Source organism: Methylosoma difficile (genome assembly GCF_054657615.1).
The window spans coordinates 1-57,671 of sequence record NZ_BAAHYJ010000007.1 but is presented as its reverse complement, the minus strand read 5'-3'; the positions used below and the strand labels follow the sequence as shown (position 1 = coordinate 57,671).

Here is a 57,671-nt window from a genome sequence, read left to right as displayed (position 1 = left end):
GGGTATTGGGCTTTGTAACGGCCTGTATTCAGGTGGTTTTCATCGCCAGATTCATCAACGGTATGCCCGATGACCATTTCGGCATATTCGACATCCGCCCCTGAGTTCAGCATCGCATGAAAATCAAGCGCCGCTTCAGCTTTTTCAATCGCCGCCTGATGGTTTTCCGCTTCAATACCCCTGGCAGAAACCCTGACCACAACATAACAATGCACATCATGCTTTTTGATGATCCGGTAGTTATGGGTATCGGTGATTTCCCCAGGACTTAAAAATATGGCCACGCCATTTTGAAACACGACAGAAAAGCAGTTTTCCTGTTCTGGAAATATCCCGTCGACAACCCCTTCCGAGTTCAATCCGGTAAAAACATCAACGGCATCAGTTGTGTCGGATATTTCTCCTTGAAGGGAAATAATCTTGGTTCCGATGTGCGGTAAAGCCCCTAGGCACTTTTGACAGAACGAAAGTGTACCGAAGACAAATTTCACTTGTTGTTTGCATAATCTACAAGACAATGTTTTTTGATAGAGGGTATGAGTATCAAGATTAACATCCATCTGTGAATAAGACTTCCCCAAAGTATAGTCTTTGTAGCGCCATTGGTTTTGTTCAGCCAATCGCTGGGCAAATTCGCGTAAATCGTAAAGTTTATTAAGCCCTGCATCGGCAATAACTTCGCTACAACCATCTTTGTGCCGGACATAAACAGAAAAAAACTGAGGGTTTTCGTCATCAACTTGGCATTGGGTTTCATCTGATTCGATGTCACCACTGTTAATATCAACGACACCATGTATTTCAATATCGACATACTGGCTCATAGGGCAACCCAGTAATTCTGTATAGGTGTCAAATATATCTGTATAAATTTCGCTCATAATGTTCCCCAATAGCAAAGTAAAATTGGGAACACCATCGTCCCCACATGGGAAACATCAGGGTTCCCATGTGGGTTAAAGGTTTAAGTCAGGCTAAACGACTTAATCTGGTCTTTCTTCTGTAACGGGTTCTGCCACATCAGATTCATCTGCTGTGTAATGGTCATGGTAGGGCGCATATAATTCAAGTGCTTTTAAAGCGTCTTCAAAAGCCTCTTCTGGATCGCGGCCATAGCCAGACAGCGTCACAATAAAATCGTGACGGTATCTAGGTTCATCATTGGATTGGGTTTGAGTGTTATCGGTCATGGGTGTTTCCTTAGTAGTAGTTATTTGGTGAACCCATGACGCATCCCTATTGAGGAACGGTTGAGTTCACCAATAGGGTGTTTGAAAAATGTTCTGGCGAATTTATTAGGCCAATATTTTTGGATAAAAAATTAATGCCAATCTGGCACCGGAATATCTCGTTCTATAAGCATTTCTTCAATGACTTCAACGAGAGACCGGTTGTTGATTTGGTAAAGGTCGTGCAGCATCAAGCTAATTTCATGTCCGCTGAATTTCTCCGGGATAACCGTTTCTGCTTGCAATTCCGTATTTCGGGACAAGCCTTCAATACATCCATTCTCATTGCCGTCTTCGTAAGCAAGGGCATAGGCATCCGAATAGTCAACACCCAGTTTCCCGCATATCACCGAAGCTATAAGATGGATATTGCAGTCGGTGGTGCCATCACAACCATAACCTTGCTGGTATGGCCTGACACTATATTGGATAACACCATAGGCATGTGCTGGATACCCACCTTCTTCGTCCCAAACGATTTTTTTGATATAACCATTTGGGATTACCGATGCCTTATCGCCGTAATCTTTAAAGAGTTGAATAAGGTCGGTGTTATCAGAATGGAATTCCTGTAGAAATGCCAGTTCCTGCTGATATTCTTTGGAACTGACATTTGGATTTATCTTAAAAACAGGCATACATTTTCCTCGTGAAAAACCGGGAAAATGCCCGTCATCGGGGAATTTCCCCGATTGGGTTAAAAAGAAAGCCTATCAAATGAAAGGCCCATATCAATTTCGTTAAGCGGCAACCAATAAATCCCGGCTGATACTAAACAGTTGGACAGCCAATTCAGACAGATCATGAATAACAATTGACCGACTGAATAAATGGCTGGTGTCATAACCGATACCGACTCCGATTAGCTCTATTCCAGAAGCTTCGCAGCGTCTAATGACAGACTTTGTGGCATCCAAATCATCAGGTTGCCCATCATTGAGTACCATAATGATTTTGCGATGTTCACGGGCCGACAATACGGAAGAAGCTACATACCACAAGGCAGAACACAGTGGTGTATATCCACTGGTGGTGGGTAGAAAAGCCGCCACATTTGCCCTGACTTTTTGTCCACGCCGTAATAAAGGAACAACGTCGTTGGTATCTTCATACGGGAACTTGGTCACGGAGGGATTGACACCAGGAATTGCTTCCAACGCCAACGCCAGTGCTAAGGCCGCTTCTATTGCCAATTCAATCCGAGTCCGCCCTGTGTTGGCAACCTCTTCATTCATGGAGCCGGAAGCGTCAATAAGAATCTCAAACGCAGCATTTGGCGATTGCTTTGGTGCCTGATGTACGAACAACCTTGAATCGCCTAAAGCCAACCTGTGCAAACGGCTCCCGTCAATTTGGTTGCCGGAGCTTTTGTGTTCTCGGCGGTGGTTCTGGCTCCCTTGTACAAAGCTTTGCAAGGCCAATCTGAGCCGGGCAGACTGTCCAAGGACTTTGTTTAACAATTCCTGGCCAAGAATGGCATTGCGTTCGGGTTCCCTGGTTATGGGCAATTCAACATCTTCGTCATAACTGGCTTGATGCTGCCCATCCAAAATATCCCTGATGGTTTCTGCACGGTCTACGGGTAAATCGTCTTCAGACGCATTCAAAACGGAAGACAGGATGTCAGATAATAGCTCCTGATCTTGCACATCATTATCCTGGCCAGGAGGTAGTGGCGCATCTTCTGGAGGAGATTGATCCTGATGTTCATGTTGTTCCGCTTTCTCACGTTCTTCTTCAAGCATCCGTAATATGCGGTCAGCTAATCTGACACAATCACGGGTGTTTTGCAGAAAAGGCACATCGGACAACAACGCCATCAGGCGTGTGATCGCCTCTTCAGGAAAAGTCTTTTCCAAAACCGCTTCAGCTTCATTTGCCACATCATTTAGACACTTGAAGCCGAGGACATCGGCGCTCAATCTCAACAACATAAAGTCCGACAAAACGGCGGCTGGTGCCATCGGTTTGTCTGACTGGCCGTTATTACCTAAGAACAAGTGTTCATCCAATTTTTGGATGGTCTGTTTTGCACCAGGATAAAGCTTGATGATGGCGTTTTCGATACGAATGTCTTCAATGATATTGACTATCTTTTTGCGTATCGGGCTGGTGGCGGCGCGTGCGAATTCATCGAAATCACTGAAACGCACATGTGCCGCTTCGTGGGCCAAATATCCCCATGCAATGTCCTTATAATAAGGGTCATCTTGGTTATAGGCTGGAACGGTGATTGTCTTGCCGTCAGTTCGGGCAACACATCCGCCGACCCTGACTTTGACACCCAGGCTATTGCCCAATGCGGCGGCGACAATCGGAAATGCGCCGTTTAACGATCTGTTTTGTTTCATGGTTTGCTCCGGTAATGATATGAGGCAAACCATGCACCCATTGGGGCTATGGTTGCCCCAATGGGTTATAAAGTGTTTTTTCAGAAATAGGCGTCTGGAACGGTTAGTGGCATATTAGCAAAATAAAGGGAAAGCGCTTGAGTGTCAGCCAATTTTAGTGGGGCTTCCGTCGTCAAATTTGATTTAGCTTCCCTGACAGCAGACGGCATCACCGCAGCAGGATTGATATGCTGACGCACCCAAGATACAGCAGGACGCCAGTCATTCGTGTCCCCGTCGCTAGTAAGCACAAAATAAGGGATGTGTAAAAAAACAAGAACCAATGCCGCGCAGACCACAAAATCATAGGGCTGGCGGGCGGTCTTGCATGACTCACTCATTACCTTGGGAACTAGCAAGAAGGTTTCGCAAGCGGAATCCGTTGAGGTGTCACCATTGAAGGCAATCTTTCTTGAATTGCAGATAGGTTTTTTATCACCCATCGGGCCGCGCAGGATAATGCCCTTGTCGACATCAGCACCCAGGTTTATCAATTCATGATAACTGGGCAAAGTTTTAATAAGGTGTTCAACATCAAACATGAGATGCGCCCAATTTTCTTGAGTTGGTCGTCTTGTTATTTGAAATTTATGTGTATATCCCATTTGCCTTCCTTTAATGAAGGGAAAGCAAGAGAACCCTTAACGGGAAAATTGCTTTCCCGTAGGTAAAATTTTAAGTTTTGCTTATCAAACTACCAATGGATGATTTGCAAGGTAGTCATTCACTAAATTAAGTGCAGCACGTTGTCGCCTACACTCTGTTGCAATCTCATAACAAATTTCATCACCAGAATTTTCGACATCGTATTCATTGTCTAAACAATTTGATGATGCTAATTGGAAAACTAAATCGAGCGCATCAAAGAGTTCGTTGTCAATGGGACGACAAATTGGTTTGATAAAATCCCCAAAATCACGGGCAAAGCAATCAAGTGGATGTTTATGGTTTGGGTCAATTTCACCTGATAAATTTACCTTAAAGGCATTAGTTGAAATCAACTCCCGTAATGGCTCGTCTTTTTTGAGCATCAGGAAAGCATAAGGATCACTTGGATCAGCATTGTTGTTGTTTTCATAGATTCCGCTTACTTGTGGGCATATTGTTCGCATAACTATCTCCAAATAGTAGATGGCGAATACGAACGCCCTACACGGGTAGTTAGTACCCGCCAGGTAAGGTTAAATTTAAAAAGTTCTATTAGAACCACATATCGGTAGATTGAAGAGCCGCGGGAATCTGTTGATCTACGGAGCTTTCATCTTGATTTAAGACCGGTTGTTGAACAGCACCATTAAATACGATGGCGTTGGCGGCATCCAATTCGGTTAATGCAGGCACGTTGATCTGTGCTTGCAACTGAGGAGATTTGGAATCCTCATCCTTATCACAATCCTGATCTTCTTCAATATATTGCGTGACGCTGTAATCATCTAACATGAACAACGTTGATTCAGTAAACCAAGCCGCTGCTACATCATCGCTTTCTGTAATAGCATCATCAATAGTAAGTAATTGGCCGTCAATATCTTGGTCATTGCCAGGAAACGACGATTGAGACAAACCACTGCCATGCGCCTTAACTTTGTCCGGGTCGGACAATAGCAAACCCAAGGAGAACAAGGCATGATAAGCAGAGCCATTGTAAGGACCGCTTTTAGGCATTGATACCAAAATCTTATCAATTTCGTCAACTATGGCAAAACAGCGATAATCAAGAAAGCCCAAACTATTGAGTTTGTCGCGCATACGTCTGAAAGCGTTTAAAACTCGTGCTGTAACGGTATCTTTACCGACAAATGAACGGTCGATAAGCTCTTTGGCATCTTGGGCAATCTCCTTAAATAACTGATCACTCAATGAGAGTGTATGTCGATTTAGTGAATCACCAAGCTCTCCTTTTGGTTTGCTGACATGGAAAACCGTGTAATCAAAAACCAATTTTCGTTCGACACTAGCCACTGGTTCGATAGCTTTACGGATAGCATCTGCAAAATCGGGATGCTGGTTGACCCATTGTTCCGTGCTTGCAGAATATTCGTTCAAAAACCGCTCTTTTTCTTTGTTAAATAACTTAGAAAGTTCGTCGAGCTCATTGACGATACGAGGTATTTCATCACTAGGGTTTGCAAACCCGCCAATAAAACGGGTACCGGATTCAAGGCATATCCTCTCAGCTTCTTTTTTTATCCGTGTAAACTCGAGCAGTTGCTTAGGGTTAACAGTCTTTTTAGTACCTAAAGACGCTAAAGTGTCTGGAGGCAAGATAGTGCCGTCTGCAAGCTTAAGGTCTTCAGGGCGCAGCTTTTTGGAACTGGTCCAGAGCCGGATACTCAGTTTTATCACTTGAAGCTGATCGAGCATGAATTCAGCAGTGTGAGTGGATGTTGTAATAGTTGTTGTAGTCATAAGTGCTCTCCAATAGTGTAAAGAAGGGCAAATATGCCCATCAGGGCTTATTGCCCTTCTGGGTAGTTAAAAAATATTTTCAAAAATAGCAGTCAGCCACTTCGGTTTGAATGCCAGACAAATCCAACCTTTTCACCAACAAACCGAGGGCTTCGGCAATCGGACGGACTTGCTCGACAGTTGTCCCGAAAAAGGACAATGCTTGGGTTTCCAGTTTTAGTTGGTCACTGATTGCAATGAAGTCTTCGGTGGTCAGCGATACGCTGAAGCCAACAGGGACGCATTTTTTTAAGGCCATTAAAAATAACAACGGTATGACGCCGTCTGTTTTTAATAGTTTGCCGGTAGTGCCGTTACCTTCAAAAGCAGGTTGTGAGCTGATAAATGCTTTGATCCACTCGGTCTGTTCCGGCATATGAGTAACAAAGATGTCGGACAAATGACCTATAATTTTCAAATACTGTTTCAATACAGGATCATGGATACTGATGTTTGATATATGCTTGACCCGCCAATAAATATAAGGCTCAAGAATAATCGGCTGATGAGCCGTTGATGGCAGGGGTGGCGAATCAAGAACCTTCCCGTTATCATCAATGTAAAACTCACCCAAGTATTGGTAACCTTTGTTTAGCTTTTGGTTGATTAATTTCTGAAAAGTAGTTTGTCCAGAATTAAGCGGAGTTACACTTGTGTTCAAGCGTGATCCCGTTTTCCCATACTTTCGGATCAACGTCCCATCAATATTTACCCTGATGCCCCAGTCTTTACTGGAACCGTCGGAATGATAAAAACGGTACAAACGAAATCTATCACTAGCTGTCATGCCGTCTCCCAATCATCACCAAAAATATCTTTGGCAATACGGTGAATCGCTTCACGCTGTGCAGGTTCCGCACGGAAAGTTAAAGATCGCTCAAGCGAATACGACAGTACGTTTTTAGCGCGTCTGAAGTTCACCATGATATTGACCCAGCGTATTAATGTCCGTGTAGACATTGTTACCGTTAATGCTCCAGCTCCATCAACTGATCCCATGAATAGTCGGCGGATTTCATTCGCCACTTTAATCATATTGTCGATCACCACATCCATTACAGAATCAACCGGAACGCCAAGGGCATCCAATCTCTTGTTAAGGATGGATTTCTCAACTGAAGGTTCTGGATAATCAACAATCATCATTCTAAAACGATCCATAAACGCCAAGTTTTGTTGCATGACGCCAGAATACAAACCGCTCGGATCACCTTGTCCAGCTGAATTGCCTGTCACAATTAAACGGAAATTGGCATGTTGCTTGATCAATTCACCATTGTTCTGAGGAATGGTAAGAGGACTGCCTTCTATAATGTCATTTAACCCGGAAAGCTCTGAAGGGTCCATTAAATCGAGTTCATTTAAAATCAAAATATGGCCTTCACGAAGAGCCACGGAAAGTGGACCGTGGACAAAAGTCATGGAGCTATTAGACATCATGAATTGACCGACAAGGTCATTAAAACCCAATCGACCATGACACGTTATTTGCTGAACTGGATAATTTAACCTTGCTGCAATTTGGCAAACTAAAGACGTTTTTCCTGACCCTGTTGGACCAGTTAAATAATAAGCGTCTCCGTAAGAATTTGAGAGAAAAGCAAGAAGGTCTCGTACTTGATCCTTTCTAAACACATAGTCATGTTTGGAAGGAATATATGGATTTTTGTCATCAACAAACGCATCAATGTTTAAGTTTGATGGCGCTTCGATGCCAAAAGTTGTAGCTAAGGGGATTTTTTTCATCTGTGCATTCCTATGTTGAACCAGGAAACACAAATGCCCGACCGGGAAAATGGTTCCCTGGTGGGTTAGTTTTAAATTACGGCAAGGCCGTGTTGTTTTCAGATTGCGGCAAACCGCGTTGTTTTAAATCACAGTAAAAACTGCTTCGTTTCAATGTAGTAATGTTTATTCGTTATTTATAGTGCTGAACTGGCACGTATTTCGGGTTTCCAAAGGAATCCACAAAAATCACTTAATTTTTATCATAAAACACAGGATATTCAAAATTAAATCTTAATCAAAAAGTGTCCAATAATTGGACACTTTTGAATGATCTGGGCGAACGTCAACAGCAGCACGGACATTGTCTTTGTTATCAGGATACAGGAGTTCCCGATCTGCTACTTGATTCACAAGCATAGACAATCTTGAGTTGATGGTGGTAAGTAATCCATGACCGACGAGTTCTGGTCTGCGTTCTCCCATCTGAATATAATAAAGGTTAGTCTGACATGGAAATTGGTTTTTTATTGATGTATGTCGTGTAAGGCTTATTAATCGGGTACATCAATTATGATTGCATCATCAAGTGCCACTGCTAAAAATTGTCCAGAATCATTTTTAACCATAAAACTAATGTTATCTTTTAAAGATAATTTAAAAATTTGACCAATTTTGTTGCTATACCAGTCTTTTTCATTACTGGATTTTATTATCTTTATTGCAACCATAAAATTACCTAAGCCTTATAATTCATTGAAAATTTGCCATACACTGCCATGTGAAGTACCTAATCTAAAAAGTGTCCAATGATTGGACACTTTTTAATTATCTGAACCCATTTCAAGTTCAGCCAAAGCATCGGCAACCATCTGGTAAATAGAAGTTGCCACATCATCTGTGATTAATTCGGAATTTAGTTTTATGACCACTTTATTGTCGTCAAAACTAAAGCCGCCGACATTTTTGCCCTTTAGGGCATATTTTTTTGAAACCACGTTATCCGATTGTCTTCGGGGGGTTTCCGCATCACGAATTAACCGTCTTATTTTAGGTAGCAGTAAAGTTTGGGTTAATGCGTTCTCCTCGATCATGTTTAAAGCCGAAACAACGTGTTCTTTATGTTTGCTTTCCACATAGTCCGCTTCCTTGAAGAACGACACCAAAAGCTGTGCATTATTTCTATTAATAAGAATTGGATTACCGTTAAGCCTACCCTTAAGCCAGTCAGGGAGATCATTAAAAGCCAAATAGCGGTAAATATCAGAGCGTGTTTTACCTGTATATCGACTAAGTTCAGTTTTCTTTTCAAATAAATGTGAAATGTTTTGTATGGCTTGACCCACTTCGTAATCTGACAAATCTTCCCTGTCTATATTTTCAGAAATAGCCATCATTGCTGTTGCTTCATCATCCGCATTAAAAATGACAGCTTGAATGCTCGTGTGGCCGAGATATTTACAAGCACGAAAACGTCTTTCGCCAGCAATAATTTGATAACCATCATCAACCGCCCTCACTGCGATGGGCTGGATCAAGCCATTTTCTTTGATGGCTTCTGCCAATTCGATTATTTTCTCATGATCAAAGACCTTCCTTGGTTGAAAAGGATTGGGGGTTATTAGATCAATATCAAGGCTTGATTCATTAACCGCACTCACTAGACTATTTCTTTCTTTGACTTCTGATATCGCTTTTAACTGGGTTTTACCGTTGGTTGCAATCTTATCTTGCAACCGCCCAAGCGCTGACGGTTTATTAGTTTGTGTCATAACTTACCTCAGTTCTTTAATGATTGCTGAATGGACAAGGTTTTCAATAGGTACTCCGCCAGATCGTTGTAATCTTTAGTCACCTTATTGCTTCTTGCAGTTTTTCTAATGGGCTCTCTAAGCACCGATGCTTCGCCCACTTTGGTTGAGGTATGAATATAGACGGGTAATCTTTTACCTGCACCCGGAAATAATTCCATTTCCATCTCCAACTGATCAAATGATTGGGCAATCGCTTTTTGAACATTAATACTTTCGCTATGGCGGGTTAGTAAAGCTCCCAGATAAACCAAATCAGGATTTGTTTCAGGCGTTTTGTCTTTGATATAGGTCATCAAATTGACCCACCCCGTTCTTGAATAATCGGAACTGGTATCTACCGGGATCATAAAATGGGTTGCGGCTGATATGGCGTTGCCAGTTAACAAAGAGAGGGCGGGGGGGCAATCAATCAGAATGACATCAAAACTATCGCGCAATAAATTTAACCGGGCCTTCAATTCCTCGAGCGGCCTGTTAGAGTGAATCCTTAATGTTTCAGTAACGACGATATCCAATTGGTCAGTCGCCGGGATGTAACAGACGTTTTCAAATCCATCGTTCACGTCTTGACTTATCAACTCGGCTAAATGTGCAATGTCGGTTCGTGTTTTTTTATCGCAGAATAATGAGATAGCATTTTTTTCAAAAAGGTTGGGATCAACAGCGCCGATGTGAGTCGAGGCATTTGCCTGAGGGTCAACATCTATAACCAACACAGTACATCCTTTCCTACCAAATTCAGCCGCTAAATTGACAACTGTAGTGGTTTTACCAACACCACCTTTCTGATTATAAACAGCAATAATCGGACAAAGATAGGTATTTTCTTGATTCTCTTGCATCTTTTAATCCTCAAAATGTAAAGATTTTATTATACACACAGATATTAATGACGCAATGGATACATTTTAAAATAAAGTGTCCAATGATTGGACACTTTAACGAAATGACTAAAACTCCTTAACAAAAGCATCATGCCTGGCATCGTTGTCCGAATGGACATAGCTGGAGGTGGTGGCAATATTACTGTGCCCTAAATTGTCCCGGATCATGGTGAGCGGGATGTTGCGGTCCACCGCCAGTGAGCCGTGGGTGTGCCGCAGCCAATGGGCGCTGGCCGCCAATAATTTTTCTGCCGCTTCCGGGTTAGCAATGCTTAGGGTGTCGGCAGCAATGGTGAAGGCCTCCTTGATGATCTTATGGATCGCCAACGGTCTCAGGGCATTACTGGCCGATCCCCGCAAAGGGGGAATGATGGGGTTATCCGGCGCAGGCCGGTTCAGTTGGCGTCCGGTCAGTTGTTGGTAAGTCTCCGCCATCAATCGGTATAGCGGTAGGGGGATTGGCACATCCCGCCATTTTTGGCCTTTACCTAATACCATTAACCAATGCTGTGTCTGCCCTTGCCGCTGACGGGTTTCCAAATCACCTAATTTTGCATTGGCCAACTCATGCAAGCGCAGCCCCGTGCCATAAGCCAACTGGATGATCATCCGTGTCCGTAGCCATTTCAGTTTTTCACCGCCGTCGGCATTGGCCGCTTGGGTGTCCAAAAAGGCTTGTATCAATTGCCATTGGTCTTCGTTAAACGAGCGGTTCGTGTCAATCGGTTTAAGGACATCCGGGTTTTTGAGTTTGGACAAAGCGGTTAGCGGGTTATGCAACAGGTAGCGTTGGTTGACCAGGAAGGTGAACAAGCCATTGATCACGGTTTCGCTAAATCGGCGGCTGCGCGGCGATAAGGGGCCGGTAAACGGTTTCCAATCTTGCTGCCCCTTCTTTTGGGGTGGCCCAACCCATAAATGCGTCGGCTGTGGGTCGGCCAAGAAAATCCGGTATTCGCCCATATCCACCATGTCCAACGAAGACAGGGCTTTTTGTTTGACCAGTATGGCCCATAACAACAGGCGTTCCGCTTCCCGCCGGTAACTCCGGTAAGTGTGGCTGGCGGGTTCCAGTCTCGCCAGCCAATTGCCGATGGCTTGGTAATCATCCGTGGCCGGAATAAAGGGGATGTTGGCCGAGCGGTTCATGCCCTGGGAGCCGTCAAGCTCATCCGGCAACAAAAACTGCTCCAAAGGCACAATCCCCGTGGTATACGTCACCGGCATGGCCGGTGGGGGAAGGTTAGCCATCCCGGTTGGAAATTGACTACCGATCTGCTCTTCAATGGCTTTGGCCGTGATGCCGCCCAATCCGGGTATGGCTTGCCACCAACGCCCCCCTTCGCAGGATTGATAGTGCCTTAGCCAGTCCGCCACCGTCACCACATTGAGTGGCTGTAATTTTTCCAACCATTCGTCAACTAACCAATAAGCTAAGGGTTGGCTGATATCCGGTTCAATATCGGGGGCCTGTTGTAGGGTTTCCAACCGTTGCAAGGCGGTTGGCAAGGCCTTGGCTGCCGGTGGTTTTGCAAGCCAGGAATCCCCCCAGCCTTTATCCAGCCGGCGTGCCTTTAGCAATAGCCGTGACCTCAGTCCGGCCAGAACAGTAAAGGGATTTTTATCCCCGCAATAATCTACCAACGCGTCAACGGGCACGCCATTCAGCCAGTTACGCAGAAGCGCCAGTTCATCCAGGTTCAAAAGGGGGGAGGGCATAGGGTCGGTTCCAATGGGTTTGACGGGGGTTGACAGCTCTTGTCTTTATGGGGCAGGTGGCCAGGTGAAAAAATGTCACAAGCTATTGTAATATTGCAGTTTTTGATAAAAACGAAAGTGTAACATGGGTTTACGCCCCTTCCTATAGATAATGGCAGTTATCTATACTAACTATAATATAAAGTGAAATATAATAGCCTTAAACTGAAAAGATTATTTATAATAAAACCCGCCAAAGACCATTAACACCTATAAGTTCCAGAGTAGAGTAGCCACCGCCATGCCCAAGCTCACCGACACCTATGCCCGCGCCTACGACTGCTGCGACGACGTCTTCACCGAACTGGGGCGCTTCCCGACCATCGACCTGATCCGCGAGCGTATTGGCGTCAACAGCCCGGTGACCATCAAGAAGGCCATGAACGAATGGACGCGGCATTTTGCCGAACAGCACTTTGACAAGATCAACCGCCCGGACATCCCGGTGGCGCTGTCCCATGCGATGGAACAGGCTTGGAAGCTGGCAGTAACCGAGGCGGAAAAAGCGTACCTGCAAAAGGAGCTGGGCTATCAAGACATTATTGCCGAAAACCGGGTGGCGATGGAGGGGCTGGAACAGGAAAAGGCATTTTTGAACCAATCGTTGGGGCAGGCGAGGGGGCAAATAGCGGAAAACGGACAGCAAATCCAAGCGCTGCGCCAACAACTGGACGCCCAAGCGGAAACACTACACCAGTTGGCAGGGCAATTAACGGATGCTGAAAAACAAATGGCCGAGAAGCAGGCCGTGATGCAGGAACAAAGCCAGCGTTGGCAGCAACAACAGGAACAAGACCAGGCGTGGTTTGCACGGCGCATCAGCGAAGAAAAACAATTTGCCGAAGACAAGCACCAAGACAAGCTGCATCGGCAAAGCCAACAAATTGCCCTGTTGACCGAATCGGAGACCAGTTTACGCCAGACCTGTACCGGCCTGCGGCAGGAGCTAAGAACGGTGGAAACGGCGTTGGCGGAAAGCCAGAAAAATACCGGGCAGCGGTTTAAATTTAAGCCAAAAGTCAAAGCCAACAAAAAGGCCGGGCAAGGGTAGGGTGGATAAATGGGCAGTTCGTGTTATTTACAGAAACGGCGGCCGGAAAAAAACGAACACCGGTTTTACCGCATCCATGTGTGCCAAGGGGTTTTCGATGACTGGTCGGTGGTGCGGGAATGGGGCCGGATCGGCTCACCCGGCACGGTCAGGAGTTCCAGGTTCGTCCTGGAAACCGATGCCGTGTTGGCGGCGGAACAGTGGCGGTTGCGGAAGGTGAAGGACGGGCTGGTCAAATACTTTGCTATCCGTATTAAAGGTCTTGTCCACCTGCCGCATAAACTAAAGCTGCTGAATACGTAAGCATCAAAACAAAAAATAGCACAAGGTAAATTTAGGCATGTAAGAACATCAAACGAAGCTTAGCGTACTATTTTCCGTTTCCTGAAGTCACCCCTTTATAGTGGTTTACCTTTCGGAAAAACCACCATACGGGTTGCTATTTCTAATGGTACAATCATATGTGGCAGGAGAGCTTTAAAAGCTTGCCGTAAATTTAGTTTTTCAATTTAGTCAAGGTGAATGATTATGGATGAATTGTTAGAAAATGGTTTTGCTGAAGTTTTAGTAAAAACTGGAATGAATGCTGGTAAAGAATATAGTGCTGATTGTTCTGGAAACCGCTCTGATTGTTGTACAAGAGTTTGTTCTGGTGGCTGTTCCGCTGATGCGAATTTTGTTGATAACTCAAGTGCTTGGGATGCTTTCCTGAGTATTGAAGGCGGACAAGTCCAATACTAATTTAATTGCCCTCAAATTTAAATTTCTAAGTTTGAGGGCAGTTTTTTATAAAAAATTTATGACTAAACAAATTAAACCTTATTTAAGAGATGGTGTTGATGTTTATCTGGGTAGTGACAGTGATGTAACATTTGTTTTTTTATCCACTCGTAAACGAATCCATATCAAATGTCATTCTGTTTTAACTCAAGCTTTATCGTTAATGAATGGTGATAATTCTATTGCAGATATAGAAATTTGGATTGATAAACAACAAGCTACAGATTTACCAGAATCTGCTTTTTCTAAATTCTTAGATTATTTAACTAATAAAAATTTAGTTGTAGATAAAAATTGGTTTAATAAATTAAACTTATCCAAAGACTACAAAATATTTTTGACAAGACAGCTTCATTTTTTGATGGATATATTAGATAGTCCTCAAAAAGTTGAAGAAGTCCAAACTAAAATATCAAAAACAAAAATCGCAATATTTGGTATTGGAGCAATTGGCAGTTGGCTTGGTCAAGAACTTGTAATGATGGGATTTTCAGATTTCAAACTATTTGACTTTGACGTTATAAACCAATCGGATATTTCAAGGCATTCTTTTTTTGATAGAAGTAAAAGCGGCGAATATAAAACAAATGTTTTTAATGAGCATTTAAAATCTATCAATCCAAAAATTCAAATTGTTACACATAATATCGCATTAAATATTGATGTTAATTTAGACACCTATTTATACGATGTGGATTTTATTATCAATGCGGCAGATGATCCTTATATTGGTTACACAAGCATAAAATTAAGCCGTTATTGTGTTTCCAATAATAAACCGCTATTCGTTGCGGGTGGATTTGATGCACATTTAGCAAGTATCGGCGAGTTAATTATTCCTAAATTAACACCATGTTCTGATTGTTACGCAGGTTATTTTAAGAAGTCACTAGCAAATTGGAAGCCAATAGAACATCCCACAAAATTCAGGTCTATTGCTTTTGGTGGGCTTGCATCTATGAGTGTATTCTCTGCTTCAGCGTCGGCATTAACTATTTTACGATACTTTATTGATTCAAATGATATAAGCGAAATAGGTGGACGAGGAGAGTTTCTGTTTGAAAATTATAATTTAGACACTTTTGAGGTATATCGTGACGAACAATGTAAAGTCTGTGGTAATCAATCCGAATTATAAATATAGGCTACGTCCATCTGTTGGCTTTGTTCCATTACAGGATGATACTTATGATTTTTTCTTGTCAAGTACAAGAGTATCAAAAAAATTAAAAATCATTGATAAAAATTTGGTCGAAATTATTTCAACTTTAGATGGTTCTCTTTCAGTTAATGAATTAAAAGAAAAATATAAAGAATCTGAGCTTGTTAAAAATAATTTGGAAAAGTTTTTTCAAAAACTATATGACTGGAATTGCATAGAGAATTTTAAATTTGCAAAGCAAATTGAGAATAATCCTTTCCGGCGGGTATTAAACTTTTTCTCAGATTTTTTGAAAGATGAGGAATTACTGGAAAAATGGGAGTTTTTAAAAAATACTACCGTCTGCGTTGTTGGTTGCGGTGCAGTAGGAAGTTGGATCGTTACCTTATTAGCTCAAAGTGGATTTGAAAAATTTGTTTTAATTGATAATGATATTGTGCATAAATCTAATTTGAATAGGTCATTATTCAATAGTAATCAAATAGGAAAATCAAAGTTAGAAGCATTATCTGAAAATTTATTTAAACTAAATGAAGCTATTAACTTTATTAAAACTTCTGAAAAAATAGAAAATACGGAACAATTTAAAAAAATCTTAGATAATCTACCAAGTACAAATAACTTAATTGTAATTAACTGTGCGGATTATCCTAATGTAGATGCAACATCTAGGATAATTGCAAAAAACTGTATGGATTATAAAATTCCTCATATTATTGCTGGTGGCTATAATTTACATTTAAGCTTAATTGGACAAACCATTATTCCATTTGAAAGTGCCTGCTTTGAATGTGCAGACATGGTACTTAATCGAAACAATCAACAAGAATTAATGGGTGTTAGAAAATTAGTTAGATCTGAGAGAAATTTAGGAAATTTAGCACCTTTAGCTGGAGTAACTGCATCTTTTGCTGTTAATGAAGTATTGAGGCTTATATTTAGAAATGAAAATTTACAACCAAAAATGCTTAATCGCCGAGGCGAATTTAATTTTTTAACTAATAAAATTAATTTTTTTGATTTACCAAAACAGCAAAATTGTAATTGGTGTGGAAATTAAAAATAACTGGTAGCCAAATAAATTACAACATAATATCGAGTTACTAAACACAAAAAACCATATTACTCCTTACTTCATCCGAGTTGTCGTCAACCGAAATAAAGTTGTGCTAATTCTAGGACAATATATTTCCTTATATTCAATATCTTAACTGATGTCATGTAAATCAGCATGGAAAATTTGCCAGTTTTAGTAAGAAAAGAGCGTCAAATTTTACTAGCAAAATTTTCTATCCCATTTTTTTAAAAAGCCCGTTGTCGAAAATTACTGGAAAAGGTGACGCTAATTAGTGGCAAATATTGGGAGCGTGTTATACACGCTATCGGTAATTTATGGGCAAAAACCAGCAATAGACAGTGCTTGTTTGTGATGGTCGTTGAGCAAGATAATGAAGGGCGTGATGTCAGGCAACAGATTCAAGCTTCGTTAGGCTAACATAATACTATTATACTTTTTGCAATTTGTTATACACTCACACTTATAGAATAGAAATTCCGTTCTCTCCGCTTGGCAGGCATTAGAGGGCGATGGGGTCTGAAAAGACCAATCTATAGGAGAATGCCAATGTCGCAAACACCCCAACAGGGTGGAGCTTCCGTGTATGCACGCGGTCAAATTCCATCTACCGATCTTGCTTTACTCATAGACTTTCTAGTCAAAGCCTTTCCTCCGAAAGAGAGTTCTTCCGATAACCCCTTCGAATGGCCTGTGCTAACGTTGACAAACAATCGTCTGGGAATCAACACTTACGGAATACTCCGCCGTTTTCTCGTCCAGAAAGAATTGCTCGATGCGTTTCGCCAAACCCCTAACTCTGGATTTCTGCGTGATTTGGTAAGCCCCCCCAAAAGTTTCACCTCCAAGTTAGGTGGGCGGTTATTTAATGACAACATTTCAGGCCTTTCCCAGCAAATTACCAAATTAAAGCAACTGGTAGTTGATGACATCGAGAAATTAGACGTGTCAGCTGATAATCTACTCATCAAAGATCCGGCAACGGCACTTGACACCCTTGCCAAACTGTTTGAAATCAAGGGGTTGCTGAATGAACTCCCCGCGCAAATGGTGGCAATGGAATTTGCTAAATCCGTAAGGGCTACGTCCACGCGTGAAAAGGACGTTGCGCGTGTTTTATCTGCGCGGGAGGAAATTCAAGCAGAAGATTGGCTTGAGCGTATGGCCAGAAGCATTGCCGAGGTTCAGATTCATCGAGATGACGAATTTGATGAAATACAACAAGAAAAGTTACGCGAAACCCTCCAGCAAGATTTTGACAAACACGACAGTCAGGTGACTCGTTTCTTAAATTTCCTGGAAGACGAAGCATTGGCCCGCGTGCGTTTAAGGGTCGGCTTTGCAATTATGGAAAGTCTTGCTGTTCAAGTTTTAAAATCAACCCATGTTACCGATCAGAGGTTTGTCAGTTATGTGCATCGGGTGAATAAACTCTTCGAACATTTTAGCACCCCGGAGTCCACCCATTCCTTACAAATTGATTTAACGCGCGTTTATGGATTAAGTGCCGATTTTTCAATTTCCCAAGAACTGGTTAAAGCCATGTTCTACAACTGTCTTCCCGTGTGGTCTGAATCGAATACCCAACTGTTCGAATCGCGCCGTATCGATTCTATAACCAGAGGCATCTCAATCGTACGGGAAGTCAGTTACCGCTTTAGGGTAAATGGAAAAGATCCGCGTAACGAGATGGAACCCGCTTTCGATGCCAAAATTAAACGCTTACGTGAATTGCTTATCGATAACCCAGGAAATGAACTATCGCCGTTCGTTTTGCGTAAAAGTCTGGCTGAAGTTGTTTTTCTTTGGTTGGTTTTGAATCCGGCAATTAACGCATCGGAATTGTTAGCCGAAGCCGGACAACTTTCAGTACGCCTTCAAGAACAAGGTCAATCTGCTATTAATGGATTGTTAAACGATCTATCCTCGTGGAGTCCTAACGTCAAAGAGTTGAGCAAAACATTAATCGCCTTGTTACGCACCAAATCACGAAACATTATTTCCCATGCGCAACGATCGGTTGATGATTTGTACCTTGTTGTTCAACAAGGTGTGGTCGATTGGTCTTCAATAGAACGATCCAAGGGTAGGGTACGCGATCCGTTAATCAAGCCGGCCTCAGATCAATCCGAAAACATCGAATGGTTCAAACACATCCAAATAGCCCGCAACCCTAATGAAGTATTAGAACCTTTATTTTCGATTCGGATTCGGACGGTATTAAACGAAAGGACACTTTCTGTGCGTGGAGATGGCAACTCGACCTTGCAAATTCATCGTCAATTACCTGATCAAATGCTCAATATCACCTGGATACCTATCCGCGTTGATGAGAAACAAAAACCTATAAAAAGGGAATTACGAACCACCATTGAACCTGCCTGGCGCATGGGTAAAGGGATCGATATCTGGTATGAACCGGAACTATTAAAATTCCGCAACAAGACCCAGTTTCCCGAAGAAGACCAACGCCAATATCGCGCCGCCGCTGCCACAGCAATGGCGATACTGGTTTATGTCGTACTTCAGATACTCAGCGAAAAATTGATTAAACAGTCCGCTGAAGTATTCCCGGCATTGATGGTCCGCTTCCAGATGCAGGGCAAAAAAGCCTCTAAAAATGAAGGCGACCATTGGGTTTATGCGATTTCACAAGCCTTAGAATCTGCCTTGATGCGCAATATTCCGCTACGGATGCAAGGTCTTGTAGCAGATGGGGACAACAGGAATTATAAATGTAAGGGAGCTGCCTTTGCACTATCCGCAGCCTTACCTTTGATTGTGGCTACGCGTAGCACACCCTCCATCAACAGAATTGCAGTGGTGATTTACACCACCCGTCCCTGTGATGACCATCCGGGAACGGATAATACCGATGGTTTCATATTCCGGGCTAAAACCTATCTTGCGGTTGCTGTCGATGAACCGATAGGTGGTTATCGCCTTGCTTTTGATCGAATGCAAACCCATGTCGTTGAAACGCAAGATTCATTCAAAAGCCCCAAACTTATCGTCGAAGAAGTGTCCAGACTTCAAGACATGGGCTATGAACACATCATACTGATTTCAAACCATTTTGGTAACCGGCGTATCAACCGTTCAGCCCAGCGGCATTCCCCACATACCCAAACGGCATTTCTTGACGAGGTGGCGAACAAGTTCGCCCATGTCAATTTATACATGTTGCGGCGGGATGTGTTTCCAGCCACACGGCTTCATACCCGAACCAAAGCGGAGTCGGCATTCGAAGCGGTGAGCATTTCCGATCATGACGAATTTGCGCTTGACCAAGGCGATGGCGTGCTTAAGCAGCTTATCCCAGTGTATACATTTGCCACGCTTGCCATTGTTGGCAATGACGATGCAGCAAGGCCACAATCTGGATTTTGCACCTATTTTTGGGACGCTGATTATCAGGTCAAAAGCAGCGAATGGCGGGAACGTGTGCGCTCCAACCTTCTGGGTTCAAGCAATGCTACCCGTCAATGTCTGTTAAACGTGTTACGTGGATTACATTTCCTGGAAGCAGAAAAGCAACCTGAAGGCGGCGTTTTCAAACCTGTGCTGGATCCCTTTAGCTGGGTACAACCGGCATCGAACGAGGCGGCGGGTGAAATCGAGGTGCTGCCTCCTAGTCGACGCAAAGGCGCAGTATTGCTGTCATTACCGGCACTGTTGTCTCATGTGACAGACAGCCTGCATAGCGGAAAACGGTAATGCTTGAACTCAACCAACGGCATTCCTTATGGGGGCAGGCGTTCGAAATTGCTGTTAAACGAGGTGTATTGACGGCATTGCTGGCCAGTGGGATTTTACGTCAGGATCATGTTGACCTGGAGCGATGGAAGCAACTGGATACTGCCGATGTGTATGGGGCGCTGGGACGAGAACTTAAGGAGGTCGACCCAAATCTGAAATCCAGGACACGGGAAACCGCTAGGCATTTATTTCTGTTGGGGATGGGACTCGGACAAACTGCAATGCGCGAATACCTGCGTAAACTGAAAGCCGACCCCGAAGACTACCGCATAAAAGCCCTATGGTGTCCACTGCAACTTCCTCGCTTACAAGGCGATTTTGATACTGAAACCGAGGCCGATTTGTTAGCGTTCTCGAAGGCTTTTGCCCAACATGTCCGTGTTGAATCTATTATGGCGCATAAAGGTTATCCAGTTAGGGCTGATTTCCTGCTTTGGCTGGAACCTCGCCATGACAAATTGGACAGTGAGCTATTGTGCCTGGAATTTTCGCTGAATGGCCTGCCTGAAACGGCTGATTACACTAAACCCGAAGCACATCTTGAAGAGCTCCGCCGTTTCGCATGGTTTATGGATACCCGAAGCGTGTTCTCGCGAGTATGCGCTGAAGTTTCCGGGGAAGAATTTGTACTGTCTCCAGATATCAAAAACCACTTGCCGGCGTTCACTGGCCGGGATAAACCCCTCTACAAACTATGTCAAGCCGCCTCTTATGTACACACTTCCATGCGTTGGTTGAAGAGCAAAGGATTTGATGATCGGCCTTTCAATGCACGGGCGTTATCGATTACCCAGAATGGCTTTGAGAGCCTAAGTTCCCGATTCTTTATAAATGATGGGATCGATCCGCGGACAACCCTGATTGAAAACCTTGGTCGGGCCTATCGTAATAGCGAAAAAATGCCGGAGTGCGACGAAGAGGCACTTGAAAATCATATTCGCCATGCTTTTGACAAAATTCGTAAAGCGTTACCCAAGGTGATTAGCAATCAATTTATTGAAATGCGTGAGATGCCTGAACCCGGCAAGAGCCTGGCCTTCAATTTTTCAGAGGATGTCAATGGATTCCTCAACCCAATGGCCTCCGTACCCTGGGATAAAGCTTTATCCTGGGTGGATTCAAACCCGGACATAACGGCTTTTCTTAAAGAGAACCCCAAAACCGCAGTATCGGACGCATTGGCTCAACGGGCTCATCGCGGTGCTGCGATACCGCTTCGCGATCTCCATGCGGCGGCAGTTGTCGTCGGCATGCGGGCATCAGTATTGGGTCAAGTCACCGTTCTTGGTCTTGAAGGTAATCCCGGCATTGGCAAAACCACAGCAGTGATCAGCTACCTTAAAGAGTCCAGTGGGGGATTTTTATTTCTCTATGTCAGTCCACGGGTGATCATCAACGATGATGTCACCGAAAATCTGGCACGGGAAAAATCCAGCCACCAGTTGACCGGTATCCTGACTGTCACCACGAACGCGAAACTGATTGGAGCCGCCAAGGCTTGGCATGAAAATCAAGTACGGGATGGCATGGCGCTGAAACGTGCCGTCGATAGCGCGGTGGTTGCCGATGGCGTTAATGATCTAAAACATCCCGACAGCAGCACCTTGATCCTTACGCCATCCAAGAAGGAAGAACTTGAACTTACCCATATCGGTGCTAGCCATCGAAAGCGTGCCGAAACGGAACGGCAAGACAGGATGGAAGATGTCAAACGGCCTGGCGTGTTAAAAGTATTATCCGTCGCGACCCGCGCTCTGCTAGCCGAGAATTCCGGCATTCATCGGGTTGTTATGACCGCAGCTATCCAAGGGTATCGTGAGCTGGGTGGCGACAAAAACACCTTGTCCGCGATGGATAACTTGTTTAAAAACTCGGCCAACACTCAGGCGGGCAAACAGGAAAGGCAAGCCTTTGCAAAACGTATTCCGACCATTGTGGTCATGGTCGACGAATTAACCGGAGATGGCGCCGGTGCCCCATTTATTCATTCTGTTGCCAAGTGGTTAGATCAACAATTCATTCGACCCTTTGAGAACGGGCCGTTATTTCGGGTAATCCTCATCATATCCGATGCTTCGTTAGGTAACGAGATTGTTCTGGATCGTTATCTCAATAGTGGAAAACGTACCCCTGATAAAGTGCTGGTTTCCAAAAGTGCAGGGAACAGACCTTTTCGACTAGCTGCCATGTCGGTCAAAATTGGCGGTAAACGCCTCCCGGTATTACATATTATGACCAACAGTTATCCAGCATCGAAATTATCCATAGACTACCGGGTTAGGCTGGATCGGATAAAACCCGCAGAACTCTCTGATGGAAGAAGGCAAACCGTCCGCCAGGCCATTGCCGAACAACAAGGTAATGCCATTATTGGAAATGTTATACAGGAAATTAAACGTGCCTTGGATTCAGGTGCAGACCAGATCATTTTTTTTGCCCAGGACAAAGCCTTCCTTCGTTCGGTTGAAACATTGCTGGTGACGGGTGAGGACAACCCGCCTCTCCTAAACAAAGAACAAGTCGCTATTTTGGATTCCAGTGTGACCGCCGCCAGGCGCAAGGCACTGATTGCCGATGAACGCCGTGATGTCGTGAAAGTATTTCTGATGACTTCAAGCGGTGCTCGCGGCGTGTCATTCCCTAAAACCGATTGGATTATCGCTTTGATCCCTCGCTTTGGCATTGAAGCGGCATTGATGGAAGTCGCTCAATTGATTTACCGCGGTCGGGGCAAACACTATAAGGGGGATGACGGCATTATCAGAGATGATGGTGATTGGAAGGATCGCCACTTAATTATGTTGCTCCAAGATTTTCTTCCTCAAGATGATGTTCCTGAGCCTCGTCAATGGCTCAGGCAGGTCAGCGACCTATTGACCTATCTGGTGATGATCAGGGCAACCATTTATACCCGGATTGTCGGCGATGCGGGGTTGGATAAACAAAATCTTGCCATGGTTCCGGTCGGCGGCATTGGTAGTGAAGAAATGCTTTCATTGATGAGCACACATGTTAGATCGTTTTTGAAAGAGGCCGACATTTTTCTAAGGGATCATGCCTCTGATACTAACCGTCGGGGCTTGGTCGCTAACGCACAGAGCAACACTCAATTGTTATTTTCGAAATTCTCATTGGATGCAACAGCAAAATCCAGTAGTTTCAAGAGTGTAGCTAGGATAGAAGATATTCAACAGTTCTCCAGACGCGCTAGTGCCGATAATGCTCCCCTTTTGATTTCGCCACATGATGATCCAACGTGTTTGCTTCCAGATCATCTTTACTGCATTGGCCCCTTTTGGTTAGAACATTGGGAAAAGCATGACAAACAAGAACGTTTTAATGTCGAAGGATGGTCCACCGATGTCGGCCATCAGATTGCAAAACTGTTTGGCGAACTGGGGGCTATCCATCGCGATGAAACATTACCTTTTAAGTTACGGCAACCTGCAGAAGAACTCTTTCGAATCATTGCTCGTGAAAAAGATGAAGCGACTCGTGAGTTTTCCACAGTCAAATCACTGAAATCGCCTTCAACCTGGCTGGTTATGCCTTTTGACTATCCCCGATTTTGGAAAAAGGACAACACTGGCAGGTTGCCGTCCCTTGGCGATGACGAAGGTGCTTGGCGGGATTCGCTTGGCGCATGTTTAGCCGGAATCGGTGAAGTATTACCCGTCATAGCACGATATGCGGACATACCCTATGCGGCAGTGATTGGCGAACAAGATCCGGCAAAGCTGGAGTTGATTTTTGATGACAGATATCTTGCTGCATCAAATGAATTAAACTTATTGAACACGATTTTATTGGCCGATTAGGAAGCGATTGACGAGTAAAAAATAATTTTCTAAACGTTTACTGACCCCACTTTGTGTTTGATGATGTATTGCTTTAATCTCAAATAATTAATCAACAATTTGGGTTTGATTAACATCAACGCCTAACAAATAACTTGGCTTTTGCAAATCCTTCTTGGCTTAAGCCTAAATTGATGCTCATGAATTTACTACGTGGACAACGGCTAAAACTTGCCGATTTAATTGACGTTAGCTCGCTTTTTACGATTGAAGCCGTCGTTGATGCGCCTAGATTGATGATTGATTTTTCCTGTTTCGGCTTGGATGCGAACAGCAAACTTGTCGATAGTCGTTATATGATTTTTTGTAACCGGCCAACAACACCCTGTGGCGCGGTACTACTTGAATGTCCAGCCAACAATACTGCGATTGTTAACATTGACTTACAGAAATTGCCAATTTCTATTGGGAAATTGGTGATTGCCGCGGCTATTGATGGTGATGGCACAATGTCACAATTGACCAGTGGATCGCTAACACTAGGCCAAAGTAATTTAAAAGCCGCTACTTTTGCTTTTGCTGGCAACGATTTTTCGGCGGAGAAGGCCCTGATGTTGATGGAGGTTTATCGCAAGGACGGCCATTGGCGTGTTTGTGCCCAGGGTCAAGGTTTTAATAGTGGCTTAGATGTCCTAGTCCACTATTTTGGCGGTACTGTACCCAAAGAACCCCGATCTGCCCCTTCACAGGCAGCGGAGCAACTACCTAAGCCGAGCCCCCCAAATTTTTTACAACGGGTGCTAAAGCCATTATTTACCAGTAATGGTGCCACCGATGTGCCCAGTGACAGCGGTTTGAGTCAGCACTGGAAACCGCAAGGCGTCCCAATCAAGGTTGCGAACGTCACGATTGATGCCGGTTTACTTTATTTTGGGTCAGGCTTATTCAGCATTGGATCACGCTCAACCCTGGAACCAGCACTGATTAACCCTAATCTTCCGATTGATAAACTAGCGGCCGCAAATTACCAACAGCACCTACTTTCTTATTGGTCGTCTTATTCTGAAATTTCCCCAGAGGCCAGAGCCGCTTATTTAAAATGGTTACTGCAAGGGCGCAATGACCCTTTGGCCGACATAGGCTATGTGTTTTTATATTTTTATGGGCTTGAGCGCAGGGCGTTAGTTGATGCCACAACTGACCCCATTGCAAAAGCGGAATTACCTCACATTGTCCAGGAAGCTGGACGGTTGCTTGAGATATATCACAATAATGCTTCATTTCGAGGGTATGCAACCGGGTTTCTGGAATTCCTGAAAGCCGATTGCCCGGAAAGCTTTGCCCCCCAACAATACCTTGCCCCGCCGCCGGATTTTAAGCTTACCAATTGGTCTTTACCCTTAACCTTAAAATTGGTGTTAGGGCAACTTGCCATGGATAATGAGCCCGTGCCTGCCCGCTGGGCGTATGCCTGGTTGATGGCAGACCCCACCATACGGCATAGGACACCAGCCCACCGCTGTGCCTCTGAGTTTAAGCAATTGTTTATTGAGAAATATGGCGAAGTATTCGGTAAGGGTATGCGGTTGCCAGTCAACAAGACCAAAATCAAAATCTCCTACCACACCGCCAGCCCGTCTTTTTCTTATCGGACACTAGAAAGGAAACTGGATATCCCTGACGTGACCGTGTTGACCAGCCGGATTAAAAAATTACAAACGCTAGCGGACGATTGCTCAGAAATGTTAAACGCATACAGCCGGTTTTTAGGCCGCAACCCTGACCATGCAGGGACGCTTGACGCCTTATTGGAACTGCCTTACACGCTTTGGACAGAAGGGCAAAAAAAGCATTTGCAGACCATAAAGCAAACGCTTGAAACAACCCAAACTCCTATTGGCCTTCAGTTTGCCAAATTGAAAGCATGGCTGCCCGAATGGCAAACCCTTACAAAACCCAGGGTGTTGGCTTTTATTAACCGTCTGGCCGAAGCCGGATTAGGCATAGAACCCGATCCCCGATTTGGTGGCGGCATTCCCCATGACGACAGCAAAGTGGTCTTGTTCCTGGATGATGGCTCAAATGTTTCGCCTTCCCCACGCTATAGCACCGCCGCGTTGACTTTACATCTTGCGGTAATGGTTTCAATGGCTGACGGTGATGTGGGTATGACGGAAAGGGATTTGCTGGTCCGACAAATTGAAGATTGGCTGCATTTGGAAGTGGCTGAGAAAAACAGGCTACATGCCCATTTGCGCTGGTTATTGTCAGGAACGCCGGAACTGAAAAGCGTCAAAAAACGGGTCGAAACACTGCCGTTACCCGCCCGTGAAGCGTTGGGTCATTTTTTAGTGCTGGTTGCCAAGGCTGATAACATAATTTCAGCTAACGAAGTCAAGGTTCTGGAAAAAATATATAAGCTGCTGGCTCTTGACGTGCAGTCGCTGTATGGAAAATTGCATGGAACTGGCACAGATGAACCCATAACCGTTCGTCAGGCTGCTTCGAATTCAGGTGGGTTTACGATTCCACCACCGCCAGAAACGCCAACAGGTGTGCAATTGGACATGAGCCGAGTTGCCGCGCTGAAGGAAGAATCCAAAAAGGTAACCGATATGCTGGTTGCTATCTTTGAACAAGACGCAGCAATCGAAATACTTGCAACTCCACCCATGCCAGACAACGAACTAGAGGTAGGTGAAAATTTATGGGGGCTGGATACGCTACATAGTGATCTTATAAAATCGCTATGTGCCCGCGCTCAATGGTCACGCCTCGAGCTTGAAGAAATTGCCACAGATTGTGGCATCATGATGCTTGACGGGGCACTGGAACAAATTAACGAAGCGGCTTTCGATACGTTTGATGCCGCTTTTACAGAAGGGGACGACCCCATAGACATTAACCAGGACATCTTAAAGGAACTCATTAAATGACAGCGATCCGGGCGAAAGATAGAGATGCGGTAATCCAATCACTGAGCGCAGGTGTCGTGCCGCGCACCGGCCAGCATCTAATTCAGGTTGGGCGGGTGCGGGAAATTGAAGCCCTGCTGAAAGATATCGGACGCATAGCCGATGGCGGCTCAAGTTTCCGCTTAATCACGGGTGAGTATGGTTCAGGGAAAACTTTTTTTCTCAATCTGGTGCGTAGCGTCGCGATGGAAAAAAAACTGGTCACTGCCAGTGCGGACTTAAACCCTGACCGCCGCCTTCATGCAACCGGCGGCCAATCGCGGTCTTTGTATGCCGAATTGATGCGCAACTTGGCAACGCGGGTAAAACCCGACGGCGGTGCATTGGCGGGTATCGTTGAAAAATTTGTCAGTTCTTCGATAACCGAAGCCAAGGCGGCTGGTATTAGCCCGGAACTTGCCATCCATCAAAAACTAGAGCATCTGACCGAAATGGTCAACGGCTATGATTTTGCGGCGGTCATTGCCGCTTACTGGCGTGGCTTTGAGCAAGGCAATGAGCAACTGAAAGCCGATGCCATCCGTTGGCTACGCGGCGAGTTCACGACCAAAACCGAGGCGCGAAGTGCCCTCGGTGTCAGAACCATAGTCGATGACGCCTCCTTTTATGACCAGCTCAAACTGATGGGGCGTTTTGTCCGTCTGGCGGGTTACAGCGGCCTGTTAATTGGCCTTGATGAAATGGTGAACCTCTACAAACTGGCCAATACGGCGGCACGAAATTCTAATTATGAACAGCTTTTACGGATACTCAACGATTCCTTGCAAGGCACGGCTGAAGGTTTGGGCTTCGTTTTAGGCGGCACCCCGGAGTTCTTGCTGGATACCCGCCGGGGTCTGTACAGTTACCCCGCTTTACAATCACGGCTGGCGGAAAACAGTTTTGCCAAAAACGGATTTGTTGATTATTCCGGGCCGGTCATTCGCCTGAGCCGCCTTACCCAAGAAGATTTTTATGTGTTGTTGAGCAACATCCGCCATGTCTATGCGGCCGGCAATCCTGCTGTGTACCTCTTACCTGATGAAGCCTTGCAAGCATTCATGAGCCACTGCCACAAACGCATCGGTGAAGCCTACTTCCAAACACCTCGAAACACCATCACTGCGTTTATCCACTTGCTTGCTGTACTGGAGCAAAACCCGACTGCCGATTGGCATGAATTACTCGGCACTGTTGAGATTGCCGCCGATCAGGGGGATTCATCCCTACAACTCGATACCCCTGAAGCCGATGAGGATGATGAGCTTGTCAGCTTCAAAGTCTAATGCTTCTGATAGCTTTTCCCTGTTGGATGAACGGATTCAACGCTGGATTTGGCAATCGGGCTGGTCTGAACTGAAAGATGCCCAGGAACAAGCTATCCCTGCCATTTTGGCAGGCGACCAGGATGTCGTCATCGCCGCTGCAACCGCCTCCGGCAAAACCGAAGCGGCCTTTTTGCCGATCCTTACCCGTTTGCTGTCTGAACAGGAAAAGGGCTGTGTCATTTATATCAGCCCGCTAAAAGCTTTAATTAACGACCAATGGTGGCGGTTGGAAGGCTTATGTGAAACATTGGAAATCCCTGTTACACCTTGGCATGGCGATATTTCCAGCACCCAAAAGCGCAAGTTTAAAAAATCGCCAGTCGGTTGCTTGTTGATCACGCCAGAATCCCTGGAAGCCTTGCTCATGGCCAATGGCCACGCTTTACAAGGATTGTTCGGCGGTCTTCGCTATCTGGTCATTGATGAGCTTCATGCTTTTATCGGTACAGAACGCGGCAAACAGCTCCAGTCGCTGATGAACCGTATCGATATTGCGCTTAAACGCTTTACACCGCGCATTGCCTTGTCAGCAACCCTGGGTGATATGAACAAAGCGGCCGAGTTCCTGCGCCCTAAGGCAAATACCCCGGCAAAAATCATCAAAAGTAACGACGCCAACCAAGAACTTAAAGTGCTAATAAAAGGCTTCATAGATTATCCGCTAGGGTTGGCTGACCCAGCCTCCTTGGAACCCGATGATGCTGATTTTGAGAAATCGATTTCCCAAGGCACACGGGCGATCAGCGAACATTTGTTCAAAACCTTGCGCGGCAGCAATAATCTGGTGTTCCCCAACAGCCGTGGCAATGTCGAGAAATATGCCGCCCTGCTCCGCAGTTTGTGTGAGAATTTGAGCCTTCCCAATGAGTTTTGGCCCCATCACGGCAGCCTAGCCAAGGAAGTCCGCGAAGAAACCGAAGCCGCCTTGAAAGCAAAAGACCGGCCTGCATCAGCCATTTGTACAACAACACTGGAAATGGGTATCGATATAGGGTCAGTTAAAAGCATTGCCCAGATTGGCTGTGCGCCTTCGGTAGCCAGTTTACGCCAGCGTCTTGGGCGTTCGGGTCGCCGTGGCGAAGCCGCGATTTTGCGTTGTTACGCCCTTGAAGCGGAACTTACCCCACAGTCGCCGTTATCGGACTTGCTGCGTGAAGATTTGGTGCAGTCCATCGCCCAAGTCCGTTTGTCACTTCGGTCTTGGTACGAACCGCCGAAAATCGAAGGCTTGCATTTATCGACGCTTATCCAACAGTTGCTTTCTCTTATCGCCCAATACGGCGGGATAAACGCGGCGAGCGCTTGGACCACACTTTGCGGAAGTGGCGTGTTTGCGAATGTGTCAAAACAGGATTTCATCCTGCTGCTACGCGAATTGGCCAAAAAGGAAATTTTGATCCAAACACCGACCGGTTTGTTACTGCATGGGCCGGTTGGCGAACAGATAGTTAACCATTATTCGTTTTATGCGGCGTTTTCCTCCGAGGAAGAATTCCGGCTTGTCCACGGCGGCAAGACACTGGGTTCCTTACCGCTGAGCCAGCCCGTCGAAAAAGGCACGCACCTGATCTTTGCGGGCAAGCGTTGGCAAGTGCAATCCCTGGACATCGAAAAGAAAGTGATCGTTGTCATGCCTGCTTTGGGTGGTAAGTTACCGCAATTTGATGGCGGCAGTATTCCCGTTGATGACGGTGTGAGGCAGGAGATGCGCCAGGTTCTTGCAGAAACAATGCCCATCCCTTTTTTGGACGCCACCGCAAACCAATTACTTCAGGAAGCCCGTGCAACCTTCCATAGAATGGGCTTGGATGCCCAAGTCATTTTAGTCAGTTCCAATACCGTCCAGTTATATCTTTGGCGAGGTGATCGGATCATGAACACACTTGTTTTAATGTTAAAACTGGCTGGCTTTAATGCGGAGAACGTTGGACTTTGCATTGATATCAAGACCAACAATCCAGAAAAACTATTTGACGCATTGCGTGATTTGGCTGCATCGCCTCCACCTGATCCTATGACGCTTGTTGCCAACGTTATAAACAAGCAACTGGAAAAATGGGACAACCTGCTTCCCGATGAACTGCTCGCCAGAAACTTTTCATCCCATACACTGGATGTCGTTGGTGGACATGGGGCTATCAAAGCATTGGCGCAAGGCTTATGAAGTTGTCAATCGAAACAAAGTTGTGCCAATTCTAAGATAATATATTTATTTATATTCAATATCTTAAAAATTCCAGCCCTAAAATTTGCACGCTTTTGTTAGAAATCTAAACGAAATAAAGTTATGCTAGTGCGATAAACAGATTAACTTATTGTTTTGATTACTAAATCATGGGACAATTTTTTCAAGGCTAACGAGGCGAATTTTGGAAAAGCGCCTTGAGAATAAGAAGGTGAACTCGGTTTTATGAGCTGCTTTGGACAACCTATTTTTCCTAAAGTCGGCTTTATCGGCCACCAGATAGCTTGCTCGGTGCGGTAGGCGGTAGTGCTCAAATAGTGGCAACAGGTCCGGCCTGATTGGCGGACAAAACTAGCCCGCCAACCCGATCATTCGCCTCTAAGCTTGTGTCCATTGGTCTTAGCGCATCAACAAATCAAACACCACCCGGGCAAATTTAGCGGCTTTGGCGGGGTCGGACAATAATTGCAGCATCTGGTTTTGGTGCGCTTCGCCGCTGTCGATGATGGCATCATCTATCGCCTTATTGAAATCACCCAGCATCGCCTGTTCCGGTGAATTGGTTTCGATTTGTTTCATAACCGTGCGGTTTTCGCTGATCTTATCCCTGATGGTATAGGCATAATTCACCATGTCGTTTTCGGTCAGGTTGTCGGTGATGAACAGCTCGTTTAAACGGCTGATTAACTGCGAGAGAAATTCTTCCTGCCTATCCTTAGCTTTACCTGATCCCAAGCCTTCGCCCGGTTCCAATTTATAATCGGCGGCATTTTCTTGCAGCTTGAGTTCTTGTTGGCGAATGATCGACAAACGGTAATGGCTCAGCACCACGTTGCCCAAATCCACGCCATCTTCTTCCATGAAGGTTTCCCGCAACAAAGGCCGCAAATGCCGTGCGTACAAGCTGAGTTTTTCCAAACTTTTATCATCGTAATCGACAATCTGCGACATAAACTCATAAAAACGCGTGAACGTGCCCAAATCCTTTTTAAAAATTTCCAACGCGTCTTTTTCTTTCTTGCAGGCTTTAAAACTATTTTCAGCATTCGCCATCAACACGGCATCGGCAGTTTTCTTGGTGCGCTCAAACATATCCTTGGCTTGTTTATACGCCTCGACTGCCGATTGGTAACGCTTTTGCCAACGCTCCACGGCGGGTTTGCAGATGTTCGCCAACGCGGCGTTGCTTTTGCTTTTGACAATGAACGCTTCACAAAACTGCTCCACCTCCTGCCAAGTGAAAATCCCTGCCGCCCGCAGTTTCTCGAACAAATCAAAAATCAAATCCAGGTCTGAGACATCCGCCAATTCGGCGGTTTGGTAATACGGCTGAAACGCGGCGAGGATGTCGTCCGGTTCATTGAAAAAATCCAACACAAACGTTCCCGATTCGGCTTTGCCAGGATAGGTGCGGTTCAGGCGTGACAAGGTTTGCACACACTCCACGCCGCCCAGCTTTTTATCGACATACATCGCGCAAAGCTTAGGCTGGTCGAAACCGGTTTGAAATTTGTTGGCGACAATCATGATTTGAAAGTCATCCGAATCAAATGCCTTACGCAAATCCCGCCCTTTTAGGTTAGGGTTCATCGAGGTTTCGGTAAATTTTTCGCCCAGCAAACCTGCCGCATTCGGATCTTTATCAGAAAATTCCACTTCACCCGAAAACGCCACCAGCGCATGGATGTTTTGATAGCCTTTGGCTTTGATGTAGTTGTCAAAACCCAGCTTATAGCGCACCGCTTCTTTACGCGAACTGGTCACGACCATGGCCTTGGCCTGACCGCCCAACAGCCCCATGACGTTGGCTTTAAAATGCTCAACAATCACCTGCACTTTTTGCGCGATATTGTAATCATGCAGCCGCACCCATTGGTTGAGCTTCACTTTCGCCCGTTTGCTTTCCACTTCTTGGTCGGCGGCCTGCACCTTTAACGCCAACTGATACGCGGCTTTGTAGTTGGTGTAATTTTTCAATACATCCAAAATAAAGCCTTCCTCAATCGCCTGACGCATACTGTAGACATGATAGGCTTCGGGCAAATTAGTTTTCGAGGCGGGTTCGGCGGGATTCGGCAAACGGCCAAACAATTCCAAGGTTTTGGCTTTAGGCGTAGCGGTAAAGGCAAAATAACTGACATTGCGCGTAGCACGGCGCGAAGCCACCACCGCATCAAGGACATCTTCATAATCCAATTCAGTTTCATCTGCGTTGCCGTCCACCATCAGCACTTTTTTTAACTGCCGCGCCGTAGAGCCGGTTTGTGACGAATGCGCTTCGTCGGCAATGATCGCGTAGCAACGTGCTTTTAAGCTCAGATTATTTTCAATCGCCTTCAAGACATACGGAAACGTCTGGAGCGTAACGATAATAATCGGTTGTGACTTTTCCAAGGCCGCCGCCAATTTCTCGGATTTGGAACCGTCACCTTCTTTGTTATTGATGCGCCCGACCACGCCATCGACATGCTCAAACTGATAAATCGTATCCTGCAATTGTTCATCCAATACCGTGCGGTCGGTGACGATAATCACCGAATCAAATTGCTTATTGCCAGCGGCGGTATACAACGACGACAACTGATGCGCCACCCAAGCAATCGAATTAGATTTCCCCGAACCCGCGCTGTGCTGGATCAGGTATTTCTGCCCCGTGCCTTCCGTGCGGGCCGCCGCCACCAATTGGTTGACCACACCCCATTGATGGTAACGCGGGAAAATCATCGATTCTTTCTTGTACTTGCGGCCTTCCCAATCTTCCTTTTCCTCAATTTGCAAATGCACGAAACGGGCAAGAATCGTCAACAGATTGTCCGGCAACAGCACCTCGTTCCATAAATAATCGGTCGCGTATTGGTTGACATCTTCAGGGCTGTCATTGCCCGCGCCGCCGTCTTTCGTGCCTTTGTTAAACGGCAAAAACACGGTGTTTTCAGCGTCCAAACGCGTCGCCATAAACACCTCGTACTGGCTGACGGCGAAATGCACCAAAGCCCCGCGCTTAAACGTCAACAATGGTTCCGGCTTTTTAGTGGTCGGGTCGATAGGCAAACGCGTGGTTTTATACTGCTTGATCGCCAACTGCACCGCTTGTTTAAATTCTGATTTCAGCTCTAAAGTCGCAACGGGCAAGCCATTAACAAACAACACCAAATCAATCCGCCAAGGCTTAGACTTTGCACCCGTATCCGCTAAATGCTCTGCCGTCGCCCACGGGCTGTACACCAATTCCGGCACAATGCGGCAACGGTTTTGTTGGTAACGAGCCAAGGTGCCGGGGTTTAAGTCGTGTTCGGGTTTAAACTGGCACAAGCGAAACCGCGTGCCACGTTCGCGCAGCTCATGGCGTAACACACCCAACGTACCGAAGGTGCGCAACTCTTTATGCGCGGCGTTCGGATCGGTTTTGTTCAGTTGCTTGGCGACCCGCTCCAAAAATTTTTCTTCTGGGTTATGCGGGTAAAGGGCGCAGAATTTCTGCCATTGGGCTTCTTGGGTGTCCTGCACAAAACCCAAAACATCTTCGGGATACAAAGCATATTCACGGTGATAATGTTCGGATTTGCCCAACAGCCAGCCGTTTGCGAGGAACTGGTTGATGATGTCGTGCTGGAAAGGTTGCTCGTTAGCTTTGCTCATCATTTCCTTCCATTGTACGGGTATTGTTTTTTTCCAATTCTGGATGGAAAGCTTTTAATACGTCTAACATATTTTTTTCATGAGCTTCCATAGATTTTTGATCCCATTGTAAGGAATTTCCTGACCCCTCTTTAAAAATATGAGCAAGCTTTAGCGATTCAATCATACCCTTATCAAGTTTTAGGGTAAATTCGGCGGCTTTGACCGATGGGTCTTTATCACTGTAACTGGAATTGGCGCCCACAGAAATTAAAACCAGATTGCCAAACCGATCCAGTAGCGCCCCATCAATATTCCCATTATTCTGGCTTTGTGGGCTGACATGTTCAATGGATGTGACATGGCGCATTCGAAAGCTAAGGTTATTTTTAATTAGCTCCGGTTTGTCACAATCAATTGTTTTATCCTCTTTATCTTCGTTAAACCATAACTCCCACAAGCAATATTCCAATTTGAAAAACCAATAATGAGGGACTTTTGTGCCTAAGCCCTTACCTTTTGCCCCCACTATTTCTTCTAAGGTATTGCCGGACAATCGCTTTTCAGCATAGTGTTTATCTTGTTTCTGTAATTGCGCCAAAAACAGTGAGCCATTATCGTCTTTTGCCACCACACGGCTTTTACTTTCCACATCTTCACGCACTAATCCCCTGAGCACCTCTGTCAACCAAGGTGCACGGGTGGTGTCTTGGCTAAAATACATCATGGTTTGCAGCATAGTGATGGAATTCCACGTTTTCCCTGTACGTTTAGCTCGGTTATCGGGTTTTTTAGCCGCCAAATGTGACCAAATTTCCCAACGGGCAAACTCACTGCCTTCATCGACATGGCCTTTAATCACAAAATTATCGAGTAACAATCGGCATTCCAATAAACAGCCAATAAACGCTTTGCACACCAGCTTATTTTTAAAATCCAAATTGTTTTCAAATTGACCAATCAATTTCTTATCATCGACCGATATGTCTTTGGACGCATCATCACGCGGTTTTTTTAATGCGAATATCCTCAGCACATGCAGCAAGAAAACAGGAAAAGACACGACACTCTTGTATTCTTTAGACGATTTTGGGTCTTCAATTTCTGGTTTCGAAATGGCAACATTAAGAAGAATATTTTCTAAGGTAAAATCTTCTGGCTTATTGTCAGAACTATCACTTGGATTTTTATCCACTAATTCCTCTTTTAATCCCTCCTTTATTTTGGTTTCATTCAAACCAATCCTGCCATAATCAAACCTTCCCTGAAATAGCTTTGGCACATAGCCATTAATGTCCGCACACAAATCCCATGCCTTGGCGTAAATAGACCGTGACTGCTCATCCATGCCATTCAGCAGTTTTGCTTTTAAGATTTCATGTTTTTCCAATTGGATGCCACGGCTATTCATGGTGTCGAAAAAACGGTTTTTATCAGTTCCAGCATGTAGCCGGGTAATCACAAACGTGGCTTTTGACCAAATATAGTCACTAAAACCTTGAAGTTCGCAGGCAATATTTTGTGGTTTAGAAAGCTCGGTTTTTTCATAACCCTCGTTTTTAAAAAATTCGCTGATTGTGCTGCGGGCAACCGACATCGCCTCATTTTTTACCCAACCGTTGCAGTCACTATCACACGATTTAGCGCCACAGTCGCAACGCCACTTCTGAATGAAACGGCTTAATGCCGCTTTGTCATTTTCCCGACCTGAAAAATCGAGCCTCGCCACACGCGAAGAAGCCTCACCCAAGGCCATAAATGCTTTCCAACATTCAACGCTGGAAGTGTCAGTTAATGCTTGGACTAACACCGATGCGATTAACCATAACGTTGTCATCCGTTGCTGTCCGTCTATCAGCTCTAAAGTTTGATTTCCGTTTGCCTGCTTACTAGGGCTGACAACCACCGCGCCGATAAAATATTCTGACTGTACTGGGTGTTTGTAGGCTGCCCACAAATCCGCCAACAAGCGCTCAACATGCTGATGTTCCCAAGTGTACAAGCGTTGGTAAATTGGGATTAAAAACGGCAAATTAATGCAATTGTCACCATACACCAGTTCTTTGGCACTGTATTTTAAAGTGCTTAAACCATGCTCATTATTGGTCATTTAAACCGCCGTAGTTTTTGACTATGCTGTCCATGACAGCCGATAGGGATGTTTCAGGGCGTCCAACACGAGCAGAACCGGAATCGTGACTGTAAAACGCTTTTAAATACCGCCAGATCACACCTGATTTTGCTTTCAGGATACCAGTCAATTCCCCCCTTTTTTTATCGATAACGACGGCTTGCCTGTCGCATTGCTCTTCAATGTAGGCCAAAGCGTGTAAAGAAACTGGGCATTCCAGCAAAGCCTCAAATACCGGATGATCCGTAAAATGCTTTTCAACCGAATCCCTGCGCAATGTGTCAGCGGTAATACGCAAACTAAACACAAATTGATCACTAACGCCGACAAAACGCTCAAAGTTCACATCTTCACCAAAACGGTCTAAATAAAACACCACCAATGCCAACCATATTTCGATCAACCGTGAATAGCCGGCGCTTTGGCCTTGTTCCACTACCCGATGCCGCCGTAATAGCTTTTGTGGTGTAGTAGGATTTATCGGGCCAATAAAATCCGGCTCGGTAACATCTACAGGGAAATAACGTAGATACAATTCGGTATATTTAGCGACATAAAAGAAGAACTGCTCACCCCCCACTAAGGGTTGGTTTAATTGCAAGGGCAACTGGGTGACATCGCCAGTTTTATACACTAGGCTACTGTTATTAAACGCACTTAATTCAGTAGAAAACTCAAACGGGACGGTGTTAAAGCTATTCGGAAGATGTTGCACTTGCCAATCACGGTAAAAAGCCACTGCCGTAGGAGGTGAAAGTGCAATCTTCATGCTATTTGCAGATGTGCGCACCGCAAACTCACGTGCCAATTGCAAACTTTCCACATTTTTTTTACGTTGGCGTATGCGTGTTCTGGCTAAAATTTGTTCCGTCAAATAATAGGCAAGGCGTTGGCCATTACCCACTTTTTGCTTTTCGTAGCGTTCCCAAAGGTAAGAACAGCCCATACCAACCGCAGGATCAGAGACAATGCCACGCAAATGCCTTGCTTTGAGCAAATCAAAATCGCTCAACCGTTTACCGGCACTGTTCTGGCTGTCAAAAAAGGCAAAGGCCTGATCAATCGAATCAATAGAAATCACCACAAATTCCATTTTGTCCCATAAAGTATCGAGCATGGCCTTAAAATCGCGCTTTTGCACAGTATTCAAATAAGAATGGATGTGTTGGTAATTAGCCTTTAGGGAATATTGTGATTGGCTATCCGGAAAATGGGCCTTCATCAAGCCCAGTGCGGGGGCTTCATTGGATGATGCGAATTCATATAAGGCTTTTAACAACAGAGCCAACGTTAAACAACGTTGCTGACCATCAACCAAATTCGCTTTGCCGTCATCCTGATGCAAAATAACCGTGCCTAAAAACAACGGTGGTTGCCCCTTGCTTTTTAGCATGGCCTCAATATCCTCCAATAACAACGCCACTTGCTCTTTACCCCAGCAATAACGGCGTTGATAATCAGGAATCGCTAAAGGCAGTGCCATTAATGTCCGCAGCGTATGTTTGTTTACCTTAACACCGTTTTTGTTTTCATCCGTTTGGGTCATGAGTTCACTGCTTTGCTAGGTTTATGAGCGGTGTGACAGGATTAAGGAGTTTGCCCGTTCTTAGGTCGATTTTGATGATTCAGACAAGCTGGCACAATGTTTTTGACGGGATTCGGGTTTCGCTATTTCATCCGCCTGCGGTATTGAAATCGCGGACATCGATTTTTCCGGTGACGGCGGCGGAGATTAGGGCGGTTCGGCGTTCTTGTGATAAGAAAACTTGTTTTTCAGAAAGATCAATTAACAAATCAAGTTTTTTATTTATAGCGACAATATGAGAAATAATCGCTTGTTGTTCTTTTAAAGGTGGCACTGGCAAACAGTAAGATTTTATATCTTCGCATGTTATTGCACCTTTAGTAGAACCTGCTCCAGAAGATTCAAATCTAATTCTCTCGTACTGGCTTGTTATCCAATAAAAAAGATATTCGTGATGTAGCGATTCATCATTAATCGAAATTCCAGCTAGATGTTGGTTAATCGTAGCCGAAATTTTACAAATAGCCACTCTCCCCCTAGTTTGCCCTTCTCCAGTTATTGCAATAACAAGATGATTTGGTTTTACTTGTTTAACACTTGTTTGGCTAACTGCTAGGGGTGTTATAAATTGGTCTGTTTGTTGAATATAGATGTCATTAACTTTTGAGCTGTTTAGCCATCCTACTGTTCCTGATTCCCAATATGCAGGATTATCTCTCGATGGCGTTGCGCCATTTGAAATAGATGAATAATAACCCAGTTTTCCCACCGTCCAGTGTTTTGGCAATTCATCAAACCACTCAACCCCAGAATCACGCATAGGCACATCAGGATTTAAACCTTTGGTGACGGCGTGGCTAATGACGGCTTGGCGTTTTTCTTTTAGCAGTTCGATAAGCCGCTGTTGTTTGGCAATCAGGGCATCAATTTTAGCGGTTTCGTGGTCGAGGAAATTGGCGATTTTTTCTTGCTCATCTAAATGAGGAGATGGTGCAATAAACTCATTAAAGGCTTCCGTTGGGAGTCTCCATCTTCCAATATTCGCCGCTCCCTGCCCTAATGGATAAAATATCTTGGCTATATAGCAAAGCTGCAATAAATAAAGACAATACCTTTTGTTTGAGTCTTTATCTTCAAGTGAGAAAACGCGGTAATCAGGACTCGTTACTCCATTATATTTTGAAAGATCAACAAATCCGGTTAACAAATCCATGTGATTCATAGCAAAATCGTTTATATAGACTAATTGATACTTCGAGTAGTCCATTGAAAGCTGACCATCGCCACTTTCAGTATCTTTTATTTTTACTCCCTTTTGAGTAATCGAAAGAATATCGAAGCCGAGTTTTCCTGCAATCCTTTTTCTTATTTGAAAGATGTTTTTAAATCTATTGAGTTTCCAATGCAACGGAATTTCACAAAGCCAGGAAATATCGGAATCCTTATACTCAGAATAAACCCGATATTTCATAACCCACCGCCCAATTCATTTTCCAGCTCTTCAATGCTGGGCAGCTTGGATTTCAGGTTTTGCGGGAGCGATTGCGTCAGTTGGTATTCCGATACGCCAATGGGCTTTTGGATGTCGCTTAGGGCATATTCTGCCACCAGCTTGTCTTTGTTCTTACAGAGTAGGATGCCGATGGTGGGTTGATCTCCTTCTTGGCGGAGCGATTCATCAACGGCTTTTATATAAAAATTTAGTTTGCCTGCGTGTTCTGGTTCAAAATCAATAGCTTTAAGTTCTATCACGACATAACAATGCAATTGGATATGGTAGAACAATAAATCCAAGTAAAAATCGCGCTCGCCAACTTGTATGGGTACTTGTTTGCCAACATAGGCAAAACCTGCGCCTAGTTCTAATAAAAATTGGGTGATGTGGTTGACTAGCCCTTGTTCCAGTTCGCGCTCGTTGTATTCGTCGGTGAGCGCCAAAAAGTCAAAGATATAGGGGTCTTTCAAGGTTTGTTGGGCTAAATCGGATTGTGGCGAGGGTAAAGCTTGGTCAAAATTGCTGAGCACTTTGCCTTCCCGATGCCACAAGCCGCTCTCCATTTGATGGATGAGCACACTGCGGCTCCAACCGTGTTTTTGGGTTTTAGCCACGTAATAACTGGCTTCATCATGACTTTGGCTTTTGCTGAGAATGGCGAGATTATGTCCCCAAGGGATTTGCCATAATTGCGCAACAGGTTGTTGCGCAATTGCCGGATGCGTTGACCAAAAGCGGTACCATTTGCGGATTTGTTCTAAGTTGCGCTTAGAAAAACCTTTCATTTCAGGAAACTCAGCCATTAAGTCTTTACTTAATTGGGCTAAAAAACCATCCCCCCAGCTGGCTTGCGCCTGTCTTAGTACAATCTCTTCGCCCAATTCCCAATAAAATTGCAGCAGTGTGGCGTTGATGCTAACGGCGGCTTTGATTTGGGTCTGTGCGACTTTTTGTTTTAGGTCTTTAAGCCAGCGTTTGTAGTCGCTGTTTTGTGTTAAGTGTGTGTTGGGCGGCATCAGGAATGCACCTCTTGCAATAATTTCATGATCTCGGCGCTGACGGCATCCAAGTCGGCATCTATTTCTGCCAAATCCCTAGGCGGTTGGTATTGGTAAAAATGGCGGTTAAAGGGGATTTCATAGCCGACAATGCCGATTTCTTGGTCTTTGTGGTCTTTTTTGCTGGCATCTATCCACGCATCCGATACATGGGGCAGGACTTCTTTGCGGAAATAGGCTTCGTTGATGGCATTGACCGATTGGCTGGGGTCTAGGGCGACATTTTCGTAGTCGCGCAATTCGCTGTCGGCTTGGTATTCGAGGACTTTTCCATCTACGGCGAACAAACCATACAGCGGGTTGGCGGCGCCGTTGTGGATTTTTTTGATGACTTTTTCGGCTTCGGGGTTGCGCCAGCTGACCGCGTCTTTGAGCTGTTTTTTTTCTTTGGCATCCAAGCCCAGCGCGGCGGTTGTGCAGGCGGTTTTTAGCAAGTCATCGTAACAGTTTATGTCATCGTGTTGCGCCGTGCCGAGGGTCTGTTGCAACAGCCGGGCTTTTAGCAGCAATTGGCGTTGGCTTGTCCAGGTGTCGCGTGCTAACAAGTCTTTGATTTGTTTTTCTTTGAGTTCGCTAAAGTGGGTTTTGAGGTGTTTGCGGATGGTGTCTTCGTGTTGGCTTAAGTTGCCATAATGGGGGCAGATTTCGGCATCTGTCCAGTTATCGGCGGTGGCGTATTCGGCATACAGCCATTGCATGGCGGCGTTTAAGGAGCCTGCGGCAAAGCGAAGCCCGTCAATGCGCCCGTCACTGAATTGGAAGGATTCCCGCAAGGGGCGTTCGATGGTGATGCGCCGATAGCCGAATGCGTAAGTATTAAAGATTTTACTGGCGAAGGTTTTCGGGGCTTCGGTTTTGGCGTTGCTAGATTGCCGCCCACGGTTGCTTTTGGGTTCAGCGGGTTTGTCCAGTTCGCAGGCATCAATGGCGATAAAGTCACCGAAGGCGCGGGTGACGGTGGCGATGTCACTGTCGTCCATTTCGTTGCGTTTGGAGCCTAAGGATTTGCGCATTTTGCCGCAGAGATTGACGGCGTTGATGAGTTGCACTTTGCCTTTGCGGGCGCGGGCTTTTTTGTTGGAGAGTATCCAGATATACGTCGATATGCCGGTGTTATAAAACATGTCTGTAGGCAGGGCGACAATGGCTTCGAGCAAATCGGTTTCTAAGATATAACGGCGGATTTCCGATTCGCCGGAACCCGCACCACCCGTAAATAGAGGCGAGCCGTTAAGGATGATGCCGATGCGTGAGCCGCCCATACGGGACGCTTGGTTGTTGTCAGAGACATCACGTAGTTTGCTGATGAGATGCAGCAAAAATAATAGCGAACCATCAGAAACGCGCGGCAGACCCGCACCGAAACGGCCATCAAAACCTTTTTGCGTGTGTTCGTCTTTGATGTCCTGTTCGATTTTTTTCCAATCGACACCAAACGGCGGGTTGGAGAGCATGTAATCAAATTTGTCGGCGTAAAGCTGGTCGTTGGATAAGGTGTTGCCGAGTTTGATGTTTTTGACTTCTTGGCCTTTGATGAGCATATCGGCCTTGCAGATGGCGTAGCTCTCCGGGTTCAGTTCTTGCCCATAAGCCCGCATCACCGCTTGCGGGTTGAGTTCGTGGACGTATTCCATGCCCGATGACAAAAAGCCGCCCGTGCCTGCGGTGGGGTCGTAGATGGTGCGGATGATGCCGTCTTGGGTCAATGCGTCATCGTCTTCCATGAACACCAGCGAGGTGGTCAGGCGCACGATGTCACGCGGGGTGAAATGTTCACCAGCGGTTTCGTTGGAACTTTCCGCAAAACGGCGGATGAGTTCTTCAAACACCAAACCCATGTCGTGGTTGGAAATGGCTTGCGGGCTTAAGTCAGTCAGCCGCACTTTTTGGACGATTTTATAGAGTAAGTTAGCATCGTTCAGTTGGGCGATGAAATCGGCAAATTTGAAATGTTCGAAGATTTCCCGCGCGTCTTTGGAAAAGCTTTGGAGATACGATTCCAGATTGGCGGCAATGCCCGCCTCACCGAGTTTGGATAAGTCCATCTTGGATGTGTTGTAAAACGACAGGCCGCCCGTGGCTCGTAACAGCAATTTCTCTTGTGCCTCTTCAGGCAAATTCATGGCTTGGACTTTTTCCACTTGCGCCAGCACGTTTTCTTTCGTGCTTTCCAACACCCCTTCGAGGCGGCGTAGCAGGGTGAACGGCAGGATGATGCGCCCGTATTGGCTTTGTTTAAAATCACCGCGCAGCAAATCGGCTAAAGACCAGATAAAGGCGGCGAGGTTGTTGGTGTTTTGGGTCATGGAGGAGAACGGCTAATGGGTTGAACCAACCCCCTGTCAATCAGCTGCCACATTCACTTTACGCAGGGATTTGCGCATCGTGAAAACAAGGTGGCATGATAAAAACAATAAAACAGCAAAGCCCTATAGAAACGGACAAAGCTAGTTTGGGGTGTCTGGTATTTAGGTAGGCGGAATTATAGCCGAATTGCCGCTATGGATGGGCGTTGCCGCAACAGCTGAGTTACATCGGTTCAGTGGCGTTTCACGGCAACATGGGTTTTACCATCTCAAATGACCCGCTTTCTTATCAACGTTGGCTAAACTATTTCATTTCCGCTGCCCAAAGAAATAATTTGCCCAACGGAACTGATGGCAAAAGCAGACAGGGGCAATGCTTTTTATGGCTGCCAGAATGTCTTAAATACGAAGGAGGCTGTCAAAGTATTCGTGGATTCAACTCCGAAGTGCAATCCTAGTCCCCTTATGCCGCATAACATATGCGGTGTGTAAGGTCGACTGTAGCCACATCATGAGTGACATATCGGCAAACTAAGGCGGATGCCAGCGTAGCTGTTAAAATAGCCCTTTTTAGCTGACAAGGATGCTATCCATGAACCGATCAGACCTAGTAAAAAAGTTAAGCGCAAGACAACCGCACTTGACAATCGATGCTATCGAACTTAGCGTGGGGTGCATGTTAAGGTCCCTCACCGAAGCGGTCATGCAAGGTGAGCGCATTGAAATCAGGGGCTTTGGCAGTTTCACGCGGCACCTACGGCCACCGCGTCTGAGCCGGAACCCCAAAACGGGAGAGCCTGTGGAATTGCCAGCGAGGCCGGTGATCCGTTTCAAACCGGGCAAGGAGTTGAGGTTGCGCGTCAATAACGCCAGCGTTAATGCCTGATCCGAATTAAGCGGGTTCCAGCGAACCGTTGATAAGGCAATACCGTTGCGCCAAATGGCGGCAACATGACACCGAACCCAAAAGGACAATGATGGACGACAGTAAAATAGGCCAGCACATTTCACGGCAGTTCAATACGGAACTCGAAGACCTGCGCAATAAGGTATTGGTGATGGGGGGATTGGTCGAACAACAATTGGTGTTGGCCATCCAGGCGATCACCACCAATGAGGTGGAAGTCGCCGAACGTGTCATCAGGCAGGATAGCCAGATCAATGCCATGGAGGTGGAAATTGATAGGGAATGCACCCAGATCATCGCCTTAAGGCAACCCACCGCATTTGATTTACGGCTGTTGCTGACGATCATCAAGATTATCAGCGAACTGGAAATCGCGGGCGACCATGCGGCACGGATAGCCAAAATGGCCATCAAATTGTCCTACACGGAAGCCGGGCATGACCAATACCACGAATTGATGCACATGGCCGACGTGGTCAAGGCGATGCTGCATGGGGCGTTGGATGCGTTTGCCCGAATGTCCATAGATGGCATCACGGTGATTACCGGCATGGACGAAAAAGTCGACCAGGAATATGCCAGCATAGTCAGGCAAGTGATTACCCATATGATGGAAGACCCGCGCAACATCACCCGGACGTTACATGTCCTCTGGGCGGTCAGGGCATTGGAGCGGATAGGCGACCATGCCTGTTACCTGTGTGAACACCTGATATTTATGGTCAAAGGCGAAGCGGTCAGGCATTTGAGCCAACAGGAGCTGGAAGAAAAATTAAACACCTAAACACGTAGCCCATTATTGTGCAGACCTCTTACCAAATAGGCCACTTTCAGGTTTAGTGGCTTTTGGGAGGGTTAGGCACAAAACCTCATAGGCCGCCGTATCCCTGTCTTGAACGGGTTTTGTCGCAAATAGTTACAGAGCCGTACAACAATGGGACGGACACCTCCCACCTATCGGTCCGTTAACGACTCAAACTTGTCTCTTGCAACTGTTATTGGAACGACCGATTTGCATCCTAGCCGACTGTTGATTAGGATAAAAAGTAGCTGTATTTCATATAACATGAAGAAAGATACGATTAGCGAATTGATAATACTCGACTAATTCTATTGCCTAGCCTGCGTTAATTAGCGATTTTTTTACAATCGAAAAACAGACGAAATTCAGCTTTATATCTTTCACCTCAAGAATGCATTATTTAGGAAATTAATTTGTTCGAACTAGGGATCAAAGCCAATCAATGTCTGCAGCACTATCAGGCCGTTTTCTCATATCAACGGGAGCTAACCAACGATATTGAGGCCATGGATGAATGTATACACCAATTTTTAGATCAGCGACCAGCTACAAAAGGGCTATCGGGGTTTGATCGTGCGTCCGGTTTAGCCGCTGCTCCTTTTTGGCGAGAAGCACACATTGTCAAGGCGTCAACACTATCCACCTTGGCATTAAGCCGTATTTTGGGTCATGAAGGCGCTATTTCTATTGATTTGTTAGAACATCTCGCCCAGTTCGCTCCCGATAATCTTAGATGGGCGATCCGCTATTCCAAACTTTTTACACGAATCGAGTCTTTGACTTGGAATTCTCTGAGACAAAGGCTGGAAGGCGATGAATGGCGCATCTTTGTTGGAGTGTGTGATCGCCTGCTGGCTCAACTTGAGCCGTTCGACCAAATAATCCATTCTGCTGAAAATCAGCTTGCCCATCTTTCATTGATTGAAACCCTTTCTTATCTGAGTGTAATTGCTTATGAGCAACTAATACCGGGTGCTCCTACAAATTCAGAAGCAAATGAATGGCGTGTCTATAGCCGTATCATTTCCAACAAACTAAAAAGCTGCAATCAAAGTGATTTTAATCTCAATGAAGCTCGTCTTGGTCAGGCATTAAAGAGACATCTTTCGCCAATTATTTTTCCTTCGCCAGCAATTACTGATGAATGTCGAAACAATCTTGAAGCCATTGCAGTTCTGATTGCCGCAACGAAAGAGCGGATGGATTATGAGGATTCGATTGACTGGTTTTGCTTTGACCCTGAGTGTCGCTATCAGCTCAAACCAGGAAAGTCGGTCATTTATAACGAGACAGAGAACGGTCACCTAGCCTGGCAGCGTACCGAAAGTAAATTCCAGGCACTATGGAACTACTGGATGAATCGGGGAATGATTGAATTCATTGAACGTGGAATGGAGGATATTCAGATAGGCAGCAAAGAAAATCATGAACTGAATGTCCAGGCCTACATTAAAGCCATCAGAAGTGAACTTCATTTGAAAGAAATCTTCGGCTTGGATGATGAAATTGCTCTCCCAGAAGGCCTTAGTGCCAAGCTTTTCCAAGCATTGTTATCGATTGAATTACATTCAGTTTTCTTTCAAAGTGCTTACATTAAACCATTCCAAGATTATTTCGCTAGTTCCGGTATCGTCGCGAAAGCTTTGAGTCGTTTAGCTTTTCGTGGATTGGTCGAGGGAGAAAACCGTTTTCCGATGACGTGGTCTGACGAAGATGCAAAAGTGAAAAGGACTACCGGATGGACAGTTTGCGACAAATATCCTAAGGGCAGCAGTTTAGCTGCGAAAGCAATCCTGAAATTTTGGACAAGCGATCTAAAAGAACTTGCTAATGGCCTTAAAGAACAGCCTAAATTGCCACTTCCAACGCTATACGAGAGACCCTTTTACAAAATCGGACACTACAACTTCCAGTTTCCCTGGGTGGTTGCCCAGCAGAACAATTTAACTGCGGCAGTTAATAACCTGCGGCGGATCGGCGCCCGAAGATCGGGACAAATAAGTGAAACACGGCGAATCGAATGGCGTTTAGCCAATTTGCTGAGAAAATGTGGTTTTGCTGTTGAGGTAGGTTATCAACCTGAACGTTCAAACCAAGAAGATTCTGGAGAAGTCGATCTAATCTGTCATTGCAACGGAGTGATACTTCTGATCGAAGTGAAGTCCGGTTACCTTCGATCAACACGGCACGAGGTCTGGCTACATCAAACCAATACACTTCGTAAGGCTGCAAGGCAACTTAAACGAAAAAAGCCTGCTGTATTAGAGGCTTTAGCAAGTGATGAGCAACTGAGAACAAGATTAGGTTGTAATAACGTAAACACAATAGAGGAATTTCAAGCCTGGATTGTCGATACCTCCATCGAATGTGATCAGCAAAAGATTGACGGCTTTCTTGTTGTATCACTGGAAGCGCTGCAGGTTATACTGCGAGATGAACGTCAACTATTGCTTCCCCTCGATCAGTTGCTAGAAGGGATGAACGATAAGTTGTTCCCAAATGGTTTCTGTCCGAAAAGATTTATCGAAGTTGTTGAAACAGGGGAGATATGGAAAGGGCTGAACTAAACCTTAGAGCCATTTTTTCATCAGGGGATATAAATATTTGCTTATGTTACTTTCACTCCGCCCGAATGTGGATGCTGGATGCCCGCAAACAGCTATAGGTACTCATTCGCAGACTTTAGGCCAACTGTCATTTAATGTCCTCTATGGATAGCTATCCATAGCAGCCAACACCCGACCGTCGGGGTCACTATCCAATTCAATAGTTAAGGCAACCTTTGATCCAATCGACTGTCGTACAACGAAGTATTATTGGAACTACGAATAGGCTAATTCGACTATTTAAAATCAATGGGTTAAGAAAGTAAATATTAATATTGTTCCAATTATAATATGTTTGCTTGCGAAGTAATATTGGAACATTTATAAGGGGGCGGCCAAAATCGTGGGCAAATTCAATTGGACTGCGCAGCCCGCTGAGGTCATTTAGATTTTCTTGTTGGATTGGCTTATCTGGTACCAGCGATTAAATTGATTGCCAAAAACGCCATTTAAAACAGCACAAAGGACTCTTCCCAGTTCCCAACAGGCTTTATAATCGCATAACGTCTCTTTACAGAATTCAGGCAAATTTACCCCCGGTTTTGGCCGCTCCCCGTCGGTTCTGCAAAAAGTACCAATAATACTTCGCAATTTACAAACAAGTTCCAATATTACTTCGCAATGGCCATAAAACAATAAAGAAAGTTTTATGAATCATAATGATATGCCGAGACTAAAATCGGTGAATTTTGGACATGGCGCATCTTTACCATTGGCAACACCATTTTCTGTAAATTGTTCCAATAATACTTACACAAATGTTCCAAAAATACTTCGTTGTACGCTTACAAAGTTTCACTTATTATTTGTCAGGTTCATGATACGTTGTACGATTTACTTGCTATGTTACCTATTTAGCCCTCTTTAACCCGTTAAAATTAAGAGTTACAGAGATGTTCGTTTATGAAACTCAAAATAAGACACTGTTAAAATTCTTGGTACTCAATAGACTGTTTAAATCCCGTGAAACTTTAGAGCCTTTTGTTTATTAGCACCCAAAGTTTTGATCTCAAGACTTGAGTCCACTTTCACGCATTGATTAGGCGTGTGAATTCGTAGCCAGGAATTATACGTTGTATCCAAGAACACCTGCCATCTTGTCAAGCAAGTCAAACACCTTTGGCAGATGTTTGGTATACGTTGCTGTATAGTTCCATGTCACAACTCGTCTATCCATACTTGGCAGATTTTTCTCCTTTATCAGATGGCCGAACTCAGCCCAATAATTCTTCAGCTTAGCCGTATCGAGTCCGCTCGCTAAGCCCGTCTCCGTAGCCACATATCCTTCTTCCTCATAACCAGCCCAAAATCCGCTGCTCAGGTTTCTCAAACAGTGGTCTGCAAAATGGTAAATGTTGTCCTCGCTGACCGACGGATTAAAGCATATATCAAAAAGGTACTGATTCATGTTGACGTTAATACCTCCAGAGTCACCATTACCTGACTCATCGTACAATCCGCAACCTACACCCGAATCTGTGGGCTGATCACCATTGGCAAGTTGATAGAGGACAAAAGTCTTTACAGCTGACCGGGCAGCCAATACTTGATCTGCTAGTTTTTGAACTCCCCCTTCTTCCAGCTTACTGTGCTCTTTCACCCACTTTTCCGAATCTCCGAAGAAAGCAATGTCAGGTGTCTTGTCAACTTCGGCAAGAAAGTTTCGTCTAGGCTTGATATAATTATCTCGAAAAAGCTTGAACACTCTTTGGGAAAGAGGTCGCATACCATTCAATGCAAGCAAGGAGACGGACCCGGTTGTTGGTGCACTCATATCCTCGTGAACGATCAAAGCGGTAGTAACGTTGTATATCTGCCCTTGTCGATCAGCTGAACATCCAAACCTGAACAGCATCAGGTCGTACCAACCAAGTACGCCCCGTTCTTCAGACACCAACCGATGAATGAGTCCTTTACCTGCATAAGCTGCTTCCCCATAAATGCGCTGAGCAATTTCGACTACGTTCTCTCGTGTATTGGGTAGTCTACGTCCATCAGTACGCCCCCAGCCTACACTTTCGAGCAGTAGGATAAGGGAGAAGATCGACTGTTGCCTCAGTCCACGATAATTAGTGCCAAAAAATGAATACCGTGGAAGATACGTGCCAAGTGTATTAATAGCATCTTCGGCGATCATTTGTGTAAAGTCATAGGAGTGATTTACCAGAACACGCCAAAACTGATCATGGGACAACTCACTTTCCCGCAGATCGAAATCTGGACCTTCCAAAATGGAAGCAATCAAAGTACCTTGTTTAACGCGATCGACGGCGTTTTGGTACAGCTTGAACGTCTCTCGCGACTCCGGCTTGGCAAACCTGACAATTAACTTCAGATATTTTTCAAGATTCCGGTGCTGCTCCGAATTGAAGCAGGCACGCGAGCTTAGAACGCTTTCATTTACAGTAACGAACGTATCCTCAATTTCAAGCACTTTCACATCAAAAAGCTGCCGCAACAAAAATTGACTTGTCGGCTCAGGTAATTCTGTCACCACACTTTCGAATTCATCTGCGTTGTTAAATCTCAACTTCCCCGCCTCAAAACTACGATTTACTGAGAACATTCCCGATCGCCCTTCAGTTTCCTCTGTATAGATTTTTCGAAACAGGCCGGGGTAGTTGAGATGTAAAAGTATCAGGTTGATGAGGTCACGCCGATTGAAATCTGTCTTATCTAAGTCTGTCTTTTCGATCTGTAGCAGAATTACAGCATTGACGAAACGCTTGAGTTTGCGCATGTCGCCAATTAGATGGAGGTATTTAGCTGCGCTGTTATCATCCAAAATCGCCGCCATCTCGCTAAGAATTGAGGAAAGCTTGAACATAGTGTCGGAAGGAATAGTTTGGAATCGATGTTCGTTGCCTTTCCAATCCGTCAGCAGGAAGTTTTTGAGCGTCGAACTATCAATAAATAGGCTTAATTTCACCATCACGAACTTCTCAAGGAATTCTCGTGCATTGCTCCCATCGTCCTTCCCCTTTACTAGGTTTTCAGTGTCGTAACACAGGATGTAAGTGGCCTGGGATAGTTTGAATGTCCGCCGGATGGTAAATAGGACATTGTTTACCGTCTTGGCTTCAAGTCGATCTAAGTCGTCTATGACAACGATAACCCGCCTGCGTATGCTTTTCAGAAGGTCGTCAATGTCTTCTAATAGTTCGTCAACTGTCTCGTTCGAAGGCTCAAGCGACAGTCTGACGCCGAGAATTGAGATACCCTTAACCATCCGTGAATACCGAGATGCGGCTGGACGGAACTCAGGAGCATACACCTGCCGTTGAAGGGTTGCCGATAGGTCTCGAATGAAACGCTCCGAAAGGTCGGGGTCAGCGGCGTACCTCAATGGCTCAAAACGAAAGACGATTACTGAATTGACTCCTGCCTGCCTCCAATGCTGCTCCGCAAGATTGACGAAACTGGTCTTGCCTATGCCCCACGGCCCATCAATGCCAAACACAAGACCCGAGTGGACTCCACTAGCCATTACTGTCTCAGCGAAATCCTTAGCCAACCCTTTGTTTCGCAAGATGTCTTCTTCATCGGTCTCTATTTCGTCGTCTCCAAGGAAGTAGAACTGAGGCTCTGGCTGTCTCATTCGAGACAAACAAGTTATACATATCGGCGATAGTAGTACTAAAAGTAAGACAACCAATATCGTAGAAACCCACCAAGGGTTCATTCCATTGAGGAGTTCGTGAACTTTCAATAGCCAAGATGACGTCAAATAGTTTGACCAAATTCCAATTAGCGCGAAAGCGAACAAATCGAAGCGAAGACTGCGTCCAATGCGAACGACAAAAGAACACGCATCACGCATAATTGCGTAAGCTAGGCAGACAATTAGGCAAACGGCAATCCCGGCTGCTTGAAATACCCAATCAACATCAGCTAGGAGAGGGACGAATTTTTCCCCTGCAAAGTAGGTAACTCGGAATACACCGGCTGAGATGAACCAGATTGCAAATACCCGCGCGAACAGGAGCAATTCGGGCATTTTCATTGTCTGGTGCGTTTCTGGCATCTATCTGCTCCTACTTTAAATTAGCCGAGTTCGTATTGTATTTCATATTGTCGTCAATTTAGAGAGACCTTATTGGTCTAATAATTATTAGAGTTAATCGAAGGTTGATCTTACCCAACTCAGAATATTCATTTCTGTAACAGAAATGACCATTTTGGGCTTTAAACCAGACAATCAAGCTAAATTAGCTAACTTCTACTTAGGTTCGTTACCGACCGCCCACTCCCCAAAATTCCCAAGGTCGCTTTTGTCTGGTCATAATTAAATTATAACCAACGATGGGCAAGGGCAGGACAGAAGAGTAGGCATTCTGTTCAACTGGGTGGGCGTATACGAAAAGTGTCCAATCATTGGACACTTTAGTTGTAAAACAGCTTGCAATATTTGCCACTTATCAGCGTCACATTTTCCAGTTATTTTCGACTACTTGCTTTTAAAAACAATGGGATAAAAAATTCTTCTGGTAACTTTTGATGCTCTTTTCTTGCTAAAACTGGCAAATTTCCCACGCTATTTTACAGTTCTATCTTCATAGTAAGTCTACCAACTGCATAACCCCAATTATCCTTGACCAAATTTTTAAAGTAGGATGTTGCTATAATCATAAATGTACTACGCTTACTTTTCAGTATCGGTAAAAGTGTTTAATTATGCAAAGCTTTTATATGAACATTGATGTCTCGCAAAAGGAAATATAAACATGTGGAACGATATAGAAACTACGCAAGATTTATTGAATTTTAAAGTTGTTGCAGATACAGCAGCTCAAATGATCAAAGATGGGAATGGTCAACCTGTATCTATTGGAGTTTCCGGTAGTTGGGGGGTAGGTAAATCTTCATTGGTTAAAATGATTGGTGAATCAATTAAAAATATCGATGGTGAAAAAAATTACATTTTTATCGAGTTTAACGCATGGTTATATCAAGGATACGATGATGCTCGAATGGCTCTTTTACAGAAAGTCGCCGATAAAATTATGGAAGAGGCTGAGTCTAAGAAAGATTATGTTGAAAAAGCGAAGGAATTTATTAAGCGCATAAGCTGGTTAAGAACGGCGAAGTTTATAGCTCCTGTAGTCTCTGGTGTAATTACCGGAGGGGCGATAGCTGGACCAGTAGGTTCATTTATCGGTGCTGTAAGCGGATTATTCAGTCAGAGTAGTATGCCGAGTCGGGAAGAAATTTCTAATATTAAAGAGTCCTATATTCAGATTGCACCTGAACTGAAAAAACTCCTTGATGAAAAAGAAGAAAAATCTATTCCTAAAGAAATTGCTGCACTTAGAGAACTATTTCAGGAATTATTGGAGAAACTTGGGTTAACCTTGATTATCCTTGTCGATGACTTAGACCGTTGCCTACCTAATACAGCGATTTCAACACTTGAGGCAATGAGATTGTTACTGTTTATTCCTCAAACAGCATTTATCATTGCTGCGGATGAACAAATGATCCGCAATGCCGTGAGGGCGCATTTTGGCAATATTGATCTTAGTGATGAACTGGTAACGAGTTATTTTGACAAACTTATTCAAATTCCATTAAGAGTTCCGAGGCTAGGTACCAATGAAGTTAAAGGTTATCTAATTCTGCTTTTGGCCGATTTGGCTCAGCGTCGTGGAATTATCACCCAAGAAGAAAAACAACAAGGCCATGATGCAATTGGTACTGCTATAAAAAAATCATGGTCAGGTGGTCTTACAAAAAAAGTTATTGAAAATGCCTATGGTAATGCGGCAACAAAACTTGCTATACAGATTGATTTAGCAGATCAATTAGCTAACATTATGGCGACATCTGATCATATTGCTGGCAATCCAAGGCTTATCAAAAGATTCTTAAATAACTTAATCATTCGTGAATCTGTTGCCAAAGCTCAAGGTATGAGTGTGTCCTTCGAAGAACTGGTTAAGCTGCAACTTTTTGAACGCTGTGCATCAGCAGCAGCATTTGAATTTCTCGTTAAAAGAGTTAGTGAAACTGAAGATGGCAAGCCAATGTTTTTACAGGATTTGGAAAACAAAATCGCAAAAGATGAAGAGCTAACGTTTGAACATGAATCATGGAAAACTCCATTTATCATGGACTGGTTAAAATTGAATCCACCGCTGGCAAGTATTGACTTACGTCCTCTGCTTTATCTAAGCAGAGATAAAGCAGTTTCTCTCGCTAGCTTTGATGAGCTTTCCCCTGAAGGAAGGGAATTATTAACAGCTCTTTGCACTGCACAAGGCATATTAAATCCATTAATTGCCAAAGTTAAGCTTATTGACATGACTGAGTCAGACAAAATTCTAACACGAATGAAGCGTAGAGCCAGAAATCAACAGTGGGAATCCTCTGCCATTATTCAAGCATTACATTTGCCTAAAGCATTTCCCGAGCTGGCCGCATCGTTTATTTCTATGCTTGACGAAATTCCAGCAGCCAAAAGACCAGCACCACTAATTCCACAAATAAGAAATGAAGCATGGGCAAAGGAACTTTTGAGTCGTTGGGAAAACGACAGTAATTCCCCGTCACCGGTTAAAAGAGCTATAAGCTCAGCAAAATGTAATACTTAATGGGTACTTCATCATCAAGCTCAGGCCCAAAATCGGGTGTTTCTTTTGACCCACCTTGGCTTAATTCAGTTGCATCTGAGTTAGGTTCCCCATTAGAAAAAATCAGTGGGGAACAATCCAGTCAAAATCCACGACAAATTGAATCTGTAAACCTACCATTAGGCATTGCTCCCCCAGGACGTTTTGGAAGCGCGAGACGCTATTTAGGAAATTATGCCGAAACAGGTGATAAAAGTTCATTGCGGAAAGCATTAGGCAGCTATTCCCGAAAAGGAATGGGCGGTGCATCAAATGTTGCTGGCAGAATGAAGGCATCAACTTCGGCTGGCGCAGGTCTTTTTAATTTTCTTCAAGGTATTCGGAATAGTTCTGATACGAAAGTTAGAGATTGGGTCAACCAACTTTCTGCAAAAAATCTCTCTGCATACGAAATAGCTGATGAGATCATAAATCAGATAATTTCTATCGGTGGAAGCCAGGAAGAAGAATCCTGTAAAGATTCAATGAATCAGGCTATTTCTGAGCTTCTGACTATCCAGCCAGATATTGATTTGTTAGCTATGGATAATGATAGTATTTGGACAGTTATGGAGCTATTTATAGCTAATGAAGCATTTAACAGGCTCAATTTTGATATTGGCCAATTGTTTGAAAGTGCAAAATATTCATCGCGCGAAGTAGTTTCTCGAATGAATGATATGAAGGAATATCTTAAATCTGAAATTTCAGCTCAAATACAGGAATTAAGAAAGGACATATCCAACCCATCTACAAATGAACTCAATAAACTGCTGCAATCCGCGCTAACCAGAACTTTTGAGATTTTTGAGGACGATCAATGAGAAAAGTTATTTGTGCTCCAAAACATCTCATTCCTCAACAACTTGAGGTTAATACAAAATATTTTTCTGCATATTTAAACTCAGGTCTGGAAAATGTAGGGTACTTTGCTCCTGATTTGAAAAAAAAGGTTGAACAAGCAGGGCTTTGTCCTTCTATTGCTGTTTGGGATTTCACTACTATTGCACTTTCAGTAGCAGCCGTAGATATTTCTTTAAATAGGGCAAACAGCGTTGATGGCTGGACTAGGCAGATTGATTTGACTATTCATCTTTATGAGCCATCTGTTTGGGGTTCTGTAAAAAAAGACCTTGAAAATACTCTGAGGTTTTTAACCGGAGATTTTTGGGAGCTGACCTTTCTTGACGGTGGTATTGATCCGCCTCGTGCAAAACAAATCAAGCAGTACGATGGTGATTGTGTTTCCTTATTATCGGGTGGTGTAGATAGTTTGGTAGGGGCTATTGACCTAGTTGCTGATAAGCACAACCCTTTATTTGTTTCTCAAGTTGTGGGAGATGATGCGAAAACTCAAAGAAAATATGTTCAACGAATTAAATCAGGAGACACTCATTTTCAATGGAGCCATAAGATACATCGACCCAAGGGGGAATCGGAGAAATCAACACGAGGCCGATCAATAATTTTTTTTGCATTTGCAGCGTTAGCTGCTTCTGCTATTACAAGATCAGATGATAATCCTGTTCCTATTTATGTTCCTGAAAATGGTTTTATCAGCTTAAACATACCTCTAAATTCCGGTCGCATGGGAAGTTTCAGCACAAAAACAACACATCCAGTTTATTTAGCAGGCATACAAAAAATTTGGTGTGCCCTCGGAATGAATATGGAACTGATTGCACCATATCAGTTTAAGACAAAAGGAGAATTACTGTCTGAATGTAAAGACCAGAAACTTTTAAAAGAATTAATCGCTGATTCAACCAGTTGTGGAAAATACTTATCAAATGGTCATCTGCATTGTGGGCGTTGTGTACCTTGCGTGGTGAGAAGAGCAGCATTCCTTAAAGCTGGTATCACTGACAATACGGTTAAAGGATATAGATTTGCTAACTTAAATTATGCAGGGCTTACTCGTGGACCTAATGATGTCGGAGCAATGGTGATCGCATGTCTTAGAATTAAGCAATTTGGCATCCAGTCTTTCATTTCTGGAAACCTTTCATTTGCTCCACATAGTGATCGAAAAAATTATGAAGGAGTTGTTTTAAAAGGATTTGATGAAATAGAAAGCTTACTAAAAGAAAACAAAGTGTTATGATCGATTTGCATACACATCTCGATCTTTATCCCAATGCTTTGGAAATTATCTCTAGAGTAAACAGTGAAAATGACTTTACCCTTGCTGTTACCACTAGTCCCCGTGCATGGCTCGCCACCAAAAAAGTCTTTTCTGGGTATGAAAATATTCAAGTAGCACTTGGGCTACATCCAGAAATTGTTGCGGAAAAATTTAATGAATTAGACCTTCTTCTGGCCTCAATCTCTCAAACTAATTTTATTGGAGAAATTGGTTTGGATGGTTCATCCAGATATGCTAAATCTTTCACACAACAAGAATTAATTTTTGATATTGCTATAAGAGAATGCCAAAAAGCAGGTGGTCGCCTTATCAGCATTCATTCTAGAGCAGCAGCTTCTAAGGTTCTTTCAATATTAAAAAAATATCCTAATTGTGGGCAGCCTGTACTTCATTGGTTTTCTGGATCAATTACAGAATTGAAAGAGGCTATTGAAATGAAGTGTTTTTTTAGTATTAATCCTATAATGGTAAAAAGCAATAATGGGAAAAATTTAATATCAAAAATTCCAAGAAATCTAGTATTGCCTGAGTCTGATGGGCCATTTACCATGCTAAATGGAAAACCAATTATGCCTTGGGAAGCAATTAATGTTTGCTCTGATTTAAGTCAAATTTGGAATATACCTATATCTGATACAGAAGATAAATTAAAAAACAATTTTAAATATCTAGGCTTTATATAATTTTTTAATACATTCGTGACCCAATATTAATTCAGTATATGTGGGCTACTTAACAGCTTAACATTGCGTTCAACTAGGGTTGGCCGTACTTAGCCATTTTGAAAATTAGTGGAAAAAACAGTGTTTGGTCTTTACTTGTTTTCCAAACGGCCAGCCTATTAACTTAACGTTAGCCAGTTGAATGACAGCTCATTAATTCCCTGCCGACATTGAGCGAAAACTTTAAATGTCGCTTATGGGTCGTTACCGACCGCCCACTCCCCAAAATTCCCAATGCCGCTTTTGTCTGGTCATAATTAAATTATAACCAACGATGGGCAAGGGCAGGACAGAGGAGCGGGCATTCTGTTCAACTGGGTGGGCGTATACGAAAAGTGTCCAATCATTGGACACTTTTGTTGATTGGCGTTTTATGGGGTTACCCATGTCATGGGAATGAAACCTGTGCTCAGCTTTGCAATGAGGATGGCGCCGTTTGCCAGAAATGAAACGCCGCATTGGTTTAGAGAATCCGAACACCACAAGCCAACCACTGATCCACTGTTTGCCGATTCATAAATAGCATTCTTTCATCACCCAAGGGTTGGTTTGTGCAGCTTTAGTGTTTAGCGGCAGTGATTCGATACCGTCCAACGTGAATGTCTCCGCACGGCTAATGGCAGGCGCAAACCGCGTCGGCAATAGCGACTCCAGCTTCAGCTTACCGTTTTGGGCGAGGATGCGCCTATCGCCGAACCAGATTTTTGTGACATCGGTCTTCTGGCGGATGCCGCGGCCAATGGCCTGGCGGAGCTTGCGCCGGGTGTGGATAACCGACATGCCGTAAACCGTTGCCCTAACGGTTTCTGCGGAAAAACCACGCTTGAACATGGATTCTGCCAGCAATGCCTCAATAGCGCTATCTGGCGGGGAAAAAGGGATTCGGGTGACCACCACATTTTTGACCAGCCCTGGCAGGTTGATACCTTCCCAACACACTGGCGACAACAATACCGCACCTTCCGTTTGCTTAAAGCGCAGTATCAGCCCATTGAGGGAGTCAGTTTCAGTCTGTTGGATCAAGGTTGCCAAATCCGGGTGATGTTTCCTGATGTGATCGGCAATCATTTCCGTGTCGCGGTAAGACAGGGTCAAGGCGAGGACACGCCCGCCCGATCCGGCGGCTTTGACAATCATGGCCGACACATAATGAATCCAAAGCGGATCGCTTGAAAAAGCATCGTCGCCCAAGGGCAGGGTAGGGGTTGGGGCGTTGTCATCCGGCAACACCAATGACAACGTGCCAAAATCGTCCGGCTCAAAAATGCGCGTAACCAAATGATGCCGCTTTGAACGGAACAAGCCTAAGGTGTTGGCCACCGCCTTCAATGAGGATTCATTGCCGTCGGACAGGGTCGCGGAAGTGAGCAGGGCCGCAGACAAATTGGCATTGCCGCCGTCGTCCTCC

The 57,671-nt window shown here is 44.6% G+C and carries 38 protein-coding genes (1 of these 38 running past the window's edge); 17 read left to right on the top strand and 21 right to left on the bottom strand.

Features of this window, described 5'->3' with window-relative positions; translation table 11 throughout:
* The 13 genes from ACYQ1O_RS16275 to ACYQ1O_RS16215 form a co-directional block, all read right to left on the bottom strand.
* Nucleotides 1-881, bottom strand: partial view of a hypothetical protein gene (locus ACYQ1O_RS16275; protein WP_459993262.1) — the 5' portion only. Its footprint begins 13 nt before the window's first position; the window shows 881 of its 894 coding nt (coding positions 1-881); it begins with the start codon at nucleotides 879-881; its stop codon lies beyond the left edge, outside the window.
* Nucleotides 882-983: 102 nt separating this feature from the next.
* Nucleotides 984-1,190 (bottom strand): hypothetical protein, encoded by a 207-nt coding sequence (locus ACYQ1O_RS16270; protein ID WP_459993261.1) that lies wholly within the window; start codon nucleotides 1,188-1,190, stop codon nucleotides 984-986.
* 131 nt (nucleotides 1,191-1,321) lie between these two features.
* The gene (locus ACYQ1O_RS16265; RefSeq protein WP_459993257.1) at nucleotides 1,322-1,867 is read right to left on the bottom strand and encodes a hypothetical protein; all 546 of its coding nucleotides are present in this window, start codon (nucleotides 1,865-1,867) and stop codon (nucleotides 1,322-1,324) included.
* A 102-nt stretch (nucleotides 1,868-1,969) separates the two neighbouring features.
* A complete protein-coding gene (locus tag ACYQ1O_RS16260; protein ID WP_459993255.1) occupies nucleotides 1,970-3,580 on the bottom strand; it encodes a VWA domain-containing protein in 1,611 nt (536 codons plus the stop codon).
* Between the two features lie 80 nt (nucleotides 3,581-3,660).
* Nucleotides 3,661-4,224, bottom strand: a complete 564-nt coding sequence (locus ACYQ1O_RS16255) for a hypothetical protein (protein ID WP_459993254.1) — start codon at nucleotides 4,222-4,224, stop codon at nucleotides 3,661-3,663.
* An 84-nt stretch (nucleotides 4,225-4,308) separates the two neighbouring features.
* On the bottom strand, nucleotides 4,309-4,731 hold the full coding sequence (locus ACYQ1O_RS16250) for a hypothetical protein (protein WP_459993253.1): 423 nt from the start codon (nucleotides 4,729-4,731) through the stop codon (nucleotides 4,309-4,311).
* A gap of 88 nt (nucleotides 4,732-4,819) precedes the next feature.
* Complete coding sequence (locus tag ACYQ1O_RS16245) at nucleotides 4,820-6,028, bottom strand: DUF3150 domain-containing protein (RefSeq protein WP_459993251.1); 1,209 nt, start codon at nucleotides 6,026-6,028, stop codon at nucleotides 4,820-4,822.
* A gap of 79 nt (nucleotides 6,029-6,107) precedes the next feature.
* Nucleotides 6,108-6,866 (bottom strand): hypothetical protein, encoded by a 759-nt coding sequence (locus ACYQ1O_RS16240; RefSeq protein WP_459993249.1) that lies wholly within the window; start codon nucleotides 6,864-6,866, stop codon nucleotides 6,108-6,110.
* A complete protein-coding gene (locus ACYQ1O_RS16235) occupies nucleotides 6,851-7,813 on the bottom strand; it encodes an AAA family ATPase (RefSeq protein ID WP_459993247.1) in 963 nt (320 codons plus the stop codon). Before ACYQ1O_RS16235 ends, ACYQ1O_RS16240 begins: the two co-directional genes overlap by 16 nt.
* A 533-nt stretch (nucleotides 7,814-8,346) precedes the next feature.
* The gene (locus tag ACYQ1O_RS16230) at nucleotides 8,347-8,523 is read right to left on the bottom strand and encodes a hypothetical protein (RefSeq protein WP_459993245.1); all 177 of its coding nucleotides are present in this window, start codon (nucleotides 8,521-8,523) and stop codon (nucleotides 8,347-8,349) included.
* Between the two features lie 93 nt (nucleotides 8,524-8,616).
* Entirely contained in the window at nucleotides 8,617-9,564 is a 948-nt protein-coding gene (locus ACYQ1O_RS16225) for a ParB/RepB/Spo0J family partition protein (RefSeq protein ID WP_459993243.1), read from the bottom strand.
* An 8-nt stretch (nucleotides 9,565-9,572) separates the two neighbouring features.
* Entirely contained in the window at nucleotides 9,573-10,448 is an 876-nt protein-coding gene (locus ACYQ1O_RS16220; protein WP_459993241.1) for a ParA family protein, read from the bottom strand.
* 108 nt (nucleotides 10,449-10,556) lie between these two features.
* Nucleotides 10,557-12,209 carry a site-specific integrase gene (locus tag ACYQ1O_RS16215; protein WP_459993239.1) on the bottom strand — a complete coding sequence of 551 codons (1,653 nt, stop codon included), beginning with the start codon at nucleotides 12,207-12,209 and terminating at the stop codon, nucleotides 10,557-10,559.
* Nucleotides 12,210-12,489: 280 nt separating this feature from the next.
* Between ACYQ1O_RS16215 and ACYQ1O_RS16210 the strand changes: the two genes are divergently transcribed.
* The 10 genes from ACYQ1O_RS16210 (at nucleotide 12,490) to ACYQ1O_RS16165 (ending at nucleotide 30,318) form a co-directional block, all read left to right on the top strand.
* Nucleotides 12,490-13,299: a DNA-binding protein gene (locus tag ACYQ1O_RS16210; protein WP_459993238.1), complete on the top strand. Its 810-nt coding sequence runs from the start codon at nucleotides 12,490-12,492 to the stop codon at nucleotides 13,297-13,299.
* Between the two features lie 9 nt (nucleotides 13,300-13,308).
* A complete protein-coding gene (locus ACYQ1O_RS16205; protein ID WP_459993237.1) occupies nucleotides 13,309-13,602 on the top strand; it encodes a WGR domain-containing protein in 294 nt (97 codons plus the stop codon).
* A 225-nt stretch (nucleotides 13,603-13,827) separates the two neighbouring features.
* On the top strand, nucleotides 13,828-14,040 hold the full coding sequence (locus ACYQ1O_RS16200) for a hypothetical protein (protein ID WP_459993236.1): 213 nt from the start codon (nucleotides 13,828-13,830) through the stop codon (nucleotides 14,038-14,040).
* A 58-nt stretch (nucleotides 14,041-14,098) separates the two neighbouring features.
* Entirely contained in the window at nucleotides 14,099-15,217 is a 1,119-nt protein-coding gene (locus ACYQ1O_RS16195; RefSeq protein WP_459993235.1) for a ThiF family adenylyltransferase, read from the top strand.
* On the top strand, nucleotides 15,174-16,301 hold the full coding sequence (locus tag ACYQ1O_RS16190; RefSeq protein ID WP_459993234.1) for a HesA/MoeB/ThiF family protein: 1,128 nt from the start codon (nucleotides 15,174-15,176) through the stop codon (nucleotides 16,299-16,301). The genes ACYQ1O_RS16195 and ACYQ1O_RS16190 overlap by 44 nt, the downstream gene beginning before the upstream one ends.
* 564 nt (nucleotides 16,302-16,865) lie before the next feature.
* Nucleotides 16,866-20,033 carry a hypothetical protein gene (locus tag ACYQ1O_RS16185; RefSeq protein ID WP_459993233.1) on the top strand — a complete coding sequence of 1,056 codons (3,168 nt, stop codon included), beginning with the start codon at nucleotides 16,866-16,868 and terminating at the stop codon, nucleotides 20,031-20,033.
* Entirely contained in the window at nucleotides 20,033-23,893 is a 3,861-nt protein-coding gene (locus ACYQ1O_RS16180) for a hypothetical protein (protein ID WP_459993232.1), read from the top strand. Before ACYQ1O_RS16185 ends, ACYQ1O_RS16180 begins: the two co-directional genes overlap by 1 nt.
* Nucleotides 23,894-24,027: 134 nt before the next feature.
* Nucleotides 24,028-26,808, top strand: a complete 2,781-nt coding sequence (locus tag ACYQ1O_RS16175) for a TerB N-terminal domain-containing protein (protein ID WP_459993230.1) — start codon at nucleotides 24,028-24,030, stop codon at nucleotides 26,806-26,808.
* Nucleotides 26,805-28,112 carry an ATP-binding protein gene (locus ACYQ1O_RS16170; RefSeq protein WP_459993229.1) on the top strand — a complete coding sequence of 436 codons (1,308 nt, stop codon included), beginning with the start codon at nucleotides 26,805-26,807 and terminating at the stop codon, nucleotides 28,110-28,112. The genes ACYQ1O_RS16175 and ACYQ1O_RS16170 overlap by 4 nt, the downstream gene beginning before the upstream one ends.
* Nucleotides 28,084-30,318 carry a DEAD/DEAH box helicase gene (locus ACYQ1O_RS16165; protein WP_459993227.1) on the top strand — a complete coding sequence of 745 codons (2,235 nt, stop codon included), beginning with the start codon at nucleotides 28,084-28,086 and terminating at the stop codon, nucleotides 30,316-30,318. The genes ACYQ1O_RS16170 and ACYQ1O_RS16165 overlap by 29 nt, the downstream gene beginning before the upstream one ends.
* Before the next feature lie 420 nt (nucleotides 30,319-30,738).
* Here the strand turns inward: ACYQ1O_RS16165 and ACYQ1O_RS16160 are convergent, their stop codons facing one another.
* The 6 genes from ACYQ1O_RS16160 to ACYQ1O_RS16135 form a co-directional block, all read right to left on the bottom strand.
* The gene (locus ACYQ1O_RS16160; protein WP_459993226.1) at nucleotides 30,739-33,981 is read right to left on the bottom strand and encodes a type I restriction endonuclease subunit R; all 3,243 of its coding nucleotides are present in this window, start codon (nucleotides 33,979-33,981) and stop codon (nucleotides 30,739-30,741) included.
* Complete coding sequence (locus ACYQ1O_RS16155) at nucleotides 33,965-36,067, bottom strand: GmrSD restriction endonuclease domain-containing protein (protein ID WP_459993224.1); 2,103 nt, start codon at nucleotides 36,065-36,067, stop codon at nucleotides 33,965-33,967. Before ACYQ1O_RS16155 ends, ACYQ1O_RS16160 begins: the two co-directional genes overlap by 17 nt.
* Nucleotides 36,057-37,634, bottom strand: a complete 1,578-nt coding sequence (locus ACYQ1O_RS16150) for a DUF262 domain-containing protein (protein ID WP_459993222.1) — start codon at nucleotides 37,632-37,634, stop codon at nucleotides 36,057-36,059. The genes ACYQ1O_RS16155 and ACYQ1O_RS16150 overlap by 11 nt, the downstream gene beginning before the upstream one ends.
* Before the next feature lie 127 nt (nucleotides 37,635-37,761).
* Nucleotides 37,762-39,084 (bottom strand): restriction endonuclease subunit S, encoded by a 1,323-nt coding sequence (locus tag ACYQ1O_RS16145; protein ID WP_459993221.1) that lies wholly within the window; start codon nucleotides 39,082-39,084, stop codon nucleotides 37,762-37,764.
* Nucleotides 39,081-40,124, bottom strand: a complete 1,044-nt coding sequence (locus ACYQ1O_RS16140) for a PDDEXK nuclease domain-containing protein (RefSeq protein WP_459993220.1) — start codon at nucleotides 40,122-40,124, stop codon at nucleotides 39,081-39,083. The genes ACYQ1O_RS16145 and ACYQ1O_RS16140 overlap by 4 nt, the downstream gene beginning before the upstream one ends.
* The gene (locus ACYQ1O_RS16135) at nucleotides 40,124-42,472 is read right to left on the bottom strand and encodes a type I restriction-modification system subunit M (protein WP_459993218.1); all 2,349 of its coding nucleotides are present in this window, start codon (nucleotides 42,470-42,472) and stop codon (nucleotides 40,124-40,126) included. The genes ACYQ1O_RS16140 and ACYQ1O_RS16135 overlap by 1 nt, the downstream gene beginning before the upstream one ends.
* A 592-nt stretch (nucleotides 42,473-43,064) precedes the next feature.
* Here ACYQ1O_RS16135 and ACYQ1O_RS16130 point away from each other — a divergent pair.
* The 3 genes from ACYQ1O_RS16130 (at nucleotide 43,065) to ACYQ1O_RS16120 (ending at nucleotide 46,748) form a co-directional block, all read left to right on the top strand.
* Entirely contained in the window at nucleotides 43,065-43,358 is a 294-nt protein-coding gene (locus tag ACYQ1O_RS16130; protein WP_459993216.1) for an HU family DNA-binding protein, read from the top strand.
* Nucleotides 43,359-43,449: 91 nt separating this feature from the next.
* Nucleotides 43,450-44,163 carry a phosphate signaling complex protein PhoU gene (gene phoU / locus ACYQ1O_RS16125; protein WP_459993416.1) on the top strand — a complete coding sequence of 238 codons (714 nt, stop codon included), beginning with the start codon at nucleotides 43,450-43,452 and terminating at the stop codon, nucleotides 44,161-44,163.
* A gap of 431 nt (nucleotides 44,164-44,594) precedes the next feature.
* Entirely contained in the window at nucleotides 44,595-46,748 is a 2,154-nt protein-coding gene (locus ACYQ1O_RS16120; protein WP_459993215.1) for a hypothetical protein, read from the top strand.
* Between the two features lie 1,105 nt (nucleotides 46,749-47,853).
* Here ACYQ1O_RS16120 and ACYQ1O_RS16115 read toward each other — a convergent pair.
* Nucleotides 47,854-50,811, bottom strand: a complete 2,958-nt coding sequence (locus ACYQ1O_RS16115; RefSeq protein ID WP_459993213.1) for a KAP family NTPase — start codon at nucleotides 50,809-50,811, stop codon at nucleotides 47,854-47,856.
* 700 nt (nucleotides 50,812-51,511) lie between these two features.
* Between ACYQ1O_RS16115 and ACYQ1O_RS16110 the strand changes: the two genes are divergently transcribed.
* From ACYQ1O_RS16110 to qatD, 4 genes are read left to right on the top strand one after another with little or no spacing between them, the layout of a single operon-like run.
* Nucleotides 51,512-53,377, top strand: a complete 1,866-nt coding sequence (locus ACYQ1O_RS16110) for a KAP family P-loop NTPase fold protein (protein ID WP_459993212.1) — start codon at nucleotides 51,512-51,514, stop codon at nucleotides 53,375-53,377.
* Nucleotides 53,377-54,219, top strand: a complete 843-nt coding sequence (gene qatB / locus ACYQ1O_RS16105; protein ID WP_459993210.1) for a Qat anti-phage system associated protein QatB — start codon at nucleotides 53,377-53,379, stop codon at nucleotides 54,217-54,219. Before ACYQ1O_RS16110 ends, qatB begins: the two co-directional genes overlap by 1 nt.
* Nucleotides 54,216-55,499: a Qat anti-phage system QueC-like protein QatC gene (gene qatC / locus ACYQ1O_RS16100; protein WP_459993209.1), complete on the top strand. Its 1,284-nt coding sequence runs from the start codon at nucleotides 54,216-54,218 to the stop codon at nucleotides 55,497-55,499. Before qatB ends, qatC begins: the two co-directional genes overlap by 4 nt.
* Nucleotides 55,496-56,224 (top strand): Qat anti-phage system TatD family nuclease QatD, encoded by a 729-nt coding sequence (gene qatD / locus ACYQ1O_RS16095; RefSeq protein WP_459993208.1) that lies wholly within the window; start codon nucleotides 55,496-55,498, stop codon nucleotides 56,222-56,224. Before qatC ends, qatD begins: the two co-directional genes overlap by 4 nt.
* A 552-nt stretch (nucleotides 56,225-56,776) precedes the next feature.
* Here the strand turns inward: qatD and ACYQ1O_RS16090 are convergent.
* Nucleotides 56,777-57,671 (bottom strand): helicase C-terminal domain-containing protein (locus tag ACYQ1O_RS16090; RefSeq protein ID WP_459993206.1); only part of this gene is annotated, 895 nt, incomplete at its 5' end.

Coding starts and splice junctions, on each gene's coding strand:
- ACYQ1O_RS16270 (WP_459993261.1), bottom strand. CDS start 1,190: ATGACCGATAACACTCAAACCCAATCCAATGATGAACCTAGATACCGT.
- ACYQ1O_RS16265 (WP_459993257.1), bottom strand. CDS start 1,867: ATGCCTGTTTTTAAGATAAATCCAAATGTCAGTTCCAAAGAATATCAG.
- ACYQ1O_RS16260 (WP_459993255.1), bottom strand. CDS start 3,580: ATGAAACAAAACAGATCGTTAAACGGCGCATTTCCGATTGTCGCCGCC.
- ACYQ1O_RS16255 (WP_459993254.1), bottom strand. CDS start 4,224: ATGGGATATACACATAAATTTCAAATAACAAGACGACCAACTCAAGAA.
- ACYQ1O_RS16250 (WP_459993253.1), bottom strand. CDS start 4,731: ATGCGAACAATATGCCCACAAGTAAGCGGAATCTATGAAAACAACAAC.
- ACYQ1O_RS16245 (WP_459993251.1), bottom strand. CDS start 6,028: ATGACTACAACAACTATTACAACATCCACTCACACTGCTGAATTCATG.
- ACYQ1O_RS16235 (WP_459993247.1), bottom strand. CDS start 7,813: ATGAAAAAAATCCCCTTAGCTACAACTTTTGGCATCGAAGCGCCATCA.
- ACYQ1O_RS16230 (WP_459993245.1), bottom strand. CDS start 8,523: ATGGTTGCAATAAAGATAATAAAATCCAGTAATGAAAAAGACTGGTAT.
- ACYQ1O_RS16225 (WP_459993243.1), bottom strand. CDS start 9,564: ATGACACAAACTAATAAACCGTCAGCGCTTGGGCGGTTGCAAGATAAG.
- ACYQ1O_RS16220 (WP_459993241.1), bottom strand. CDS start 10,448: ATGCAAGAGAATCAAGAAAATACCTATCTTTGTCCGATTATTGCTGTT.
- ACYQ1O_RS16215 (WP_459993239.1), bottom strand. CDS start 12,209: ATGCCCTCCCCCCTTTTGAACCTGGATGAACTGGCGCTTCTGCGTAAC.
- ACYQ1O_RS16210 (WP_459993238.1), top strand. CDS start 12,490: ATGCCCAAGCTCACCGACACCTATGCCCGCGCCTACGACTGCTGCGAC.
- ACYQ1O_RS16205 (WP_459993237.1), top strand. CDS start 13,309: ATGGGCAGTTCGTGTTATTTACAGAAACGGCGGCCGGAAAAAAACGAA.
- ACYQ1O_RS16200 (WP_459993236.1), top strand. CDS start 13,828: ATGGATGAATTGTTAGAAAATGGTTTTGCTGAAGTTTTAGTAAAAACT.
- ACYQ1O_RS16195 (WP_459993235.1), top strand. CDS start 14,099: ATGACTAAACAAATTAAACCTTATTTAAGAGATGGTGTTGATGTTTAT.
- ACYQ1O_RS16185 (WP_459993233.1), top strand. CDS start 16,866: ATGTCGCAAACACCCCAACAGGGTGGAGCTTCCGTGTATGCACGCGGT.
- ACYQ1O_RS16180 (WP_459993232.1), top strand. CDS start 20,033: ATGCTTGAACTCAACCAACGGCATTCCTTATGGGGGCAGGCGTTCGAA.
- ACYQ1O_RS16170 (WP_459993229.1), top strand. CDS start 26,805: ATGACAGCGATCCGGGCGAAAGATAGAGATGCGGTAATCCAATCACTG.
- ACYQ1O_RS16165 (WP_459993227.1), top strand. CDS start 28,084: ATGATGAGCTTGTCAGCTTCAAAGTCTAATGCTTCTGATAGCTTTTCC.
- ACYQ1O_RS16160 (WP_459993226.1), bottom strand. CDS start 33,981: ATGATGAGCAAAGCTAACGAGCAACCTTTCCAGCACGACATCATCAAC.
- ACYQ1O_RS16155 (WP_459993224.1), bottom strand. CDS start 36,067: ATGACCAATAATGAGCATGGTTTAAGCACTTTAAAATACAGTGCCAAA.
- ACYQ1O_RS16150 (WP_459993222.1), bottom strand. CDS start 37,634: ATGACCCAAACGGATGAAAACAAAAACGGTGTTAAGGTAAACAAACAT.
- ACYQ1O_RS16145 (WP_459993221.1), bottom strand. CDS start 39,084: ATGAAATATCGGGTTTATTCTGAGTATAAGGATTCCGATATTTCCTGG.
- ACYQ1O_RS16140 (WP_459993220.1), bottom strand. CDS start 40,124: ATGCCGCCCAACACACACTTAACACAAAACAGCGACTACAAACGCTGG.
- ACYQ1O_RS16135 (WP_459993218.1), bottom strand. CDS start 42,472: ATGACCCAAAACACCAACAACCTCGCCGCCTTTATCTGGTCTTTAGCC.
- ACYQ1O_RS16130 (WP_459993216.1), top strand. CDS start 43,065: ATGAACCGATCAGACCTAGTAAAAAAGTTAAGCGCAAGACAACCGCAC.
- phoU (WP_459993416.1), top strand. CDS start 43,450: ATGGACGACAGTAAAATAGGCCAGCACATTTCACGGCAGTTCAATACG.
- ACYQ1O_RS16115 (WP_459993213.1), bottom strand. CDS start 50,811: ATGCCAGAAACGCACCAGACAATGAAAATGCCCGAATTGCTCCTGTTC.
- ACYQ1O_RS16110 (WP_459993212.1), top strand. CDS start 51,512: ATGTGGAACGATATAGAAACTACGCAAGATTTATTGAATTTTAAAGTT.
- qatB (WP_459993210.1), top strand. CDS start 53,377: ATGGGTACTTCATCATCAAGCTCAGGCCCAAAATCGGGTGTTTCTTTT.
- qatC (WP_459993209.1), top strand. CDS start 54,216: ATGAGAAAAGTTATTTGTGCTCCAAAACATCTCATTCCTCAACAACTT.
- qatD (WP_459993208.1), top strand. CDS start 55,496: ATGATCGATTTGCATACACATCTCGATCTTTATCCCAATGCTTTGGAA.